Raw genomic sequence first — 57671 nt, forward strand, 5'->3', positions numbered from 1 at the left:
CTTGGCCGCCGTGTTGCAATATCCAAGGGATAGAAGCATAACTCTCTGTATTGTTGACATTGGTAGGTTTACCAAACACACCATAGCTGGCTGGGAATGGTGGCTTAAAGCGCGGCTGGCCTTTTTTACCCTCGATTGATTCAATCAGCGCAGTCTCTTCACCACAAATGTAAGCGCCATAGCCATGCACCGCATATAAATCAAAGCTGAAATTAGAGCCAAATAAATTTTCGCCAATGTAGCCAGCTTTACGTGCTTCAGCCAGAGCCAGTTCAAATGACTCATAATCTTGCCAAATTTCACCGTGGATATAGTTATACCCTACGCGCGCGCCTAACGTATAAGCGGCAATCGCCATGCCTTCAATTAGCTGATGTGGGTTATAGCGGATAATATCGCGGTCTTTAAATGTACCTGGCTCGCCTTCATCTGTATTGCAGACCAAATATTTGGTGCCGTCGTAGTAACGCGGCATAAAGCTCCACTTGAGTCCTGTTGGAAAGCCAGCACCGCCTCGACCACGCAAATTGGAGATTTTGATTTGACTGATTATGTCTGTGGCTTTTACCTTCTCGGTCACCAGGCGTTTTAACTGTGCATAGCCACCTAGTTTTTCATAGGTTTCTAGCGATGCCGGATTTTTCTCTGTAAGTGTGCGCAGTGTGAGTAAGGTCTGGCCTTTTAAATCCGTCATCACAGGCTTCGCTGTTGCTTTCTTTAACGCAGCCATTATGGAAGCTCCTTCAAAATCTCATCCACTTTTTCTGGCGTTAAAAACTCATGCATCTGCGTATTATTGACATGCAGCAACGGTGCGCCGCCACAACAACCCATACACTCACCTTCTTTTAAGCAAAACTTACCATCAGCAGTGACTTCATTAAAGCCAATACCAAGCTTTTCTTGAAGATGGTCTACGATGACATCAGCCTCACGCAACATGCAAGAAATATTGGTACATACCGTAATTTTGTATTTGCCTACGGGAGACAACTCATACATATTGTAAAAAGTAGCCACTTCCATCGCTGCAATTTCCGGGATACGTAAGTATGTTGCCACCTCAGTAATACTCTCTTTAGATAGCCAGCCACGCTCTGTTTGCACAATACGCAGGGCTGACATCACCGCTGCTCGACGCTGATCGGCAGGGTACTTGGTCAGTTCATACTCTATTTTTTGAATGGCTTCTTTACTTAACATAATCTTTATTAACTCACCACAGAGACATCGAAGCACAAAGAAAATCTTTTTCTCATATCACTTGAAAAAGTAAAGTTTCTAAACAAGACGAGTAGCACAGCAAAAAAATTTGCGCCGCATAGACTAACTATGTAAGCAGATTTTTTTGTGAAGCCACGTAGTATTGTGACGAAAGTTTGCTTTTTCATCGGTCTATCTCACCAAACACAATATCTTGCGTACCAATAATCGCCACCAAATCTGCAATCATGTGACCTCTTGTCATTTCATCTAGCGCAGCAAGATGTGGGAAACCTGGTGCGCGTATTTTTAAACGATAAGGCTTGTTCGCGCCATCGGAAATCATGTAAATACCAAACTCACCTTTCGGATGCTCAACCGCGGCATACGCTTCGCTGGCTGGCACATGAAAGCCTTCGGTAAACAGCTTGAAGTGGTGAATCATATCTTCCATGTTGGTTTTCATGCCTTCACGGTTAGGTGGCGCTACTTTATTGTCGTCCGTAATGACAGGGCCGGGATGCTTACGTAACCAATCGACACATTGCTTGATAATGCGATTGGATTGTCTAAACTCCTCAATCCGCACCAAATAACGGTCATAACAATCGCCATTCACACCAATCGGAATATCAAAATCTAATTCAGCATAGACTTCATAAGGCTGTTTTTTACGTAAATCCCAAGCAATACCAGAGCCACGTAACATCGGGCCAGTCATGCCAAGCGCCAATGCGCGCTCAGGCGTCACCACGCCAATACCGACGGTACGTTGCTTCCATATTCGGTTGTCCGTCAGCAGTGTTTCATACTCATCTACATAAGCGGGGAAACGGTTGGTAAAATCCTCAATAAAGTCCAATACTGAACCTTGGCGATTTTCATTGAGTTTTTTGATTTCATCGGCACTTCTAAACTTAGTTGTTTCATGCTGAGGCATTTTATTAGGTAAATCGCGATATACGCCACCCGGACGGTAATAAGCGGCATGCATACGTGCACCAGAAACAGCTTCGTACACATCAAATAAATCTTCACGCTCACGGAAAGCATATAAGAATACGGTCATAGCACCAACATCCAATGCATGCGCACCCAACCATAATAAGTGATTGAGTACACGCGTGATTTCATCAAACATCACACGGATATACTGCGCACGGATAGGTACTTCAAGGCCCAGCATTTTCTCGATTGCCATCACATAAGCATGCTCGTTCGCCATCATCGACACATAATCCAAGCGGTCCATATACGGTACGCTTTGCAAATAGGTACGATTTTCGGCCAGCTTTTCTGTGGCGCGGTGTAACAAGCCAATATGTGGATCAGCACGTTGAATCACTTCGCCATCCAACTCCAATACCAATCGTAACACGCCATGTGCGGCAGGATGTTGCGGCCCAAAGTTCATGGTGTAATTACGAATCTCAGCCATGATGGAATCCTTCGTCGCGAATCACACGCGGCACATTATTGCGCAACTCGATGGATACCGGTTGATACACCACACGCTGCTGCACTGGGTCATAACGCATTTCAACGTTGCCTATCATGGGGAAATCTTTACGGAACGGATGACCGACAAAGCCATAATCTGTCAGCAATCGACGTAAGTCTGGGTGGTTTTCGAACATCATGCCATATAAATCAAACGCCTCGCGCTCAAACCAGTTGGCGACCGGCCAAACATCAATCAGGGTGGGGAAAACAGGAAAATCGTCATCTGCAGCAAATACACGCACACGTACACGCTGATTGAGAGAGACTGAAAGCAAATGCAGCACTACAGCAAAGCGCGCACCCTGCCACTGCCCATCCCCATACTCGGAATAGTCGACACCACAGAGGTCAATTAACTGTTCGAATTTCAATTCAGCATGCTCGCGCAACTTGTAACAGGCGGCGATCATATCCGTACACTTCACTTCAATGGTAATTTCCCCTTGCGCAACCGTGTGCTTAGTCAATACATCACCAAGGGCAAGTTTAATTTGTGCAGAGAGTTGTTCTAATTTGGCAGACATGAATAAGGGTTATCCAATAGGCAGATTTATCGAGCAATAGTATTGGTTCTTTTAATTTTCTTTTGCAACTGAATAATGCCGTAAAGCAAAGCTTCGGCAGTGGGCGGACAACCCGGCACATAGACATCTACCGGCACTATGCGATCGCATCCACGCACCACAGAATAGGAATAATGGTAGTAGCCACCGCCATTGGCGCAACTGCCCATGGAAATCACCCAGCGCGGCTCTGCCATTTGGTCATACACCTTACGCAAGGCCGGTGCCATTTTATTGACCAAGGTACCCGCCACAATCATGACATCTGACTGACGCGGACTAGGACGAAACACAATACCGAAACGATCCAAATCATAACGAGAGGCGCCGGCGTGCATCATTTCCACCGCACAGCATGCCAAACCAAACGTCATTGGCCACATAGACCCAGTGCGCGTGTAATTGATGACCGTATCGAGCGTGGTCGTCACAAAGCCTTTTTCTAAGACGCCTTCAATACTCATACGCCCACCTTGTGATGACTCAATCCCACTCTAGCGCACCTTTCATCCACTCGTAAATAAAGCCAACCACCAGCACAAACAAAAAGAGCATCATTGCCCAAAAACCGGCCAGGCCAATCTCTTGAATGACCACTGCCCATGGGAATAAAAATGCAATTTCCAAATCAAATAGGATAAATAAGATTGCGACCAGATAGTAACGCACATCAAACTTCATACGCGCATCTTCAAACGCTTCAAAACCACATTCGTAGGGGGAGTTTTTTTCTGAATCTGGTCGGTGAGGAGAGACCAATTTACCAAGGATTAGCGGACCCAAGCCAACACCCAAACCAACCAAAATAAACATCAAAATAGGAAAATAGTTTTCTAGCACTGGTCAGCCCTAAGCTAATTTACATCAATCATTACATTTTTTGGGTGAATGCTTACGCATCCATACTGCAGACTATTCACTTACGCTATTACTTAAATACTGCTGGTGCCGTCGGCGAGACTCGAACTCGCATGACTTTCGTCACTACCCCCTCAAGATAGCGTGTCTACCAATTTCACCACGACGGCAATTACAACACATACCTTTTAGTTAGTTTGGAATATCCTTAGCAGCGTTTTCTTTTGCTGGCGCTTGTGGCGCAGGCACACTAGGGGTATCCGCCGCTGGCAGTGGACTTACCTGTGTTGCTGGCGCTGTAGTTGCTTTCACTACGCTACCATTACCAGTACGATGACTCGCCAAGAAGGCCAAAGTTAGACTGGTCACAAAGAAAATAGCCACAAACACAGCCGTCAGCTTACTTAACACATTTGAGGAACCTGACACGCCGAAGAGGCTACCAGATGCGCCGCTACCAAATGCTGCGCCCATATCCGCACCCTTACCGTGCTGAAGCAGCACCAATCCGATAACTGCAGCGGCAGCAAGGATATGCACAACCAATATAATTTTTTCCATAGTATTTTTTCTAGATTTACAGCAAGGATTGCTCAGCCATCGCCTCACTAACATCCTCTGCCGCCTGACATATTTTGACAAAGTCTTGCGCTTGAAGAGAGCACTTACCTACCAAGCCCCCATCAATGCCGTTCACAGAGAATAATTGTACCGCATTTTGTGGATTTACGCTTCCCCCGTACAGTATTTTTAGGCTGTTTTCGATGCTTGCATCCGATTGCAAAAGCTTAAATCGAATAAAGGCATGCATTGTCTTTGCTTGTTCTGGCGTCGCTGCCAAGCCTGTGCCAATCGCCCAAATGGGCTCATAGGAAATAATCGTATGCGCAAACACACCTGCACCAAATTGACGAATGATGGTGTCCAATTGCTTCCCGACCACCATTTCCATCACGCCAGCCTCACGCTCAATCAAGGTCTCCCCCACACATAACACAGGCGTTAGACCGTGCTGTTTGGCTGTCATAAACTTGTCCGCAATATTCTCATCCGATTCGCAATAAGCAGTACTACGCTCGGAATGCCCAAGAATCACATATTGCACGCCAAAATCCAACAGCATCTCTGCACTTACTTCACCCGTGTATGCGCCACGCTCAAACTTGCCCATGTTTTGCGCACCCCAAGCAATAGGGGTACTACTCAGTAGCTGCTGCGCTTGTGCTAAATAGGGATAAGGCACACACACCACTACTTGTGTATGTTTGAGTGTTGAAAGCTCAGCCAGATAACCACGTAGTAGCTGCTCGTTTTGTTTAAGGCTGCCATGCATTTTCCAGTTGGCAATGACGATTTTTTGTGGCGTGGACTGATGAGAGTGAACTGACAATGGACGTGACCAATAAACGATAAGCAGCCCGAATTTTACGCTTTGCCTTACCATGCAGCAATAGCATTTTTCCAGACTTTTATAATGAAAAGCCCCTATCCATCATGGCAGGGGCCAGCTATGGTGTAACACGCTAACGAAAGTTAGCCATGCAATGCAGGGTAATCTGTATAGCCCTGCTCTGCACCGCCATAAAATGTATTACTGTCTGCTTCATTAAGTGGCGCATCTTGTTGAAAGCGCTCCACCAGATCCGGATTGGCAATATACGGCACACCATAGGCCACAACATCGGCATGTCCGCTGGCAACTGCCTGATTACCGCGTTTTTTGTCGTAACTTAAATTGGCCATATAAGCACCCTTAAATTGCTTGCGAAACACAGAAAAATCAAACGGATCCGCTTTGCCTCCACCGTGAATCCCACCTTCCACCGCATGCAAATACGCCAAGTTAAACTGGTTGAGTGCATTAGCAACATAATTAAACACCGCTTGCGGATTGCTATCGCTCATATCGTTAAACGGATTAACCGGAGATACGCGCACACCCACTTTATCGGCGCCGATGACATTTACCACTGCCTGCGTGACTTCTAGTAACAATCGCGCACGATTTTCAATGCTGCCACCGTACTGGTCAGTGCGGTGGTTTGCACCATCACGCAAAAACTGATCAAGCAGATAACCATTGGCCGCATGAATCTCTACGCCATCAAACCCAGCTGCAATGGCACTCTTAGTGGCATGCACATAGTCTTGCACAATGGCAGGCAGTTCAGAGGCATCCAGTGCACGCGGCTCTACATAATCGACCAACCCTTGGTAAGTAAACGCCTGACCAGCAGGCTTGATGGCAGAAGGCGCTACTGGCAACGCTTGATTAGGCAATAGACTTGGGTGAGAAATACGCCCGACGTGCCACAACTGGATCACAATCTTGCCGCCTTTAGCATGCACGGCATCCGTGACCTTTTTCCAGCCTGCCACTTGGGCATCCGTGTAAATCCCCGGCAATGCAGGATAGCCATGCCCCATGGCAGAAATAGGCGTCGCCTCCGTCACAATCAAACCGGCCGAAGCACGCTGCGCATAATAAGTAGCGTTAATGGCTTGCGGCACACCGCCCTCACCGGCACGATTACGCGTCAATGGTGCCATGACGATGCGATTTTTGAGAGAAATGCTGCCTAGTACAACAGGAGAAAATAAATCTTTACTCATAGAAACCCTTTACTATCAAAATGGAGTGTTTAAGTTCATAAATCACCGACAGCTGATTACTTAGCTTTTACACCCTCAATTAACAAAGTGATTTCAATGTCATCACCCACTGGGCTATTCGCTTTTTGCATCCAAGTAAAGCCGTAGTCTGAAGCCTTGATAGTGGTATGTGCTTCAAACCCAGTGCGTTGGCCACCCCAAGGGTCTGCGCCAAAACCCAGCACTTTGAAAGGGATGGCAATCTCTTTTGTAACACCGTGTAAAGTAAACTGCCCTGTCATAACACCTTCTGTGGCGCTTTTGGCTTCCACCTTGCTACTAACGAAGGTGATTTCACCAAACTTTACCGCATCCAGATATTCTGGCTTTTGAATGTGCTCATCACGCTTAGCGTTTCTGGTGCTGATGCTCGCTACGCTGATTTTTGCATTGACACTGGAGTTCGCCAGTTGTTCGCGGTCAATTTTGACCACGCCTTGTACATCACTAAAGCTGCCGGACGTTTTTGATACCACATGGCGAATACTGAAATTGGCAAAGCTGTGACCTGCATCAATATTGTAAGTCTCTGTAGCTGCATACGCATTGGCGGTTAATGCAAAACCCGATGCAATACTGAGTGCCACTAATAATTTCTTCATACTTAAATTCCTCATATTATTTGCTCCTATTATTTTAATTAATTAGATATTTTTAGCCGTACATTTTCTTAGTGATGGTCGCAACACGCTCACCCAAGTGCTCTGCGGTGAGCAAATCACTTTGTATCGGCGCCACATCAGCACCTTCATCGGCATTGGCTTGTGCCATTGCGCCTAAAAAACTGCCCAGACGATTCAAATCGTTCACAGAACCTTTGCTGTTATTGTTACCCGGCAACAAATCCTGCCCAACCCAAATCATGCCGTGCTGTGCCGCAAACACTGCCAACTGCACTAGCGTATTCAGCTTATCGCCGCTTTGGCTGGCAGAGGTGGTGAAACCTGCTGCGATTTTGTCTTTCCAATCTCTGGTATACCAAGCTTTAGAACTCGCATCCATAAACGCTTTGAATTGCGCGGAAGCAGAACCCATATAAGTCGGGCTACCAAACACAATGGCATCCGCAGCCTTTAAAAGTTCCCATTGCTGTTGTGCTTCTTCCGCATTGAGCAAATGTACCGTCACGCCTTCCACCTTAGCTACACCACGCGCAACGGCTTGCGCTTGCGCCCCGGTATGCCCATAACCACTGTGATACACCACTGCTACTGTTGTCATTTTGTTCTCCATAAAAATATAAAATTAACTCTTTGGTTTTTAATTCTGTGATTAACGCGCGTCCCCACGGGGATTCGAACCCCGGTCGCCTAGCCTGAAAAATCTCTTAAGTCTGCAACTCTGGTAAATCAAATAGCAATACTTCACTTTCTTGCTGCGCTTGAATTTCAATTGCTTGTTTCGCATCCAGCATCACCGCGTCGCCTGTAGAGAGCACTTGTCCATTCAGCGTTAACTGCCCTCTTGCCACATGCAAGTAAGCACAACGCTCTGCCTGAATGGCATAGTTGAGTGCATTGCCTGCTTGCAATACTGTTGCCCATAATTCCACATCTTGATGAATCATTAATGAATGTTCACGCGCATCCGGTGACGCGACCAAACACCAACGGTTGAGTTTCTTCTCTGCAGGAATGCTCTGATCTTGATAACTTGGTGGCAACCCATTTTGCGCCGGTATCAGCCAAATTTGCAGCAAGTGCGCTTGATCTTGGGCGGAGGCATTGACTTCACTATGGCGAATACCTGTACCGGCTGTCATGCGTTGCACATCACCAGCGCGAATCACTGAGCCGTTACCCATGCTATCTTGATGCTTTAACTCACCTGCCAACATATAGGTAATGATTTCCATATCGCGGTGTGGGTGCATGCCAAACCCCATGCCACCGGCCACTTTATCTTCATTGATCACGCGTAATACAGAGTACTGCATATGCGCAGGATCAAAATATTCTGCAAACGAGAATGAATGATAGCTATCCAACCAACCATGATTAGCATGGCCGCGGTCTTGTGATTTTCTAACGGTTATCATATAGTCTTGCTCAACCTTTCTTATTCAATAGGATTGAATTGATTGATGCATGATATCTATAGAAAAAACTTATGAATAGCGAATTATTTTGCCTAAGTTATTCAAAAAATATGAACAAGCCTTTGATGAAATGATTGCATGCTCAAATTATCCATAGACGCGTTAGAAGTAATTGATGCGATTGCCCGCAAAGGCAGCTTTGCTGCAGCGGCTGAATCGTTGTACCGCGTACCGTCAGCCGTCACCTATACCATACGCAAGTTAGAAGAAGATCTCGGCGTGGCGATTTTTGATCGCAGCGGTCATCGCGCCAACTTAACCGAGGCCGGTGCTGAGCTACTTAAAGAAGGACGCTATTTATTGGATGCAGCCCATGCGCTTGAATCCCGCGTCAAACGTGTGGCCACTGGGGTTGAAACCGATATTGGGATTGCCATCAGTGATTTATTCAGCAACGAAGCTTTGTTTAATATTTTGCAGGACTTTTATGCACAAGGCTTTGGCACTCGCATTAAAGTCATGCGCGAGGTATTTGGTGGGAGTTGGGATGCGCTCATTTCTGGCCGTGCTGATATTTCAATCGGAGCCCCTGGTGAAGCCCCCCCAGGTGGTGGCTTTAGCACCAGTTTGCTAGGGCAATTAGAGTTTGTGTTTGCAGTTGCGCCGCATCACCCGCTCGCATTACTGCCAGAGCCGCTCAATAACCAAGACATTATTCAATACCGTGCGGTAGCCGCTGCTGATAGCTCACGCAACCTACCCCCACGCACTTCCGGTATATTGTCTGGGCAAGATGTGCTCACGGTATCTGACATGCAGGGCAAGCTACAAGCGCAATTAGCTGGGTTGGGTGTAGGCTACCTTCCTATCAAAATGGCGCAGCACTATGCCGACCAAGGGAAACTGATCGTTAAAGAAGTCGCCGAAGCCAAAACCTTGGCCCCTACTTTTTTAGCGTGGTCTATCCAACGAAACAGCAGTATGGGTAAAGCACAACAATGGATGTTGAAACGACTAGCGCAATTAACACTAGATGAACTGCTGATGTAATGCCAAAATATACATTCACTCTTTGAGGACACTTCATGTCGCAAGACCAATTACCAGAAGAATTCGCACCGCTCAACAACATGGCAATTAAAGCCATGCTTTGGCTCAATGGCTTTGCTCACGTCATTATTGGGTTGGCGCTTGCCATCTCTATTTTGATGTTTACTTGGTTGTTCTTTATTGATGTCAAAGAAGCCGCATATGCACACAACCTAGTGCATGGCTTTTTACATGCCCTTGGCACACTGATGTTGCTGTGGGCCGTATCAGCGCTGATTTCCGCTGAAATCCGCTACTTACGCGGTCATAAATTACTAGTCGAAACATTTATCGAAGTGGTGTTGGTCATGTTTTTACGCAAACTGATTGTGATCCCCGTACAAGACGCCTCGCCAACCTATCAAGAAATTGGTATTTGGCTGGGCGGCGCATTTGTCATCGGCCTTGTCTATGTACTGGTGCGTTGGGCAGACAGGCAGCCTAATAATCAGCATGAGTGACACCTTATTTATGCAGCAAGCCATCTTGTTGGCCGAAGCTGCTGCTGAAAAGCAAGAAGTCCCAGTAGGCGCGATCGTCGTAAAGGATGGCGTCATCATTGGCCGTGGTAGCAATGCGCCCATCGGCAATCATGACCCCAGTGCCCATGCTGAAATCATTGCGTTACGAGATGCAGCCCAACATCTTAACAACTATCGGCTAGTGGATTGCACCCTATATGTAACACTGGAGCCTTGCGCCATGTGTGCCGGCGCGATTCAACATGCGCGTATTGCTCGGCTAGTGTATGGCGCGGCCGACCCCAAAACTGGCGCATGTGGCAGTGTGGTGGATTTGATGGGCGAGCCTAAATTAAACCATCATTGCGAAGTGACGAGTGGCGTGGAATCCATTGAATGCGGGCAACTATTAAGTGATTTCTTTAAAAAAAGAAGGGGAAGTAAATAAACCCTACTTATTATGGCCATCCTGGCAGACACATCTTGCCTGAAGCTTGCTGTGTTACGCTAAAAGCGTATCGCCAATAAAAAAGACTCAAGTAAATTGAGTCTTTTTTTGTTTTACTAATGGCTTAAAACTTCATGCGCATGCCCGCTCCCACGCTGTTTACATCGTGATAGAAGCTGGCAATTGGGAATTTATCACCGGAGAAGTGGTTATTGGTATAAGCCACATAGGTGTCAAAGCGTTTGTTAAAGCGGTAATCAGCCACCATAGTCCAAGTGTCGATTTTGCCTTCGGAATTGGTTGAAACGGTCGGACCCTCAATAGCATCAAATTTGGTTTCGTAAAAACCTGCTGAAGTGGATAAGCCCGCCAAGACTGGCACACGTTGAGAAAAGTCAAAGCTGGCACCGATATAATAGACATTATTGTCTTGTTGGTAGCCCGGTTTCAGCGCAGAAGCGGCCACCCCACCAAACACTGCTTGATCAAATAGTTTGTTGTATTTGATAGATGCATCTGAAGACGGCTTTAAGCGATACCACTCCCAACCACCCATGACTTTGATATCTTTGGTCGGCGTCCATTTCAAGGTAAGCAAAGTCGCCTCTGTGTTGTAAAGTGCTGCAGAAATCGTGTCGTTTGCTAATGGATTGCCAGGAGCCGCGTTACCCGCTTTTACTGCATCGTCAAAACGATCATAGGCAAACTGCACACCAAACAGACTGTTCTCATACCCTAATTGCGCGGTATAGCCGTAACCTTCTGACGTACCTTCAGCATTGCCAAACTGATACATCCCAGCATAGTTGACTTTGCCATGTCCCTCAATTTCATAAGTATTGCCGTACTTAACTGAGTTTTTCATGCGTGAATTTTCAGAAATCCCACCGCCGCCGCCAATCGTGCCGCTTTCGCCCAATGGTGAAAATGTATCCGCTTTACTGTTGGGGTCATATGCCGCAGTAATTTCAAAGAATGGATTGTACTGGGTACCATATGACACTCGACCCAATGCACCACCGTCTACGCCTACCCAAGCTTGCCGTGCAAACAGCTCGCCGTTCATGGAAGAGTCTGCATTTACGCTGGAATTAGCCTTGGTACCAGAGTTATCCGCCAGTGTTTGCGCGGCATCGTGGAGTTTCATATCAATCGGGTTAAACCCAGCTTCAAATTGATACACAAACTTAAAGTCATGTTCCAACATCTGAAGTTTAGCCACTTCGCCACGCAAGCCAAGGCGCGAAGCTTGCAAGCCGCCATTCACCCATTCGGTTCTAGAAGTCACTCGGTCCGTCACTTTAGCACCGGAGTAAGGGTAAAAATTATTGGGTAGCTCGTAGTTCTCTGGCAGCGAATGGTTGATACTGACACGCGCCACATCCAGAATGCCATAGATTTGTGTATACGCAGGATGATCACCCAGATTAAAATCCACGCGGAATGGTGCATCGTCATTCATGAAACGTGAAACAAATGTAGGGGAGTCATGTTCGTTTTGGCTGGCTTGGTCTGCCGGGCTTTGACCATGTGCAGCCATGGCTTGGCCTATCGTGAATGGTAACAGTGCTAGTTTAAACAAGTGCTTGATCATCATCTTCTGTCCTTAATAAACAATGTAGCTTGAAGCAAATAGATGACCAGCATTTTGAACCGCCAATATGACACTTATATGACATATTGGTGACTCATGACTATAAAACATATAGTCCGACTACTACGTTTTTATTAAGGAACCAACCACATTCAATAAAACATTGCCTATGCAGAAAGTTGTAATAAAAAAACCCGCCGTAGCGGGTTTTTTTACTCAGGCATTGCTTGCTTAGTCGTTATTACCAAATGACATCAGAATGCTCAATAAGTTAGCAAAGATGTTGTAGATGCTGATGTACAGAGACAACGTTGCCATCACATAGTTGGTTTCACCACCGCGCACGATATTGTTCACTTCATACAAAATAAAGCCGGATGAAATCAAAATCACCACGCCTGAGATAGCTAATGATAAGGCTGGAATTTGGAAGAACATATTGGCCACAATAGCCACCAAAGCCAACACCATACCAATCATCAAGAACTTGCCCATGTTGCTCAAGTCACGCTTAGTCGTAGTTGCAATACCCGCCATGGTTAAAAAGATTAAGCCAGTACCGCCTGCGGCCAAGCCTACCAGTTGTGCGCCATCACGCAAATGTAAGGCGTGTTGTAACAGTGGGCCTAACATCACGCCTAATAAGAATGTGTAACCTAGCAACAGTACAATGCCTAAGCTATTGTTACGGTTTGCGGTAATGGCCATTTGCATACCGATGGTCACTAACATAAACGCACCAAACGCCATAAATGGGTGCTGCGCAATAATACTGAAATTGATACCCATACCGATGAATGCACCAATCACGGTTGGAATCATGGTTAAGCCAAGCAAAGCATATGTGTTGCGCAACACTTTATTTTGCGTTGTGGATAAACTACCCTCGCGACCTAATACTTGCATATTGTCTGACATTACTTTTTTCCTTTGTTCATAAATTGCCAAATGGCAACACATTTAAGATAACGGCATTAGCAAAAAGTTTCAAGTGAATTTTTCGCGCATATGCCATTCAATATCAATGATATTGAAATACTATGCAAAGAGATCGCCTTCTTTTTTCCCTACCATCGCTACGCGTTTTACCGCATCCACATACGCATTGCCTTCACGTAATTGCGTCATACTCTGTGGATGATGCGCACCATGCATACGCGCTAGGCGCGCGGTACTTTGGGCAGGCATTTTCCATGCTAAATTGTTCAATAGCTCATCAGCTAAATCTGGCTTATTGCACAACAGCACCATATCGCAACCTGCATTTAACGCAGCCAAGCTGCGGGTGGTGACATCGCCACCTACTGTCGCGCCTTCCATACTAAGGTCATCGCTGAATATCACACCATTGAAGCCTAAACGCTCACGCAGCACTTTTTGTAACCACTTGCTTGAAAAGCCAGCAGGCTTGTCGTCTACTTTGGGATAAATGACATGCGCAGGCATAATCGCAGCTAAGCCTTCATCAATCATTTGTCTAAATGGTTGCATATCATTTTGCGCAATTTGGTCAAACTCGCGCTCATCAATCGGAATGCTGACATGTGAATCAGCCACCACAAAGCCATGCCCCGGAAAATGTTTACCCACGGCCGCCATACCGCCTTTTTTAAGCCCTTGCATTAGGCTGAATGCCAGTTCATTAATGGCTTGCGGGTCACGATGAAAGGCTCGATTGCCAATCACCAGACTATCGCCATAATCCATGTCTAGCACGGGCGTAAAACTAAAATCGATGCCATGCGCACGCAACTCTGCTGCCAGTACAAAACCTGCTTCTGTCGCTAGTTCACGTGCTCTTTTAGGGCTCTCATCCCAAATATGGCCAAACTCACGCATGGGTGGAATCTTGGTAAAGCCTTCTCTAAAGCGTTGCACTCGGCCACCTTCGTGATCCACTGCAATCAACAAAGGAGGCTGTCTTACTGCATGAATGCGAGCAGTCAGCGCTTTTAACTGCTCGCAATCCACAAAGTTACGTGCAAATAAAATCACACCGCCGACTAGTGGGTGCTGTAAACGACGAATGTCATCGGCAGTTAATGCTGTGCCGACTACATCTAACATGACGGGACCTAAACTCATTGGGGTTCTTCCAAAAAATAGTGCCAATTAATATCACTGGCATTTTAGCTTAAAGTGCCTGCTTCTTCGTTCTAAAATCACTGTTTTGAATCATGCCTGTCAGAATGTGTAGGAAACTTCTGATAGCAATTTAGGAAAAACGACCATATTTGGCCTGAAAAAAACCCGGTTTAATGATCACATCAATAAGAACAAAGGAACATGCAATGGGTCGTTACACAGTGTTTGGCTACTTGATGCAAGTCAAAGGCAAAACAAAAACGACTGTCGGCAAACTCGCTGGCAATCGTTTATGGGTGTTATCTGGGAAAAAAGATAGGGTTGCCGGCAAACTACAAGCAAAGTACAGCTTGAGCTTTGATGAAGCCAAAACCATTAAAGATTGGAATCTGTTTTAGACTTTTATTTCAGCCGATACAGCGATGTCACTTCTTTTGAACGTGCCGGATATAAAGGATCAGACTGATCGCTCGCTTTTGCATGTTTAGGCGCAATGCTAAGCTGCTCTACAATAGTCAGCCCAGCATCAGCGATCCATTGTTGCAAGGCGTCTGGCGCACGCAACCCTAAATGCTCTGCCAAATCGGACATCACTAACCAAGCTTCGCCATCTGCATTAAGGTGCGCTTTAACGCCTGCCAAATACGCTTTCAGCATGGCACTATTCGGATCATAAATAGCATGTTCTATAGGTGCATTGGCTTTCGCTGGAATCCATGGCGGATTACACACTATCAAATCGGCTTTTCCTTCTGGGAACATATCTGCCTGCTGAACACTGATATATTGCGCCAAGCCTAACTGTTGAATGTTCTCAGTGGCGCAGCGCAGCGCACGTTCACTATTATCGGTAGCAAGCACTTGTTTAATACCACGACTCACCAAAATGGCAGCAATCACGCCTGTACCTGTACCAATATCGAAAGCGACTGCTGGGTTATTGAGTGGTGCTTGATTAATCAATTCCAAATACTCACCACGTACGGGTGAATACACGCCATAGTGCGCATGCACGTTGGCTTGCAAGGCATCGATATACACCCCTTTTTTGCGCCACTCGTGTGCACCTATCATACCCAGTAACTCTCTTAAAGAAAGCAATAATGAGACTGGCGGTTTATCGCGCTTTTCATCCAGCACCAATGCGCCTAATACTGCTTCTTTTACATCAGGCGCACGATTTAAGTCGCACTTCACATGCTGCAACTCAATGAGTATTTTATTGGTGATGTTGGCCCGTTGAATTTGCCTAGCACGATGTTGGTGAAATGCCTCGGTCAGATTATCTGTCGGCTTAATCGGTTTGCGATCGACACGGCGTGTAATGGCTTGCAGTAATTGTTTTGCATTTTGAAAATCGCCACGGTACAGCAATGCAGTACCTTCGCAAGCTAGCTTATAGGCTTCATCGGCTTTGGTTTCATCATTGGCAATGACAATATGCTTAGGCACCGCCAAGTTTGCTTCTGATTGCCAGCTCGCTTGCTGCGTTTTATTTTTTTCTTGCCAAGTGGCGGTTTGAAACTGTGTCAATGAGTATCCTTAAAGTACATCTGGCTAAAAAGTATAACGAGCTGCATGGTTGAAACGAAACGCGTGAAACGTTGAGATCGAGAAAGTTAGGATTGTACAGCGAGACTGCACGCATGACATCAAGTAGTCACAACCCACCTTGTTATTTAGCGTGTTGTCTCTAGTGTAAACGGGTTGAAATCGGTGTCTTTATCGTAATAGTCTTCGCGCTCGGCCTTTTTAAGAAATGCCACAACCTGATACACCACGGGCGTAAATGCGACTTCCACCAATATTTTCGCAATGAGTTGCGCGCCTATCACCAAAGGAATTTTATCGTTGGGGATAATGCCCGTATTCCAAAACGCCAGCGGCACAAACATCACCGTATCAATCGCTTCACCAAAAATGGTACTGGTAATGGTGCGTTGCCATAAGTGTTTACCCGCGGCGATGATTTTCATTTTGGCCATGATGTAGCTATTGACGAACTCACCTACTGCAAATGCGACCAAGCCAGCCAGTGAGATACGCCAAGTACTACCTAGCACTACCTCATACTCATGTTGATTTTGCCAGAATGGCGCCGGCGGTAATGCCACAATCATCCAAGCCATTAAGCTGGCAAAGGCTAACCCTGCAAAACCGGCCCAGATCACACGCCGACTGGCTGCATAGCCATAGACTTCAGTCAGAATATCGCCAAAAATAAACGAGATGGGGAAAAACAAAACGCCAGCACCAAATGTCAGCGTTCCCAATAATGGCGCGTCTATTTGCGTGACTTTGGCAGGGCCGATAAGATTAGAACATACCAACACGCAGACAAATGCTGCCATGATCAGGTCGTAATATTTGTACTGTTTACGCATAAATGATGGCCATAACAGAGAATATATAAAATAACGTTGATAGCTCAACCAAGCGTCTATTTAGCATTTTTCTTGCTGACTTCATCAACAATTGTTTGTGCCTCTTTAAGTTTAGTGTATTGGTTAAGCTCTTGCTGAATACTTCCTTTATTGTATAGCGATGGGTTTGGTGTATCAAAATTACCCCAGTATGCTGCAGGCTTCTGATCGATAGAATGGACAGTACCATCGCGCTTAAGCTGTTCTAATTTCAACTCTATCGCTTGCCGATCAGCTTCGTTAATTTGGGTTGGTTCAGATTGACTACAAGCTCTGACCACCTGGAGTAAGGCAAATATCAATAGCCAAATTAGCCAAGAATTCGTTTTAGAGTCCGTCTTTTTAGTTTTGGCGCTCTGTTGAACAGCTGTCTTACGACTTTGGTAATCTTGCCAAACAGTATGCATAGCATAGTACTCTTCATGCCAAAGTATGTGCTTGTGATCTACCCAACCGAACTCGCGAACCAGCACTTCTAAAGGCTCATCACAAAAATCATCGATTTTTTCCGCGACCTTATTAATCAAACAACGCTCAAAAAAGTGTTTTGAATCAAGAGCGATCAACCAATCATCTTTTAGTCGCTCATTTAACAGCTCGCGCGCTTTTGTTGCGGTAAATGTTTGTAGCAATTCGTCACACAGCGCGCCAGCCCTTTTATCAGCCTCCTGCCACAAATTAGCTTGCAAACGCTCTTGTGCTACCGTCAAAGGGTCTGTGCTGCGCTCCTCATGTAACTGAACAGGCGTTACTGAATCGTTTGCAATTTCCGACTCTTCTTGCTCAACCAAATAGTCTGCTGCCCAGCCATTTTCTATCGCTTGAATTGCTTGTTCATAAGCACCTCGAAGCACTTGAAAAGCCGCAGGATCATCTTCAGGATTGATAGTTTTTAGCTTAACTGCATAAGCACGTTTAATTGCTTTAACATCGCTGGTTGGCGCTATGCCTAATATAGTCCACATCGTGTTGAAATCGCCTTAGCTTATAGCACTGGCTTACCTTCTAAGCCATCTGCATACTGATTAATTTTCGTCCTTATATCTGCAATTTCTTTAGGATCTTGTTTTTCCAGCACCATTTCAAATGCATTTATCCACCCTGAAACGACTAATCTCGTATCACCCAGATGTTGCTCATAAAGCCTGTATAAACGTGATAACAAGGCTTTGTTTTCAACTTGCTCTCTAGGGCTTATTTTAAGATTCTGCAATCGCTCCAAGCTGACTTTCACATCGTCGTCAGTCATTGCTCCAGGAGTTTGCTGTATGACTAAATCATATCTTTTTTGTGTGGCAAGCTCAGTCACTTCAACTTCTAACAAGCCATTAATATCATAGGTAAAGCGCACCTCTAAAGATCGACTTTCATTTCTACTTCTCGCTTTGGCTAAAGGTATTTTTAGCTCGCCCAACGGCACATTCTCGCTCACTTGTCGGCTTTCACCTTGATACACTTTAAGCAATATCAATTTTTGATCTGGAGTGAGCGGCGAAATAGGCTGGGAGCGACTTGCTGGAATGACTGTATTGCGCTCAATAACAGGTAGGTACACGCCTTCAAGATACTGTCCAGAGGCCATCTGCTCTGTAGTCTCTACCCCCAATGTAAACGGACAAACATCAGTCATTACAACATCATCCAAGGCTGAATCTCGCATTTTTAGGCCTGCTTGCACAGCGGCACCCGAAGCAATTGCTTCGTCTGGGTCTATATCACGCCTTGGAAAACGCCCTAGCATTTTTGCAACCAACCGATGTACGATAGGCATACGCGTAGCACCACCGACTAGCACAATATCAGCTAAATCAGCCGCCCTTAACTTAGCATCTCGCAAAGCACGTTCTATGGGTTCTCTTAAGCGGCTCAGCAAAGGGCTGGCTAGCTCCTCAAACTGATTAGTATTGATTTGCCACACAATTTCTTTCGCTGCATCTTTATACACAAATGTGGCTTCATCCGCCAAGCTAAGCGCTCGCTTTACGCGCTCCGCTTCTGTACGCAACTTAGCATGTTGCTGTGCGCTGAGTTTTTCTGATATTAATCCTGCAGGTTTCCCAGCCTGGTCTATAAAAGCATTCACTAATAAGGTAACAAAATCCTCGCCACCTAGGTGATTATCGCCAGAGGTTGCTCGAACTTCCATCACGCCAGAGAACATCTCAAGTATAGAAACATCGAAAGTTCCGCCACCTAAATCAAACACTAAAAACTGACTCTCAGCCTCTTTATCATGCATACCGTAAGCTAAAGCAGCGGCTGTTGGCTCGTTTAACAAACGCTCTACCTTCAGGCCAGCTAACTCTCCTGCCAAACGGGTGGCTTTACGTTGGGTATCGTTAAAATACGCAGGTACGGTAATAATTGCCTCATCAACCTGCTCCCCCAAAAAGGCCTCTGCATCAGCTTTAAGCGTTTTTAAAATAACTGCTGAAAGCTCCTCAGAACGAAATTTCTTTTTACCCAACGTAATTTGCTTATGGGTACCCATATATCGCTTAAAAGCCGCAGTTGTCATATCAGGGTGAGTAATAAGCCTGTCTCGTGCGGCCAACCCTACTAACAAATCACCACGTTCATCAATACTCACACACGATGGTGTTAATACATGCCCTAGTGAGTTAGGAATTAACTGAGACTGCCCATCTTTCCAAACGGCTACAAGGCTATTAGTTGTACCTAGATCTATTGCTAAAATCATTCACTACTTTCCTTTTTTGTTTTTTTAAACGCTCTTCACATCCAGCTTATCGCGCAGATAATCCCCACCCAGATTAATCGCCAGAATCAGGCTCATCAAACTTAAACCGACAATCAAAACGTAATGAGGTGCCACTAGCATATAGCGCACGCCATCTCGCAACATAGCGCCCCAAGAAGCACTCGGCGCTTGTATGCCTAACCCTAAAAAGGAAAGACTGGCTTCTGCAATCATGATACTGGCTAAGCTGTAAGTCGCTTCTACCATTAACAAAGATGTTAATAATGGCAATATATGGCGCAACATCAAGCGGAATGGCGTGGCCCCTAAAGACTCTGCAGCTTGTACATGCTGCCGATTACGCAAGCTTAAGGTTTGACCACGGGCTAATCTAGCATAGCTGACCCATCCTGTGAGGCATAGCGCAAAGACCAAATTCAACATGCCAGGCCCCAACACTGCGGCAAAAGCGATGGCCAGCAAGATGCCAGGAAACGCTAAAAACACATCGGTAATGTGCATGAGCAAACGGTCTACTTTGCCCCCATAAAAACCAGCCAACACACCCACGCTGACACCAACCAACATATTCACCAGCGTGACTACAATGGCTACCAAGAACGAAACCTCGGCACCACGTAGTACGCGTGCCAATATGTCTCGCCCCAAATCATCACTGCCAAACCAGAAGTGTAACGATGGGGTAGCTAAAATATGCTGTAAATCGATCTCGTTGCCATGCACCTCTAATACGCGTGCTAGCAATACAGCACATGCCCAAAACACTAATACACTAATCGCAAATGTTTTGGCCATCATGCATGCCTCATCCGTGGGTCAGCAAACCGATACAACACATCCGTCAGCAGATTAATCAATACATAACTAAGGGCAATGATAAGTACGCAAGCTTGCGTGATCGGATAATCACGTTTCTCTATACTCTCTACCAGCAACCTGCCAATGCCATCCCAGCTAAAAATCGTTTCCGTAATCACGGTGCCGGCTAGCAAGCTCCCCATTTGCAAACCCACAATGGTGATGATGGGCAATAGGGCAGCACGTAAAGCGTGTTTCACAATCACCGTGCGCTCACTAAGCCCTTTGGCACGGGCGGTGCGGATATAGTCCTCGTTGAGCACTTCTAACAAACTAGTACGGGTCATGCGGGTGAGGATTGCACTTAAGCCAAACCCTAATGTCAGCGCGGGCAACACAATGGAAGTTGAATGATCCATGCCACTCACCGGTAACCACCCTAGCCATACTGCCAAGAGCAACATGAGCAATGGCCCTAGCCAAAAGGCAGGCATGGCAGAAAAGCGTACGCTGATGATTGTCACAACAAAATCTTGCCAATGCCCTGCATGCAATGCTGCAAAAATTCCCATGGGAATGCCTATCAGCAAACCAAGCGCAAGTGCCACAAGTGCTAGCTTAATTGTTGCAGGATAGCGCGCTTGAATCAGCGTAGTAATCGGCGTTTTGGTATGAATAGATTGCCCAAGATCCCCTTGTGCGAGCTTCTTTAAATACGTACCAAATTGTATGACCAAGGGTTGTGTTAATCCCAACTCCTCACGCAAAGCAGCACTGTCGGCTGCCGTGGCAGACTCACCCAGCATCACTTCCACCGGATCGCCCGGTACCAAATGAATCAGCAAGAAGGTGAGCAACAACACACCAAACACGACAGAAAGTAAGCTTAAACAACGGCTAATCAATATTTGGCCCCGTATACATATTGCATAGACTACGCATTCTGAATGTCTACCGTAGTGCCTACTGGCACCTGCTCAAACAGTTGGATGATATCGGCATTACGCATGCGCACACAGCCATGCGAGCCGATGGTGCCTAACTGCGTACTGTCTGGCGTACCATGAATATAAATATAGCGTTGCATGGTATCGACATTGCCTAATCGGTTTTTGCCGATTTCCTGCCCGCTCAACCATAAAATGCGTGTCAATATCCAATCCCGGTTAGGAAATTCTGTCATCAGCTCAGGGGTGAAAATTTCACCGGTTGGGCGCCGTCCTATAAACACGGTATTGGCAGGTGCGTCAGCCCCAATCTTGGCACGGACAATATGCTTACCTAGCGGCGTGCATCCGCTGTCTTTTTCGCAGCCCACACCGTTGGCAGCAGTGGAAATTGCATACTCGGCCAACAATATAAAATTGTCATCAAACAAATAAAGTGTTTGTTTAGGAATGGAAATTTGGATGTGCATAGTTGCGTGTATTTTACGGTATTCTTATCCAAGGTAGTCAATCAGCATATCTGGATACTAAAATTTTATACGGATATGATATATATCAACGTGATGTCAGATATCACAGACTACACTTCAAGGTGTATGTTTTAATTCACTGCTGTTAAAAAGCTGGGGGAGTATATTGAGGCATTTTGAGTTTCATAAGTCGCATCGTATTGCTTGGTTGCGTGCCGCAGTGCTAGGCGCAAACGATGGCATTGTCTCTACCGCCAGTTTGATTATTGGCGTAGCAGCTGCGCAAGCGAGCCATTCCTCTATTTTACTGACTGGCATTGCTGGTTTGGTGGCGGGGGCTATGTCTATGGCCGCTGGAGAGTATGTGTCGGTCAGTTCACAAGCGGATACTGAATCTGCTGACTTGGCAAAAGAATCGCATGAACTCGCACATGAGCCGGAAAGTGAGTTAAAAGAACTCACCGGCATTTACATAGGGCGAGGATTAAATGCGGATTTAGCACATCAGGTGGCGTTGGCGCTGACTGCACACGATGCGCTTGGTGCCCATGCACGTGACGAACTTGGTATGTCTGATACAGTTGCAGCCAAACCGCTTGTGGCTGCAGCCGCGTCTGCGGGCACGTTCGCCGTCGGTGCAGCGCTGCCACTCATAGTGACCGCGCTGGCCCCGCAACCTTACCTAATCAAAGCAGTCACCGGATTATCCTTGTTGTTCCTAGCCATACTGGGTGGTTTAGCCGCAAAAGCTGGCGGTGCAAAGCTCATCACTGGCGCAAGTAGAGTCGCGTTCTGGGGAGCGCTTGCCATGCTGATCACCGCCATGGTGGGCAAGCTATTTGGTGTAGCGCTTACTTAAGCAATTGAATCGTTGCCAGCCCGTCCCAATTACCATCCGATTGTGCAGCATAGTCACGCACAGGTGCTCGATACGCTGCAAACTGTCCTTCGTACCATAGTGGAATATAAGGCAGTTGCTGATGAATACGCTGTGTGACGGCAGGCCAGCTCTCTTTTACCAGCAGCTGGTCTAACGTTACATCACTATACCGGCCACGATTAAACCCATGCGGTGGAGTCGCATTGCTCGCAAAGGCTTTGGCGTAGATTTCTGGCGTTTTAATACCCACCCACGTTAAGCCATAGACCTGAAACTGCCCTTGCTTTATCTCTTCAAAAAAGGTGCCCCAATCTAAGCTGCGGATTTCCAAATCAATGCCTGCTGGCGCCATTTGCGCTTGTAATATGGTGGCAAAACGTACCCGTTGTGCATCGGTTGAGGTTTTGTATACCAGCTTGAGTGGCAACTGAATGCCTGCCTCACGCAACAGCTGTTTTGCATACAAAGGGCGATATGCATACGGCGCTAACTGACGGTTACCGGCATAATGCTCGGGCGGTAAAATGGCCTCTGCTAAGCGCGTCTGGTCTACCATCACCTGCCGCACAATCGCTTGCCGATCAATCGCATGTGCCAGCGCTTGCCTCACTTTCAGTTGCTTAAGCACGGGGTCTTGCATATTCAGGCCTAGGTAAGAGAAGTTCGAGCCTACATGTGATTTCACCGTAATATCCGGTTTCGACTTTAAATAGCCCACCAGTTCCGGCGGCAAATCGCCTTGCAGCACATCCACCTCTGCGCGCAGCAACTTGAGCACGCGCACGGTTGGGTCTTTGACTTCTGTGAGTATTATCTGCTGGCCATCTGCCACCCGTGCTAACGTTAAGGCGCTCTGCCAACGGACAAACTTGAGCGGACCGCTCCCAATGGGCGCATGGGCAAAATCATGGTCTTGCGCAATGCCTGTCGCCGGCAAAATACCAATAATGAGCTTCTCAATAAAGTGTGGGTCCGGCTGCTTCAAGTAAAAATGCAATACTTGGTTAGACACCACTGCTATGCGTGCAATATGTTCAAATTCGGCACGATGCGGCGCATCTGGCAAGGTGAGAAAACTAGCATAAGTGGCTTTCACATCATGCGCAGTGAGCAATTGGCCATCATGAAACGCAGATTGATGCTTAAGCGTAAATTGGTAATGCAGCGGGCTGAGTTGTTGCCAACTAGCAAGCGCAGGTACGGCTTTTGAGCTTGCATCAAACTCGACCAAGCGTTCATACAATAAGCGATTCACGCGCTCGGAAGCAGCATCTGTGGCATAACGCGGATCTAAATTCAACGGCGCTTGGGCAATAGCCATCCGTATCGTAGCTGGCGTATTTGCAGGCTGAGTAGGTGTGCACCCCAGCAGAACAAATGATAGGCTAAGTAAATAGGCGAGAAATTTCATCCACGCAATTTTACTTGATATTCATCTCACTCCAGTAAAATCTATTACATCAACACCTTACAAGTGTATGTGTAAACATAATGCTTTAGAGAAACTCGTGCAGCTCTACTTCCATCTGTTTTGCGTATTCTTCTGATGCTTTGATGACATTGGCCAATAACTGATCTGCCTTCACTGGACCCATTGATTCGCAAATGGCCACATAGGAAAAGTTAATGATCTGCCGCATGGTCTCTAGGCTATAACTCAAAGGCAGTGCCGATGCACGCTTGTCTAACCAGTCTCTTAAAAAGGCTTTTCTTAATGCATCTAAATTCAGCTTATCCAATTGATTCAGTATGGCTAAACGCACACTCAGCACCTCTTTTTCGGCCAGCGTGCCCAATAAATGACGGAACAAATGTACAAATACCGTAGTGACATCATCGCAACCATGTACCGCCAGCGGCAAACTGGCCACTTGATGCTCAGCAATATCAAAGGGATCTGGCAGCAAGTCTCGCTCTGGCATATCTAGCGCTTTAAAAATGGAGCTCAAGATATGCGTACGCTGTGAGCGCAGATCTTTATCTTGGCAACATTCTGATAAAAACTCAGTGAATGCAAACTTGGGCTTATCGGAATATTTGACTTGCCACAAATGCATCGCCGCTAGCAGTGCGGCATCATCAAAATATGGCCGCATGCCCGTATAGATGGCTCTGCGCCTCGTTTTTAAATCCATAGCGTATACCTGTATGTCATTGTATTTACCGCTAACACTATCATCACAGTTTCTCTAGCGATTTAAGATTATCTGAAGAATAGGCCGTGGCATGACTAAACTCGGGATAGCCAATCTCGCCATGTTCAGTAATATCCAAACCGCGCTGCTCATGCATCGCACTCACGCGTAATCCTGCTGTTTTTGAAATCAACCAGTACATGCTAAATGCTGTCACAAACACCCACAAAAATGCAGCTGTGATGCCGATGACTTGCACCATGATTTGATGCGGGTTATACATGTTGCCGATTAAGAATAGACCAGCGGCCAAAGTACCCCAAGCTCCGCAAAATCCATGCACCGCCACTGCGCCCACCACGTCGTCTAAGCGCATGCGTTCTAATAGCATTACCCCTAACACAGACAACACGCCGCCAATTGCGCCAGTCAGCACAGCATAGGGAAGCGCCATACTGGCACAGCCGGCAGTTATCGACACCAAGCCTGCAATACTGCCATTGACGGCGTTTGTCATCAGCGCAGGTTTGCGCATTAAATAACTAATGAGCAATGCCCCTACTGCACCCGCTGCACCTGCCATGTGCGTGTTCAATAAAATATGCCCAAGATTTGTGCCTGCCGTGAGGGTACTGCCCCCGTTAAAACCAAACCAGCCAAACCACAACAAAAAGCCACCAATGGTGACATATCCCAAGTTATGGCCCGGCAAATCCCGCACTTCTCCGTTGGCACCAAAGCGTCCTAAGCGTGGGCCAAGCAACATAATCGCAGCCAATGCACACCAACCACCCACAGAATGCACAACAGTGGAGCCTGCAAAATCAATGAATCCCATTTGTTTTAACCAGCCATGATCATTCCATGCCCAGCCGCCATAAATGGGGTAGATCAGCGCGGACATACCGCATGTGCCAATCAAATACGCCACATAATTAGTACGCTCTGCCATGGCACCACTTACAATCGTAGCGGCTGTAGCGGCAAACATTATCTGAAAAAACAATAAGTTAAAGTCCCAATCGGGGGCTCTGGCCAAACCAAATAAATCTGTGCCAACCCAACCTGTGGGGCTGCTGCCAAACATCAGACCATACCCCACCAGCCAAAATAGTAATGAGCCCACACACAAATCCATGTAGTTTTTCATCATCACATTCACCGTATTTTTTGCGCGCGCCATACCGGATTCCAGCAACGCAAATCCGGCCTGCATCAAAAACACCATGGCCCCTGCAATCACCACCCATAGGGTATGAATCACTTTGGCATCCACGGTTTCAGCAACGCTCATCAGAGGAAACAACACACAAACCGCACTTAGCATCAGGGCTAATTTTTTAGATAATGGCATAGGCTCTTCTCAAGATGTATTCATGATTGAAATATCAATCTGCTACAGCAATAAGCGCGCCAACTATCAGCGCACTAGCCACATGGGCGGCCATATGACAAACCAAAACAGTTCACGTATGATGGCTTTGCAATTTTCTATGACAACAAGAGAGGAAGAAGCATATGAACGGAATCATCCAGTTAATAGGTAGAGTGATGTTGGCATTGATTTTTATACTCGCCGGCGTCGGCAAGATTTCAGACCCGGCAGGCACCGCCGGTTATATGCAAGCCATGGGTGTGCCAACCGTGTTGTTATGGCCGACTATCGCGCTAGAACTGCTGGGCGGCTTGGCGATTGCTGTTGGCTTTAAAACCAAATACGCAGCGTTTGCGTTAGCTGGATTCTCGGTAATCGCTGCCGTTATTTTCCACAGCAATTTCGGCGATCAAATACAAACCGTCTTGTTCTTGAAAAATATTGCCATGGCCGGTGGCTTGCTACTGCTAGCAGTGAGTGGAAAAACAGCCTACAGTATAGATAAATAACGATACGTTAAGCTCGCTGGCAGCAAGCAAAAGGCGATGCACCTGCATCGCCTTTTTTACACCCCGCTTGTATTAAGCATCGTTGAGCGTAAACAGCGCAATAGACTCCACATGTGCAGTGTGGGGGAACATATTGATAACCCCTGCCGCAGCCAAGGTATAACCCTTTTCATTGACTAGCACACCTGCATCGCGTGCCAGTGTGGCCGGATTACATGACACATAGACAATACGCTTAGGTGCATTGTCAGCCGTGATTGCTTTGACCAACTCAAACCCACCATCGCGCGGTGGATCCACCAGCCATTTATCAAAACGGCCTAGCTCGGTCAAACTAGCTTCGGTCATTTTGAATAAATCAGCCACGCCAAACTTCACATGTTTAATTTGATTTAACTGTGCACTCTCGTTAGCACGCTCAACCAAATTAGCCAACCCTTCCAAGCCCAATACCTGTGCACCACTACGCGCAATGGGCAAGGTAAAATTGCCAATACCACAGAAGAAATCTGCGATTTTTTCATCGGCCTGTGGTGATAACAACTGCATAGCGCGACGTATCATCACTTGGTTGATTTGCGGGTTGACCTGCGTAAATTCGTTAGGCTTAAACGGATAAGTCAGGCCAAACTCTGGCAGACTATATTGCAGCTGTGCACCAAAGCCATTGCTTGCATGCGCCTCTAATTGAGTCGCATTAGGATAAAATGGCATGATGGTGTCCGGGCCTTTGGTTTGCGTCCAAATCTGCACTTGGTGCGTGTCCGCAAACGCCTTTAGCAGTTGCTCATCTTCACTGGTTAAGCCAGCCATAATGCGGAAAATCAGCACAATGACGGGATGACTGTCTACGGCTTCACCCACCGCCAACTCAATTTGTGGCAATTTATCGCGTAAGCTCAATTGCAAAATCATCTCTTGCAAGGGTTGAATCAATGCCGACACTTCCGGCACCAGCACTTCACAGCTATTCATGTCCGACACAAAGCGCGTGGCTTTTTCATTAAAGCCCACCAGCACGCGTTGTTTTTTCTCTACGTATTTCACACTCAAACGCGCTTTGTGACGATAACCCCAAGTGGGACCATACAACGGAGGCAGCATATTGACTGGTTTTACCTTGCCAATATGTTTGAAGTCATTCTCTAACAAGCGCTGCTTGGCGGCCACTTGCGCGGCAAAATCCAGATGCTGCAATTTACAGCCGCCGCATATCCCAAAGTGCCGACATTGCGGCTTGACACGCTGGTTACTTTGCTTAAACACTTGCACCACATTGGCCACTTCAAACGTGTGTTTTACGTGGTGGGATTGATAGCTGACATGCTCTTGCGGCAAAGCGCCATCAATAAAAATAGTTTTGCCATCCACATGCGCTACACCACGTCCTTCCTGATCGAGCGATTCGATAAATGCAGTTTGGATGGGTTGGGGCGTGGCAGACTGACGGGATTGATTACGGTTTCTTCTCATAGCCGCTATTTTAGCCGATGCGCGCGCAGAATAGACACTCTCATATTGATTAAACCTGTTAAAGCTAGCATTCACGCCATTATTGAGCTTGGTTAGTGCAAACGAGCTATTGCGGCATATCCCCCAAATGGGTAATGTGCGTACTTATTCGTCATAGCTATTTTGGGGCGCACCATGAAAACCAGAGCGCGGAAACAAACTAAAAACAACCGTTTAAAATATGCATTATTCGCCATGCTAGGATTGATATCGCTGCTAGCTTATGCTATGCAATCCAAACCAAACCAAGCGATGGAAAATGAGTCCACTGTAAAGTCGGGGCATGGTATTGGCATCCCATCTATTCAAGCAGCAGAAGCCCATACGCCATTTATTCAACGCTGGGAAAAAGCTTTTAGCCAAATAGACCCTGTGTTGCGTGAGAGTCCTTTCAAACATGCTAACTTTTTCCAAGAAGGCGAGATTGTCGCTTCTAATGACGTGTTCGATTTACCTACCGAAGAGACAGGTGCAGGTGTGGCAAAAGGGTTGGAACAATACGTCATGGATTTAGAAGACGCAATTGCGGCTGGTTTCATGCCTTATCAGGATTCGGGTAATTTTTCTGGTGGTGGTGTCGGCGGCGCAGGCGGTGGTGGCAGTGGAGGCAAAAATAAACAACCAATTTACTTGGTCAAAAAAGAAGATATCGACCCTAATAATACCCATCAGGAAGGCGGCCAAGATAACGTATCCGCTGTACCCGTACCACCGGCTATTTGGTTACTAAGCTCAGCATTGCTTGCATTAATGGGCTTGCGCCGCAAGCACGCTGTGTTGTAAAAAGTTAAGACGAGCGTGGGAGATAATATTTATTACTTCCACGCCTTTAAGAACTCTTGCCAGTGCTCACCTGAATAACCACTCAAGGTATCCCGCACCAACTGTACTTCTTTTTCATAGTCAACTGGACTCAAGTGGCCACGCATCAGCTGAAACCGTAAAAAAACCAAATAAGTATTGGCCACATCGGTCTCGCAATAATTGCGTATCGCCTCAATCTCACCTGCTTGATAAGCGCCCCACACTTTACTGCCATCCATCCCTAACTTACCGGGGAATCCACATAATTGCGCAATTTCATCCAACGGCGCATTGGCGCGGGCATTGAACATCGCAAGTACGTCCATTAAATCCAAATGGCGCATGTGGTAACGGCTGATGTAGTTATTCCATTTAAAGTCTTTATCGTCCTCACCCAAATCCCAATAACGCGGTGCCTGTATTTGGTTGATCATTGCGCGGTAATGCAAGACGGGCAAATCAAAACCGCCACCATTCCATGAGACGATTTGCGGGGTGTATTTTTCTATGCCATCAAAAAAACGCTGAATGATTTCTGCTTCTGTTGATTGTGCATCGCCCAGCGTCCACACCCTAAATTGATTGCCTTCACGCAATGCGCAAGAAATCGCACAAACACGGTGTTGATGTAGCGACAAGAAATCACTACCGTTATGCTGCCTGCGCTGATGAAACGCAATATTGGCAATTTCTGCTGGGGTAACGCTATCAGGGAGGTTATATAAAGTGCGAAGGCCTTCCGTATCCGGAATGGTCTCAATATCAAAAATGAGGGTAGGCATAATCATGCCCGATAGCTTACACTAAAAGCACCGGCTTGGCCTATGCCAAGCCTTGCTGTCACTTACAAACCAATGACGACCACTGGATGAATTAGGCGAATTCGACTTCTCGTTCTACGGTTTCTTCCACAATCGTTTGCATCATGTCTTCTTGCATTCTATGCAAGCGAATGACTGCTTTGATTTCATCTTGCTCAAACATCAAGAGCGCATAAGCTATTTGTTGATTGGCTTCTAATGGAGTGAACTTGCCAAAGCCATACTGTTGATTACGAATGACTTGCCAGGCACCTTTGGGTTCAGCAAACTCAGGTCGTGCAAAGTGATGGGCAATTTGGCTAGAAGTCATGCTGTTCAGTGCATAACGGCTATCCTCCGCCATCACCGTCCAACAGTATTCATCGGCTACGCTGGTGTGTTGCAACTGCATCAAACACCATTCGTCTCGCGCGTAGCTCAGTTGAATCACGCTTTGAATCGTATCTTCATACTGATTCATTACATAGAACACACCTTGATCATCCAAGGTGATGGCTTTGCCATAGGCAGGTAGCACATAAAGATTACTTGGCATCACAACACTCCCTTTACTTTTGAGAAGTTAGGTTCAGTGTATGTGATTGTGTATTGATTTAAAACGTGAAATAAATGTGCATTCAGGGTTCAGTTTATAAAACTCGTCTTACCCTTGCAGTCATTTAGCTGGCTGGTGTAGCTAGCTTTAATCCAACAATACCGATAATAATCAACAGCAAACTGGCAAGCCGACCCCAATTGGCCGACTCATTGAACAAGACTATGCCCAATATTGCGGTACCCACTGCACCCACGCCCACCCATACAGCATAGGCGGTGCCCACTGGCAGCGATTTCATGGCCAAGCCAAGCAAGCCTACACTAATCACCATGGCCGTCACTGTACCTACGGTAGGCCATAGTCTTGTAAAACCATCGGTGTATTTCAGGCCAATCGCCCAAATAATTTCAAACAAGCCTGCTAATACCAATATCAACCAATTCATCTATTTAGCTTTCTTAATGCAATATATATGTTATTTTTTAACCCAAGCACCCTCTTTTTGATAGAACCAACCCGCTTGTGCTTTATCAATCCAGCGCCCGGCAAAGGTACTTTGAATCTCCCCTTGCCACTCCGGATGGCCATTGGCGGCTGCAATTTCCTTGTAGAGTCTAGCGCGGTCGCTGTTTTCATCTTTCACCAGCCCAGCCAGCCCACCACGCTGAGACAGTGGCACGGCACTGGCATCTTTCACTGCAATATAGCCATCTTGTGTCAAGCCAATGGCACCAGACCCATAATATGATTGCAATTGTGCATGGCGTGTCTGCATACTGGTTTTAATAGCAGTGATTACCGGCGTATTCGCTTCTAGATCAGGCGCCGCCTGTAGCAAGCCTACACCACCCATCAGCGTCATACTCAGCAAACCTGTCAATAATAGTTTCTTCATATAAACTCCTTAGGGTGTCGTGGTGGTGGGCGCCGCTGCAGGAGGATTTTGCGCCCCCTCTTGCTCTTGTTTCAGTTGCCAGACTTCATCGATGATTTTGTCTGCCGCTTTTTCTGCCGCCGCTGCCGGGAAATATATATTGATGGTCACGCATGCCGGTAGCGCTACTACCGCTAACAACCCTGCTATTACCAGCCAAGTTTTCCCAAATTCAATTTGTCCGCGTCTCATTCTGGTTCCTTTTGATTCCACTGGATTACTCCCTACATCATCGCCTAAATGTGCGATGGCTTATTGTACGACAGCCTTGGTATTACCGTCGGTAATGCGTTGCATTCTGGCCAGCAGATCTTTCCAGCTGACATATTGCGTATAACCATTCACATTCACGGTAGGTGCACCTTTACCTTTAACGATGACAAACCCACTTGGCGTTGACTCCACCCCGCCCATTTTGCAAATATCCTGCCTTAGTTGACAGCTTAACCCAATTTTTTCGTAGTTAAACTCTTTAAAAAATCGCAAAAACGTACGTTGTAACGCAGCAGCCGTACCTTCGCCCCCTAAAGCGGTGATGTTTTCCACCGCGCGTTGCGAGACCTTTTTCAGATGCTTGCCATCCGCTGTTTGAATAATCGCATCCATGTACACCGGCTTCCAATTCTCCAATCGTAAATCTTTGACATCGCCTTCCAGCTTGCCTTCAATCGAGCCAAAATTAAAAGTACGTGTCAAATCACCCAAGTCAATATCGCGCATGGTCAGGTTGGCATAGAGTTTAGGCGCCACACCAATCGGGCGGTCTATGCGCAGATCCGACATGGCGACCATGCCGTTGAACATATTAAACCGCATTTGGCCGTCCATATTCAGTTGTTGATTAGCGTAAGTGATCAATGGGATTTGACCATCGATGTGCCCTTTCATTTCCGGCCAGCCCAACGCTTTGCTAAAGCTATTCATGCTAATGGGCTGTAGCTTCATTTGTAAGTGCCACACCATGCCATTGCCTACCCAAGCGGCAGACACATCTTCAAACTGCAACGCACCATCTAAAATGGGGAGGTTCAATTGTGGTGTCACAATCGAATAGCGGTTTACTTCTGCTGCTAGATGCGTAAGGCCCAAAGGCAGCTTGAGCAAATGTCCACGCTCATACGCCAGAAATATCTGTTTGGCTTGGTTGTAATCCCAAGGGATATGCGCATTAAGATTGGTAAAACCGAACTTTCCATTCAAGTCTTCGATATTGGCGTTCTCGATATTCAGTTCAAAGTTTTGCGGTTGCAAATCTTTTACTTCAAACTCCCAGTCTGCTTTGCCTGATACGCGCAAATTACCAAACACCGACTTCTGTGCCATCGGTTGGATAAATGTCTGATACAACCCAGCAAAATCGACATCACGCGCTTTCACTTTAATGTCGTTAAACGCTTTGGTTTGTACATTAATATCGGCGCTGGCCGAGAGTTGGCCTACGCCGTTGATTTGCAAGTTGGCCTGCTGAATATTGAGCATGGGGGCTTGATATGTCCCTTGAATATCAAACTGATTGCCGGCCTGGCCAAAATAGAATGGTTGCCAGAACAACTCGCCTTCTTTCCAGCTAAACACACCCTTCCACGACCATTTGGACTTGACTAACTGGGCTGATAATTTGACGCTACCAGTGAGTTTGTCGCCTGCATGCAGCCCAGATTCATCACTAAAACTGACCTGCTTGAACTGGATATCTGCTTCCAAACCGTTAGGCTGCGGTAGAAAGTCAATGGTAAACGGTACACGCGTGCGCTCGCCTACATATAAGCCATCTACACAATGCCAAGTATCGTTTTGTTTGTTGGGTGGAATCAAGCAATGCAAACTGAAGTTAGCCCACTGCTTATCTGACAGCGGCTTAATCTCTGCGTTAAAGCTTAATGTGGGCTGTAAGGTTGTCTGACGGTAATCCAGATAAATAGTAGGATTGCGCGCATCAAACTGTGGGGAAGAGATTTGTCGCGCTTTCACCAGTAAGGTCGTATTGGCTTTTAAATCCAGCAGAATATGTGCATCGTCTAGCCGAGCCGCTCCATATTGCAAGGTCTTGGCATCAACAATTGCCTGATCATTGCCGGACAAATCCAACGTCACTTTGGCATCGGTCAGTACGGCTTCATCGTAAGTAATGCTATCTGCCGTGATGCTGACCCCGGTGAGTGCATACGCGTTTGCACACCACAACACACCAATAAGGGCTACGCGCCACATCACTACGCCGGGAACACGCCTGTCGACAGATATCTGTCACCCCTGTCGCACACAATACTCACAATCACGGCATTATTGACTTCTCTGGAAAGCTGTAATGCACTATATAACGCACCACCACTAGAGATACCAGCAAAGATACCTTCTTCTACCGCCAGTTTTCGTGTCACGTTTTCCGCATGCTGCTGGCTTACATAACGCAGCTCATCCACGCGTTTTGGGTCGTAGATGGTCGGCATGTACTCTTCCGGCCATTTACGAATCCCTGGAATCTGTGAACCTTCTTCCGGTTGCACGCCAATGATTTGGATATTGGGATTCTGCTCTTTTAAATAGCGCGAAGTCCCCATGATGGTCCCGGTGGTGCCCATGCTAGAGACAAAATGTGTAACTTGCCCTTCGGTATCACGCCAGATTTCAGGGCCAGTACCTTCGTAATGCGCTTGGGGATTATCCATATTGCCAAACTGATCCAGCACAATACCCTCACCCTCGGCCTGCAGCTTCATTGCGACATCCCGCGCCAATTCCATGCTGCCATCTTTAGGGGTCAGCACCAATTCCGCGCCGTAGGCTTTCATGCTTTGCCTGCGCTCCACGCTTTGGTTTTCCGGCATCACCAACACCATTTTATAGCCCCGCATGGCGGCTACCATGGCCAATGCAATGCCGGTGTTGCCGCTGGTTGCTTCAATCAAGGTATCACCAGGTTTAATATCCCCACGTGCCTCTGCCCGTTTAATCATGCTATAGGCTGGGCGATCTTTGACTGAACCAGCCGGATTATTGCCTTCAAGTTTCAGCAAAATGGTATTGCTCTTGTTCGGGTTCATGCGTTGCAGAGCAACCAAAGGCGTATTGCCTACAAAATCATCTAATGTTTTAAAATTTGGTGTTTTTATATTCATTTCTTCATCACAAATCTGGCCAGTAACGTTACAACTGCAACAATAACCGGCCCAACAAACACGCCATAATATAGCGCATGGGCAATACTTGAATTACGTCCGGCATCAGCATACGCATGCCAAAACGTAAAAGGATTAAACCAACCGTAGAGTAAACAGGCCAAAATAAATAGCAAAAAAGCTATCCCACCTAGTTTAAGGCTTGCCAGCCAGCCTCTTAATGCAGAAGGTTCCGCATTATGTATGTCGCGCTCACTCATGCTTTGGCGCTTTTTAACAACCAGATAGCGTAGCCGGCAAATCCAACAAAGCAAATCAAGGCCAATTGCGGCAGCGTTAACCCAAGCAGCGTCCAATCAATGGCAGCGCAATCTCCGGTACCGCGAAACAGCAATTTGAATGCTTTTTGTAGCGGAAAATTTTCAAACATATAATCAAAACCCACACCGCAATCGGCAATCATGCTCTCTCTATTGGCTTGCAGATACCAGTGTCGAATCGCAACCCCTGCACCGCCTAGCGCTGTGAGCACTTGCAATAGTGCGAATATTTTTTTCAACACATGAGCAGGTGGAATAAAGGCAGCGATTAAAAACAATACCCCCAAGCTCATAAAGACGATACGCTGTGAAATACACAGCGGGCAAGGCTCTAAATGATAAGTGGTCTGCACGACCAAAGCCAACATAACAATAGCAAAGCAGGCAGCAAATCCAACCAAATAACCAGATTTACCTTTTAAGCAGCGTGAGATACAGGATGTCATTGCATGGTCTTTCTTGCATAAATACGGTTTAACAAAACGAAATTGTAATGGATAATAACGCCTATGGCAGTTTCTGACAGCACTCCGCAACAAAAAATCCTCACCGTCAGTGAATTGAATCGTCTCGCGCGCGAAATCCTCGAAATGAGTTTTCCGCTGTTTTGGGTCTCCGGTGAAGTCTCCAATTTCACACGTGCCGCTTCCGGCCACTGGTACTTTTCATTAAAGGATGCAGGCGCGCAAGTACGTTGTGTGATGTTTAAAGGCCGCAATAGCTACGTCGATTTTATGCCAAGAGAAGGCGATAAAATCGAAGCGCGCGCCACAGTAACGCTATACGAAGCCAGAGGCGACTTTCAGCTGACCGTAGAATTTATTCAAAAAGCTGGCTTGGGCACACTATTTGAAGCTTTCGAGCGCTTGAAAAAAGCATTGAGTACCGAAGGGCTTTTCGATGCCGCGAGAAAGCGGCCGATTCAGCAGTTTCCTAAAGCAATTGGTATCGTGACTTCTGCTGATGCTGCTGCACTGCGTGATGTACTGACCACATTAAAGCGCCGCAACCCCAATATTCCGGTGATTATTTACCCAACGCCGGTACAAGGCAAAGGTGCAGCAGCACGCATTGCAGAAGCGATTGATATGGCCAACCAGCGCGCTGAAGTGGATACATTGATTGTGTGCCGTGGTGGCGGTAGCTTAGAAGATCTATGGTCGTTTAACGAAGAAATCGTTGCGCGCGCCGTGTATCAAAGCCAAATTCCGGTCATTAGCGGTGTGGGGCACGAAACGGACTTTACTATTTGTGATTTTGTAGCGGATTTACGTGCAGCAACGCCCACAGCAGCGGCTGAGCTAGCTTGTGTCGATAGTGTCACATTACAAAACAATTTAAAACAAATCACCAAAGCCATGTATCAACGTATCGAAAGACTGATTCACACGCACACGCAGCGACTTGATTATCTGGCAAAACGCCTCATTTCACCCACACAAAAGATACAGGCATCTCAAGCCCATTTACGACAATTATCACTCCGACTTGCAGCCGGTGGTGACCGACAGCTTCGGTTTCACCAGCACCGCCTGCAATCGCTGTCTGAGCATCTCCATCTACTTAACCCAAATCAAGTGCTCAGCCGCGGCTATGCCATTGTGAAAGATGCGGATGACGCAGTGGTCTCCGATGTACATCAATTAAGCCATCAACAGTTGGTTCACATTACGTTTGCGAATGGCGGCATTCACGCAAAAATTCATGAGAAAAATAGCCCTTAATGGCTATTCGCGTACCTTTACTTCACTGGTTAATTATGTAACCATTTGTTTTCAAAAATTATTATCAACTTTTTTACTTTGATGACAGACTATGAATTATTCCAGCAATGATCTCGCACAGTTAAAGTCAGATTTTGAAGACAAAGGCTTTATCGTCCTCAAGCACTTTTTTGCACAAGACGAAATGCCTGCGCTACTGGAATATATTTTACAGGCTGAGCCTTCTGAAGGCCAAGGTGGCTTATCCAAAGGCGCCATGCAGTTTCGTAGCAACTTATTCTACAAAAGCAAAAATATCCAAAACTTTATCACTCAGCAAAAAATGGTCGATGTATTACGCCATCTGATTGGCAACGACTTTTGGATTCGCTGGGATCAAGCTGTAGGCAAAGGTCCGGGCGCACCAGTATTTCCATGGCATCAAGATAACGGCTATAACGAGCTTTCCTGCGAGCATTTCCAGTTTTGGATTGCAGTCACCAAATCTACCGAACAAAACGGTACGATTTTGATTTCTCCGGAGAGTCACCTAAAAGGCCGCTTGCCGCATACATTTGATGGCAAACATACTTGCTACCAAGGTGAGGTTGACCAGTCGATGATGATTGAAGCTGAACCTGGCGATGTATTGTTGTTTTCATCGCTCACCTTACATAAAACATTGCCTAATGTGACTGCAGATGATGTACGCTGGGCTTATGTGCTTGAGTTCATGTCACTGAAAGACTATGACCCTGGCGTACCCAAACCTTATTTTGTGGTTTCTAAAGAAGGTAAGCCATTTGGCGAGTTTGTACACCACCATCCTGCTAAAAACATGTTCACTGAGTTGGAATATCAGCTCAGAAAACTGAAAGGTCCTGTCAGAGTGGCACTCCAAAGAGTGAAGAAAGCTTTTGCGCCAACTGCTGCCTAAGTTACTTCCTGGTTACGTTGTAAGTTACTTTGTTTCGCATTCAGAAAGACTAGCTAGCAAGAAAACTGTAAAATTAGTGAATGCGCTAGTGTGTTTATTTCTCAATATGTTTATCATACGCCTTTAGATTAGGTATCTACGTACTCGCCATCTATGCAAAACCAATCTGTTGCAAAACAACCTCTGCACGTACTATCCATGGCTGCGCTCGGGGTTGTTTTTGGTGATATCGGCACCAGCCCACTGTACACCATGAAAGAAGTATTTTCTGTCGGGCATCATCCCATCGCACTCACAGTAGAAAACGTGTACGGCATTCTTTCGCTGATTACCTGGGCACTCATTCTCATCGTTTCCATTAAATATGTGGCCTTCATTATGCGTGCGGACAACCGCGGTGAAGGCGGCATTATGGCGTTATTGGCATTGGCCAGCCGCAACGCCGATCACAATCCAATCAAGCAACGCAAAATCATGATGCTAGGCATTTTGGGTGCGTGTATGTTTTATGCCGATGGCATGATTACGCCAGCGATTTCTGTACTTTCTGCGGTAGAAGGCTTAGAGGTAGCGGCGCCTAGCCTACATACACTGATTGTACCCATTACCTTACTCGTACTACTGGGCTTATTTTGGACCCAAAGCAAAGGCACCGCCGTGGTGGGCGCATTCTTCGGCCCAGTCATGCTGTTATGGTTTGGCACACTAGGCGTACTCGGGGTAATCAATATCTCACACGACCCCACCATTCTGAACGCCCTCAACCCGATCTACGCCATCAACTTTTTTGCGCATCAACCTTGGACAGCCTTTGTAGCCCTAGGCGCGGTGGTACTGGCTGTCACTGGCGCAGAAGCGCTGTACGCAGACATGGGACACTTTGGTAGACTGCCGATTCGGCTTGCTTGGTTTGGCTTTGTGCTGCCAGCCTTATTACTTAACTACTTTGGACAAGGCGCACTGATTCTGCATGATGCCGCTACCGTACAAAACCCGTTCTACCACCTAGCCCCCGACTGGGCATTGTTCCCACTGATTATTTTGGCCACGCTTGCTACCGTGATTGCCTCGCAAGCTGTGATTACCGGTGCATTTTCAGTCTCTCGCCAAGCTTTACAGCTTGGGTATTTACCACGCATGCATGTCACTCACACCTCTGCCAGCGAGCAAGGCCAAGTCTATATGCCGCGCGTAAACTGGGGGCTCATGGTTGCGGTCATGGTCTTGGTCATCAGCTTTGGTAGCTCTGGTGATTTAGCAGCAGCGTATGGTATTGCCGTGACTGGTGACATGGTGATTACGACACTACTGGCAGCCATCGTGTTCCATGAAATCTGGGGCTGGAGCAAACTCAAAACTGGCTTGCTGGTCACACTATTTTTAACCGTTGATTTAGCTTTCTTTGGCGCAAATGTGCTGAAAATTCCTGACGGCGGATGGGTGCCACTCATCATCGGCACTATTATTTTCATACTCATGCTGACATGGAAAACCGGCCGACGCTTACTCTACACGCGCCTAAAATCCGAATCGATGGAGTTGATTCCTTTTATTGATGCCATAGGCGCCCACCCACCCACTAGAGTTGGCGGGTTCGGCATGTTCATGACGCCTAACCCGGAAGGCGTACCCCACGCGCTGTTACACAATCTCAAACACAATAAAGTGTTGCACGAAAAAGTAGTTATTCTGACCGTGCGTTTTACTGACTTTCCTCACACCAACTCACAGGAACGTGTCACTGTAGAGGCGATGCCCTATCAGTTCTATCGCGTGTTGGTGAATTACGGCTTTAAAGACGAACCAGACTTGCCGAGAGACTTACTACTTTGTAGCCAGCATGGACTAGAATTAGATACGATGGATACTTCCTTTTTTATCGGCAAAGAAATTTTATTAGCCAAAGAAAAAACCGAAATGTCGATCTGGCGCAAAAAGATTTTTATCGCCATGTTCCGCACCGCAGAAACCATTACTAACCAATTTAAACTACCACCCAATCGCGTGGTCGAACTGGGTACGCAAGTAAAAATTTAAAGCCCCAATGGCTGAATCAACCAAAATTCAACCAAAATAAAGTTGATGCGTTAGTACCATCACCACAATAATGCAACACAACAATGTTTGAGGAGATTTTATGAAAACGCTGCACATCACACTCATTTCCACCCTACTGCTAACGCTTGTCGCTTGTGCCACCACCACCAAAGATAGCGTTTCCGGGGTAAAACGCTCTCAATTCATGCTGCTCCCGGCAAGCAGTGTGGACACGATGTCTGCGCAGGCTTATACCCAGACACTCAAAGAAGCTGAAAGCAAAAAGACCCTGAACGCAGATAAAGCCATGGTAGATCGTGTGCGTCGTATTTCTAACCGGTTGATTGCACAAGTCGGCGTGTTCCGCCCCGATGCAGTGAACTGGAAGTGGGAAGTGAACGTAGAAAAAAATGATCAGCTGAATGCCTACTGTATGCCTGGTGGAAAAATCATGGTGCTGTCTGGTTTAATTGAAAAAATCAATGCCACCGATGACGAACTAGGCGCCGTGATTGGCCACGAGATTGCCCACGCGTTGCGTGAGCATGGGCGCGAACGTATGTCGCAAGCTTATGTGCAAGAGTTTGGCTTACAGGCTTTGGCCGCCATGGTAGGCGGCACAGCTGGTAGCGTAGCCGCACAAGGCGCTGGCATGGGATCGCAATTATTCTTCTCTCTCCCAAACGGGCGTGAGCAAGAACGTGAAGCTGACAAGATGGGCCTAGAACTGGCCGCACGCGCTGGCTATAACCCTGATGCAGCCGTCACGTTATGGCAAAAAATGAGTGCGCAATCAAAAGACGCACCGCCTGAATTCTTTAGTACGCACCCGGCTAGCGCTAATCGTATTGCCGATTTGAAAGCGCTTGCACCAAAAGTAAGGCCGCTATATGAGGCAGCAAAAGCAGGCAAATAAGCGTTTACACCTGTAAAAAATACTTTCAAAGCACACCGCCTGTCGGTGTGCTTTTTTTCATTTAAAAGCTATACCCATACAGCCTAATCATGAGCATCATCAAAGATAGCTTGCACTTAAACTTTTGGTGTACAGACAATTAGTTTAAAATGCTACCTTTTGATGCGCGACACTTTTGCGCATCCGTTTAACCTTATTCTAAATTCAACCCTATTCTAACCATCGATTAAGAGAACATTATGGATCCACGTCAAAGTATTATCGAGGCAGCATTTGAAGACCGCGCCAATATCAACCCTACCAACGCTTCTGCTGAAATCAAATCCACAGTGGCAACTATTCTGGCAGATTTGGATGCAGGTAAGCTGCGTGTAGCCTCACGCGTGGGTGATACCCAACAATGGGAAACACATCAATGGCTCAAAAAAGCGGTACTACTGTCTTTCCGTTTAGAAGACAATGTATTGCTAGATGGCGGTTGTACTAAATACTTTGATAAAGTGCCGCCAAAATTTGCTGACTACACCGAAGAAGACTTTAAAGCAGGCGGTTTCCGTGTAGTACCCAATGCGATTGTCCGTCGCGGCTCATTTATCGGTAAGAACGCAGTATTGATGCCATCTTACGTCAACATTGGCGCTTACGTGGGTGATGGCACCATGGTAGACACATGGGCCACAGTCGGTTCATGTGCACAAATCGGTAAGAACGTTCACTTATCTGGTGGCGTAGGCATTGGTGGTGTATTAGAGCCAGTGCAAGCCGGCCCAACCATCATTGGCGATAACTGCTTTATAGGCGCACGCTCAGAAGTAGTAGAAGGTGTGGTGGTTGAAGACAACTGTGTGATTTCAATGGGTGTTTACATTGGTCAATCCACCAAAATTTACGATCGCGAAACCGGCGAAGTATTTTATGGCCGTGTACCTGCAGGCTCCGTTGTCGTTTCAGGTAACTTACCATCTAAAGATGGTAGCTACAGCCTGTATTGCGCTGTGATCGTGAAAAAAGTCGATGAGAAAACGCTAGGAAAAGTAGGCATCAACGAATTGCTCCGCGGCATTTAAGCATGCTCGCACTTGTCAGGTAATGGCTTAAATTACAGACATTGCAGTGAAATGAGGCACATGGATATACAGTATCTATGTGCCTTCATTTTATTGAAAAACTCAGTACCACCGACATAAAACTGCGCGTTCACCCCACAAAAAGTTAATCCCACCATTCGATTTTTAGCTGTACCAATACCGTTAAAACCGTTCGATTCTCGTCGGTAAAAACAACCACAATACACATCAAAAAGCGTTAAAACCCATCACGCTACGCGTCAATAAAAACAATCTCAAGCCATTGTTTTTATAAGCATCTATCCCAACCATTTCACACCAAAAAATAATCTGGCACGTCTATTGCTTATCACTAGCAACTTCAATCCAAACCGAACATATAGACAACACATGCTTTCAGAATTTAGTAGCTCTATACTGCTGATTTCGCTCATGGCGGGTGCCCTGGCTTGCTTTGCCACGTTTGGCTTTGTCGCGTCTCTATATAAAGCCAGCCCAAGACAATACAAACGATTATTGACTGTGTATTCCGCGCTTGTTGGCGTAGGTTTATTCGCCATTCACTTTATGAATATGCGTGCATTCAACCACAGCTACATGCATGAGCTTTCTTATTTGTATTTATTGTTAGCGCTGATTTGCGCCAGTACGGTAGGCGTGTCTGTGTTACATACAGCCAATCGTCATACTTTACCCATTTATTCTTTGATTCTTGCTGGCCTGCAAACTGGTATTGCTGGTTTTGGTATCTTTATTTTCTTTACCAAAGCCATGCTGCTAAATCAATTCGAGATTTTATTGCTGCCCGCGATGTTGGCAGTGGCGATTGCGGTTGGCGTTGGCATCTTAGGCATCATCACGTTTTACTGGCTTAAAAGCTATGAGGGTGCACATCGTTATTCTGTGCGCGCATTCTTTTCTATTCTGATCTCTATTGGCATTCTCTCCACGCACCTTGCTTTCAATACCAGCATTGCAAGCACAGGCGAATACGCAACCGATAGCACTGTATTGAACTCCAGCTTTATTACCATGCTGTTTGCTATGGTGTTGATTTTTGTATTCTTAACCGCGTTTATCGTGGTGGTGTTTTACGATCGCCTGAACCCCAATATCGCCAAACGTATTAACTTTAAAAACACGACGTCGACGTCCAATACATTGGATTCGTTTGATCCGCTGACAAAGCTGCCTAACCGCAATGCGTTGAATCAGCACTTGCAACTAGCCGCTAACCGTTGTGATCGTCTCAATGACAGCATGGCACTGGCGTATATCGACTTGGATCACTTTAAGCCGGTGAACGACTCATTTGGCCACCACGTGGGCGATTTATTGCTGATTGAAGTTGCCGAACGCTTTAACTCTTCTATTCGCAATTGCGATTACATTGCACGTGCAGGCGGCGACGAATTTGTTGCTATCCTGGGCGAGATTGATGCACATGAAAGCATCGTAGCAGTAGTGCAACGCATGATTGATGCAGTCAAAGAGCCATTCTTTATCGAAGGCCATTTAATTGAAATTTCTTGCTCAGTAGGCGTTGCCATCTATCCGCGCGATGGCAATTTGGAAAAGCTGAAAGTAAGCGCTGATGCCGCCATGTACAAAGCCAAAGAAAATGGCCGTAATCAATTTAGATTCTACGATGCTGAAATCGAACAAGCTTCTGATGAAATGCAAAAAATCAGAAAAGAGCTATTGGATGCGATTGAAAAAGATCAATTCACACTGCACTTTCAACCTAAAGTCATCGCTAAAACACAAGCGCCAGCTGGTGCGGAAGCATTGCTGCGCTGGAACCACCCGACCAAAGGCTTGCTCACGCCTATTTACTTTATCGAGGCCGCAGAACGCTTTGGCTTTATTGACAAGATTAACAACTGGGTGTTGATGCAGGCGTGTAAAACCATTGCAGATGCACGTGAGCACGGTATTGCCTTGAGCTTATCCGTCAATTTATCGCGCCAGCAGTTTCGTAATGCGTACTTGGTAGATGACATTAAAAAGGTCATGGAACAATATCAAGTGCCTCCGCAAAGCCTTATTTTCGAGATCTCTGAAACGCACGCGATTCATAACCAGAATCAGTTTAAAAAATTGCTCTCTAAATTCAAATTTGCACACCTCAAAGTGTCCATTGATGACTTTGGCTTACATCCATTCAGCCTGACTTACTTGCAGAATCTAGAAGTCAGCGAAGTGAAATTAGACAAATCATTTACTTCTGGTGTGGCCAAATATAGCTCTGCGCTTGCCATTGTAGATGCGGTGGTCAAATTAGCCCACGCGCTTAATTTAACGGTGGTGGCTGAAGGTGTGGAAACTGACGAACAACGCCAAGCGCTTACCACAACGGGTTGCGATCAGATGCAAGGTTATTTCTTTTCCAAACCGGTGCCGACCGCGCAACTGTTTACGATCTACCACACGCTCAATCATCGTTTCAGCGAAGTGGGTGAGTATTCGATTAACGACTACTTACCTCAAGAAGCCTACCCCGAAGATACCTAAGCATTTCCGCATCCATAGCAAACTCCCTGATAAAATAGCGTTTTAGATTTTAGGGAGTGGGGATGAAACTTTACGGCATACCCAATTGCAACACCGTTAAAAAAGCACGTGACTGGTTAGATACCCACCACATCGCCTATGAATTTCACGACTTTAAAAAACAAGGCATTTCACCACAAAAGCTCCAAGCTTGGCTAGACCAACTACCAGATTCCAAACTGATTAACCGTGCTGGCCTCACCTGGCGTGGGTTAGACGATACAACCAAGCAAAGTATTGTAGACAACGCCAGCGCAATTGCATTGATGTCCGCAAAAACTTCTGTGATTAAACGCCCGATTTTAGAAAAAGACAGTAAAATTATTGCTTTAGGATTTTCAGAAACCGAATACAGTGCGCTATTCAAACAGTAAAATAGTCCAATAGCACACCGTCCATAAGAAAGACTTCACCATGTCAAACACGCTAGACCTTGCGATTGACTTACTTCAGCGCCAATCCAACACACCGGAAGATGCAGGCTGTCAGGAGTTAATGATTTCACGCCTTGCGCCCTTGGGCTTTAAGATTGAGCGCATGCGCTTTGGCAATGTGGATAACTTCTATGCACGTCGTGGCACAACAGCGCCACTGATTGTGTTTGCAGGACATACCGATGTGGTGCCGACCGGCCCTCTGGATAAATGGCACACACCACCGTTTGTACCAACAATAAAAGACGGTATGCTCTATGCACGCGGCGCCGCCGATATGAAAACCTCGCTAGCTGCGTTTATCACCAGCATCGAAGAGTTTATTGCTGAAAATCCAAACCACGCAGGCTCAATCGGCTTGCTCATTACCTCGGATGAAGAAGGCGTAGCGGTAGATGGTACGGTAAAAGTAGTAGAAGCCTTAAAAGCGCGTGGCGAGCACTTCGATTACTGCATCGTGGGCGAACCCACTAGCAACAAAGTGGTGGGCGACATGATTAAAAATGGCCGCCGCGGCTCACTCTCAGGCAAGCTGACTGTAAAGGGCATACAAGGCCATATTGCCTACCCGCACTTGGTCAAAAACCCTATCCATTTGGTGGCCCCTGCCATTAAAGACATGGTAGATACCGTGTGGGATCACGGCAATGAATATTTCCCGCCCACTAGCTGGCAAATCAGCAATATGAACGGCGGCACTGGCGCTACCAATGTCGTGCCCGGCGAAGTTGAAATATTGTTCAATTTTAGATATTGCGCTCTAGTAAACAATGCTGGCAGCACAGAAGCCAATTTAAAAGAGCGCGTACTCGCCATTTTGGATAAACACCAACTGGAATATGATTTGGAATGGGAACACTCCCCTAGCTACATTACGCCGCGTGGCAATTTGGTAGAAGCCATTACCGAAGCCATTCAACAAGCCTACCAAGTGACACCTGAGCTTTCCACCACTGGCGGCACCTCAGATGGCCGCTTTATTGCAGACATTTGCAAACAAGTGATTGAATTTGGCCCACTCAACGCTACTATCCACAAGCTCAACGAGTGTGTGGGCGTGGCCGATATTGAGCCGCTCAAAGAAACTTACAAACTCACCATGAAGACCTTACTTAAATGAATGCCTCCCCCAGTATTACGCAATCGTTAATCACTATTCGCGATTGGCTACGTTACACCGTCAGCCAGTTTGAGCAGTCAGATATTTTCTTTGGTCATGGTACTGATAATAGTTATGACGAAGCAGTATGGTTAATCATGAGCGCATTGCATTTGCCACATGACACACTGGATAACTTTTTGGATGCAAAGTTGACAGAACCTGAACGCAAGCAATTGCATCATTTGCTTGAGCAGCGCATTACCAAACGTGTGCCTACCGCTTACTTGGTACGGGAGGCTTGGTTACGCGGCTTTAAATTCTACGTCGATGAGCGTGTGATTGTACCGCGCTCTTTTATTGCCGAATTGCTAGAGGATGGCTTTCAGCCTTGGATTGAGTTTCCAGAGATGGTGGAATCCGTTGCCGATATTTGTACAGGCAGCGGCTGTTTAGGTATTTTACTTGCTGACACTTTCCCGAATGCACAGGTGGATGTAGTAGATATTTCACCGGATGCGATTGCAGTGGCCAATATTAATATTGCTAACTATGGCTTGCAGCAGCAAGTGCATGCGATTCAATCCGACATGTTTGGCGCACTGACTGGCAAGACTTACAATGTGATTATTAGCAACCCGCCTTATGTGGATGCGCCTAGCATGGCGGAATTGCCAGCGGAGTATCGCAATGAGCCGCAACTTGCATTAGGAAGCGGCACTGCCGGATTGGATCACACGCACACGCTATTACGTGAGGCCGCGCAGTATTTGAACGATGATGGGATTTTGGTGGTGGAAATTGGGCATAACCGTGAGGCCTTGCTAGACGCGTATCCTAACTTGCCATTTACTTGGCTAGAGGTCGCATCCGGCAATCAGTTTGTTTTTCTGATAACCAAAGAGGAACTGATTGAAACTTTACCGCCAAGGAATTGAATAAAAATTCAAGCCAATTGAATAAAATCGGTTGTCATCTGCAAAAGCAAGATTACGACCGTAGGTTAAATTGAGATATATACGTTCAGGTAACAGGGCAACATTCAAACCAGAATGCCATAATGGCTTTTGCGCATCATCTCCAAATGCTTCTAAAAACAAAGCCGCCTTTGGCAATAACGCATACTCTGCACCCACCCCCCAAGTACTACGATTAGCTGAAAGTGTACGGTCTCTTAACCAGCCCACATTCAAATGCAGCATCAAGTCACTATCTAAGGCTGATATACTCAATGGAAAATAGGCGAAATCTGTACCCTCTGATTGCTGCCCCGAGCGTATAACTCCTGCAGCAAATCCTAGCCCCCAACTGTTAGCTTCTAATTCTCTAAACAATGTTTTTCCCTGCAATAGGTAACTCTTTACATCTTCTTGCTGGCTTACCTGAAAATAATTAAGCCCTAAGCTGAGTTCGAAGTTGCCAGAAGGATTACAGGCAGGCACAGTCCACATATCTTTGGTATCGCTTTGGTTGACTTGCACCCAGCTCTCCACTTGACATTTACCCGCAGTCGTCAGGCCTGCATCATCAGTAAAGAAAGGACGCCCAGCCCATACCAGCGTCGGCATACAACATATCAATACAATGATGCATTTTATCCGGGTCATCAGACGTTAAGTTAAGAATATGTTGCCTGCACGATTAAGAGGTCTTTTTTGTTTGTCTCTTAGTCGGCGCCAAATCGGTCGACTGTCGAATACGGCGATTGACTGGTTTTTTAGCGCTAGGTTTTCTAGCAGCATTGTCTCGACCATTTGATGTACGATCTGATGACTCTTTACTGCCGAATTTAGCGCCTTCACGTGCTGCACCAGATCGGGTTGTATTGGGTCGCGCTGAGCCTTCTGCATCTAACTCGCGTGGTACACGGTTCAATACACTGCCGCGCTGCTTACGTACTTTAGGCACAAACACTGTAGTCGCTTTGTCTTTCTCACGCTGCGTCAGCTGTTTAAGTGGCGCCTTAGGCACAGGTAAACCTGCCCACTCTAATAACTCCACCACTTGCTTTTGTTCCAGCTTTAACATGCTGCCACGCTTCACGCGCGGAGGTAAATTTACTGGGCCAAAGCGTACACGCATTAAACGGCTGACTGGTAACTGAAACGCCTCGAATAGGCGACGCACCTCACGATTACGGCCCTCACGGATAATCACTTGATACCAATGGTTAGCGCCCTCGCCCCCTTGTGCAATGATACGATCAAAACTGGCAGGGCCGTCTTCTAACTCAATGCCTTGGGTCAGCATGGCCATTTGCTCTTCCGTCAGCTCACCAAACACGCGTACCGCGTATTCGCGCTCCACTTCATAACGTGGATGCATAAAACGGTTGGCCAACTCGCCTGAGTTAGTAAAAATCAACAAGCCGCTGGTATTGATATCCAAGCGGCCAATGGCAATCCACTTACCTTGCTTAATCCGTGGCAACTTATCAAATACGGTGGCACGGCCTTCCGGATCATCCTGACTCACAATCTCGCCTTCCGGCTTGTGGTAAATCAATACTTGAGGCAATTCCGCTTCAAATGGTAGTCGCAATGGACGGCCATCTACACGCACCATATCATGCGCAGTCACCCCTGCACCCACTTGCGCAGTTTGCCCATTGATCGTCACACGACCATTGGCAATCAGCTCTTCCATATCACGGCGAGAACCCAAGCCTGCCAATGCCAACAGCTTATGTAACCGTTGTGTATGTTGCGGCAGCGCTACACCATCGGCATCCACCTCCACTGGGGCGGCTTGCGGGGCTTTTCGGGTAGTATCACGTTGCTGTTTAAAAGGGCGTGCCATAAGAGAACTCTATTTTGAATCGTGCTATTTTACCGCAGATGAGCTTGATTCTTATGATTATTTCTAGTTTAGGACCAAACACTTAAGCATGTGCGTACTTTAGTTGCAGTTGCACTTGCTGTTGCCCCTTATAGTCATTGATCTGTAATTGATAGACCGCATGCACTTGCTCAGGCAATAATTCAGCCTGATTAAAGTAAATCGCATCGTAACGCGACTGGCCTTTCTGCAATTGTAGCTTCAAGTGCTTTTCGCCCAAGATACGCTGACTGACCACACGAAATTGGTCATAAAACATCGGTGGTGGAAACCCTTGCCCCCAAACCTGTTTCTCTAATAACAATGCTGTTTCCAAGGTCATCTCATCTGGCGTTAGTGCGCCATCCGTTTCAATGGCTTCTTGTAAATCCTCCACCGTGATATACGTGCGCACGGCAGTCTCAAATGCCTGCTGAAATGTGAAAAAATCAGTGTCACGTATGGTTAGCCCTGCGGCCATGGCATGTCCACCAAACTTAATAATCAATGTCGAATGCTGCTTAGTCACATAATCCAATGCATCACGTAAATGCAATCCCGGGATTGATCGTCCGGAGCCTTTTAACAAGCCCTCGCCTGCGGATGCAAACGCAATCACTGGTCGATGATATTGCTCTTTAATACGTGACGCCAAAATACCGATGACGCCCTGGTGCCATTCTGGCTGATAAATGCTAAGGGTAAACCTATCTGCGACTGTGACCTCTTCCAAATCCGCCAAGGCTTCCTGCTGCATCCCCGCCTCGATTTGACGTCGCTCCACATTGAGCGCTTGCAATTGTTGTGCATCAGGCATGGCTGCTTGTATGTTATCAGCCAACAAACAACGAATGCCAAGTGCCATGTCATCTAGTCGCCCCGCTGCATTTAATCTTGGCCCCACATAAAAACCTAGATCTTGCGCGGTGACTTTATGCATATCGCGCCCGGCACACTGCAAAATCGCAAGAATACCCGGGCAACAGGCACCCGCCCGAATACGACGTAGCCCCTGCTCGACCAAAATACGATTATTGCGGTCCAGTTTGACTAAATCTGCCACTGTACCCAGCGCCACTAAGTCTAACAATTCGGCTAATGGATATGGCTGTGCAGCGTCCATGCGGTCTTGCGCAATCAGTTCTGCACGTAACGCCAATAATACGTAAAACATCACGCCCACACCTGCCAAATGCTTGCTGGGAAATGTGCAGCCACGCTGATTGGGATTCACAATACAAGTCGCCTGCGGAGTAGCTTCTGCTGGCAAGTGATGGTCTGTGACCAACACTTGTATCCCCAACGCATTGGCGTGCGCCACACCCTCTATACTGGCAATGCCATTGTCCACCGTTAAGATTGCATCTGGCTTAGATTGATGGGCTAGTTGCACAATTTCCGGCGTGAGTCCGTAGCCATATTCAAAACGATTCGGCACCAAAAAATCTACTTGGGCGCCCATGCCACGCAAGCCTTTCACCGCAACCGCAGTGGCTGTTGCACCATCTGCATCATAATCGCCCACCACTAATATTTTGCGTTGCTGCGCAATTAACTCGGCTAAACATTTAGCCATGGCCGTGTTTTGCATGAGTAAATGCGGTGGAATCAAATGCTTGAGCGTACTTTCCATAGACACTTGCGAATCCACACCTCTTGCCGCCAATAACTTGGCTAATAGCGGATGCACGCCTGCATCCACCAGCATTTGTGCGTTTTCAGTTGAGTAGTGCCGTGTTTTAATGAGTTTGGACATAATGCGCTACCAGTGATGCGATGGTGCGAGGCTTACGCCAGAGCTTCCAGCGATCGGATGATGTAAGTGTGACCTGCAACGTGCCTTGTGCTACTGGCCAATAGCAATCTAATCGCTGTATTTTTTTAAAACGTACATTGTCGTAAATAGTGTCCCAATCCACTATTGAATCATCCTCTACCAACATACATGCCGATTGCACACCTTGTTGTAATACCTCGTTGATATCTTTGATCGAAGATTGCAGAGTAACAGGCGACTTTACCAATTTAATATCAGGCGATGTAGGTGGCAATGTGTCTGCACTAACACCGGAAAACCAAACACTATTGACTTCCGCCAACCCATGTTGCGCGCGCTGCTGATTGATTGGATGCTCATGCATCAGCATTTGCACCTGATTCATGATTTGCCGCAAACGCTGTGCATCGGGGCCTGTTGGCATATAGCGTTGAATATTGCGTTGTAAGGCCGCTTGTGCAAAATGTGTCTGCAGTTGCCAAACATGCGGTGTTTTTAAAAACCAATACTGCTGTGTGTGGCTTGGTAAAAACTGTAACTGTTCTTCTGCAAAAAACTGATTCAGCAAATCAGTAAGCGTGTTGTACTCACCAGCGCTAAGTTTAACCAAGCCCTCGAGCGCAAATGAATCACGTTGCAAAGACAAATACACAGGCTGTACTAATAATAAGCTGCCTGATAGCAAGCTGTCTTGGTCTGCACTTAACGTATCATTTTCGGCTGATTCTGCCGTCCATAACCAACGCGCCAAGGGCCATTCGTTTTGCACGCCTATCCCCAGTTGCTGTAGCCACAACGTATCGGTCACTTGCTCTAAAAACCGGGCATGACCGAGCGTTAAAATTTTGCTTTTACCCGAATGGGGAGTATCTTTTGCTTGGCTTCCCAAGTATCCTATCTGATAGATAGATAAGTTCATGATTATTAAGTATTCAGTATAGAAAATATGGCTGGCAAGACGACTCGCACAAGCAAGCAGTATTGTATAATGCAACCGCCTGAGAAGATTGACTATTTATCTAAGCACCATACAGTTTTTTCATGCTTAACCTGTCAATCACGTTCTAGTGTCATCACTCGTGAGAATAAGCCGATGAAACCACACCTATTGCTGAGTTTGTGTTTACTATTGTTGGGCAGCGTCAACGCGTTTGCGGATGATGCCACTCAACTTGCCTATTTGCCTGAAGACGACTATTTGGGTGATGTACCACAAGTGCTGACGATTGCGCGATTACGCCAATCCGCTTCGGATGCCCCGTCTGCCTCTACTATCATTGATCGCGAAACCATACGTGCAGCTGGCATTATTGATTTACCTGAGATTTTTAGATTGGTGCCTGGCTTTTATGTAGGCACCAATGCTGGTTTTATTCAAAACACCAACCATGTGGTGAGCTACCACGGGCTGACCGATGCTTATTCAAGAAGCATGCAAGTCATGATTGATGGCCGCTCTATTTATCAACCACTATATGGTGGTGTGCAATGGAGCGAGATTCCCATCACCATCAATGATATCGAACGCATTGAAATTACACGCGGCCCCAATGCCGCCAGTTACGGCGCCAATGCATTTTTAGGCACCATTAATATCATTACGCAATCACCCACCGGCGCTAACGGCAATCGTGTATCCGTTAATCATGGCAATGGCCGCAATGAGGCGTTCTATCATCATTCTGGAAAAGTCAGCGATCTCAGCTACCAAGTCAGTACAGGCTACCGCGAAGACGATGGCTTGAGCAATCGCTCCGACTACAAACGTACCAATCTGTTGAATGGGCGTGCCAACCTCAAAATTTCCGACAAGCATGATATTGATTTCCAACTAGGCTATGCACAAGGCAAACGCGAAGAAGGCAATGATAATCCACTTGCATTGCTTTTTTTGCCAAGAACGCATGACATCAGCAATCATTTTGAGCTGATCAAATGGAATATGCACCTCTCGCCCAATTACGATTTTTACATACAGGCATTTCATACCAGAGACAATAGTGATGATGTGGTGACAACAGCAAGCTTACCGCTCCCATTTTCGCCCAGTTTACAAACCTTTCGCAATCCTTACCACTTTGACCGCTACGACATCGAAACGCAGTTCTCGGCCAATATCAGCGAAAACTTTAAATACGCCATTGGGGCGAGTGTCCGGCGCGACCGTTTATATTCACCTTTTTGGATTGGGAGCGATAACACACAAAACTTTGATTTAAATAGACTGTTTGCACAAGCGCAATACGATATACACCCTAAATTGACGCTCAATGGCGGCTTCATGATTGAAGACAATGACTTCACCAATAAAGACTTCTCTCCCAGAGCTAGCATGAACATCCATTTGACACCTCAGCAAACAGTGCGCCTCGGCTATTCGGAAGCATTCCGCACCCCTAGCTATTTGGAAGAAAAGTTTAGAGGTAGCGTGCTAGGGACAACGATATTTCCGGTGAAAGTTTTATATCAACGTTACTTTGATGAAGGTAATTTAAAACCAGAAAAAATTCAATCACGTGAAATCGGTTATGTTGCCAAATGGGACAGCGTTTCGGTTGATGCCCGCTTTTTTCATGACACCATCAGTAACTACATTACCGAATTTGACAACAACAGCTTCGTAGCGCCTGCAGGTACAGTTTTAATCACAGATGATCAAGGTAGAACAATGGATGTCGGTACATTCCGCAATATGGGCTCACTAGATATGCGTGGCTTCGAAACGCAAATCAACCTGGCCTTGGGCGAAAACACCAAATTAATGATCAATTATGCGCATATCAAAAATTTACCTAACAACGTCAAATCCAATGAAGTGAATGATTTGATCGACGCCACCCCTAGAGACATTTCCAGCTTCTTACTTTCACACCATTTTGGCGCAGATTGGGATGCAAGTTTTGCCGGTTATTACAATTCACCGGTCAGGGCTTTAGGCGATGGCAATCCTGTCGACAGCAATCATCGTTTTGATGCACGCGTTGCCAAGCGCTTTAAGCTGGCCGCACGCGATGGAGAGGTCTCGCTTAACATCCAAAACTTAACGGATCGCCATGAAAAAGAGTTTGCGGATTACAACACCTTGCGCCGGCGCGCTTTCGTCAATGTGAGATTGGATTTTTAAGCCTGTGAAACTGATGCAATCTCTCATGTTGTATATAAGACAATACTTAGCATTGCGCTTTGTTGTCTTGTGCTGCTTAGGCTGTATGCCCATGCAGGCATACGCTTGGAGCAATGTGACCATTCTGACCACCAATGACACCACAGCGGTCTCTGAATTTGTCAAACAACTGAAAGTAGAGATTAATGAGCAGAATGGCATCAAAGTTAATGTCTCCAAAAACGACAGTGGCCTATCGATCAATATACCCAAAGACACGCTGGTTGTGGCAGTTGGCACACAGGCACTTTCTTACGCGGGTAACTTAGATGAAAGCACACCGGTCATAGGCGTATTGGTACCTAAATCCAGCTATGAAAGCATTTTAAAAGAAAGTGAGCGTAGCCCAGATCGTTTCTCGGCTATTTATTTAGATCAACCTTTTACACGCCAACTCGCGTTGATTCGCGCTATTTTCCCTAACTTGTATACTATGGGCGTATTGCTTGGTCCGGTATCTCAGTTTCAAAGTAATGATTTACAAAGTGCCGCTAAAAAATTTAATATGGAAGTGAATATCCGCCTAGTCAATAAGGCCGATGAGCTTCAAAGTAACTTGGAAAAACTCATGATGAGCAAACAGTTGCTGCTCGCGATCCCAGACCCTTTGATTTATACGCGAGAAACCGCACAAACCATATTGCTGACCACTTATCGTCACCAAACACCGGTCATTGGCTTTTCACAATCATATGCTAAATCTGGTGCAGTGGCGGCTGTATTTAGCAGTCCAAAACAGTTTGCATCCGAAGTAGCCAACACCATCAAACAATTACCTAAAGACCATGTAACATTGCCTCTAGCAAAAGCGGCCAACCAATTCTCCATTGAAATTAACCGTCAAGTTGCCCGCTCACTTGATATTCGAATTGCTGATGATGCTGTAATTTATCAGCAAATGTTAAAGGATGAAAAATGAGCTTTTTTAATAAGCTTGGTATTAAAGCAAGGATGATGCTACTAACCGTAGTGCCAACGTTTGTGATTACACTTTTCTTGACGGCGTATTCAATCTCAAAAAGCATCAATACACTCAATGACTCGCTGAGCGACCGAGGCCGCATTATTGCCACACAAATTGCCCCCGCCAGTGAGTACGGCGTACTTTCTGGCAACATCAACTTTTTACAGACACTGATTCAGCAAACCATCTCGCGTGAAGATGACATCATTTCGATTTTAATTACCAATATAGAAGGCGTTCGATTAGCCGTTAGCGGGCAAATTCCGTATCAAATCAAACCCAATGTCAGCAATGACTTATCGATTAAAGAGATTAATCAAGCCGAATACATTGTGTCTAACGCGCCGGTGATTCGTAATGTGGTTGAAATTGACGACTTCTACGATGGCACCAATAACATGTTGGAAGCGAACAAACGTGCAGAAGTTGTTGGTCAGGTCTATGTGGCATTGAGCAAAGACCGCATTAAAGCCACCAAAAAATCCATGATTTGGAAAAGTTTGCTGTTAGGTCTCATTGGGTTTCTGACCAGCAGCATTTTGGCTTACCGTTTGGGGCGCAGTATTACCAACCCTATTATTTCGATGGCGGAATCTGTGAAGAACTTAGGTGCCGGGCATCTAAATTTACGTGTGGACGAAGATGCCGCGGGCGAGATTAAAACCTTGCAGCTTGGGCTTAACACCATGGCCAACCATATTCAAATGGCGCATGATAGTTTGCAAGACCGCGTACACGATGCAACACGCATGTTGCGCCATCAGGCACAGCATGATGCGCTGACTGGACTGGTTAACCGACAAGAGTTTGAGCGCCGCCTGAATGTGGCTTTGAACGATGTCAAAATCAGCAATGCGCAGCATATTTTCTGCTATATGGATTTGGACCAATTCAAGGTAGTGAATGACACCTGTGGACACCGTGCCGGTGATGAATTGTTGCGACAAATTAGCCTGATACTAAGCCAGCGCGTGCGTGAAGAGGATACCTTTGCCCGCTTAGGGGGTGATGAGTTTGGCTTATTGCTCACCAATTGTGATGTGCAAAATGCCCTGCTGATTGCAGAAGAAATGCGCTCCATGGTGGAAGATTTCCGCTTTGTGCATGATAACCGCATGTTTAAAATTGGCGTGAGCATCGGCATGGTCGAAATCACATCCGAGATGCAAGATTTGGGTGACATTACCAGCTATGCCGATGCCGCCTGCTATGCAGCCAAAGACAATGGCCGTAATCAGATTCACCTGTTTAGACACCATGATGATGATTTGGCGAGACGCCATGTGGAAATGGAATGGGTATCGCGCATTAACTCCGCGATGGATGAGAACCGCTTCTGCCTCTATTGCCAGCCTATCTTGCCGTTGCAGGATGACAATAACAATATCTTTTATGAGATCTTAATTCGTAAGATTGATGTCGACGGCACCATTATTTTGCCGATGGCGTTTATCCCATCGGCCGAGCGTTATCACTTGATGTCTAAAATCGACCGTTGGGTCATCAACAAGACGTTCTCTATTTACCATCAACTCATTAATACCAATGAGCAACATGACTTCTTACTGACCATCAACTTATCCGGCATGTCACTCAGCGATAAGGGTTTGCTTGGGTTTATCAAAGACCAGTTTGAGCTATACCAAGTACCGCATACTAAAATTTGTTTCGAGATCACAGAAACCTCAGCCATTATTAACTTAACCAATACCATTACATTGATGCAAGAGTTGAAAGCCATCGGTTGTAAATTCTTATTAGATGACTTTGGTAGCGGCATGTCATCATTTGCTTATCTTAAAAATCTACCGGTAGACTTCTTAAAAATGGATGGTGGCTTTGTCAAAGACATTACCCGTAATGACATTGATTTGGCCATGGCCAAATCTATCCAAAGCATTGCCGAGGCAATGAAAATCAAAACCATTGCCGAGTTTGTGGAGGATGCAGAGACCATGAAGTTACTGAAGAAAATGGGCGTCGATTATGGTCAAGGGTTTTACTTAAGTAGCCCAATGCCAATTGAAGCAGCACTTGGCAACTTTAGGCAACTTAGCTTATTGCAACAGTCTCAATAGCTGGCTAACTGATACATTCCAATAAAAAAGCCGTACTTTGCAGTACGGCTTTTTGTTTCAAGCTGATTACCAGTATTGGCGATCACGCTGTTTACCACGTCCACGGCCAGGATGGTTGTCGTCATCCCATTTTGAGGGTTTGTACACCACCTCGGTCACGTAGCCACTTGGCCTTACCGCAACATTGACCGGGATAAAACGGCCAGGATCACGTTCTGTAACTGTCGTATATTGGCGACCATTGTATTCATAATTCACCAAATAGCCTGTAGTCACAGATTGCCAGTTATCGACAGTCACGCAACGCTCAACTGGTCTCGTTTCCACACGCTCGCGGCCATATCCAGCATCACGGTTATCATAACGGTCACCTACAACCGCACCTAAACCGGCACCTACCGCTGCAGTCGCAATACGTCCGTTACCGCCACCAAAGCGGCTACCGATTAAACCACCGGCTATACCACCCACAATGGCACCTGCATTAGAACGGCGTGGCGCTTCATAGTAGCTCTCACGCACATATTCGGTACGGCATTCTTGACGCGGGCTATTCACGCGTTCAATTTGTGGTGTCACTGAGAGTACACGTGCACGGTCTTCATATTCGTGGTCAGCTAACGCTGGCAACGAAACAGACGTTGCTAATAAACCTAACCAAATACTGTGATGCATTTTAACGCTCATTTCATTCTCCTCTGAGTATTCTGCTTTATTGGGCAGATAAGCACATAACGAGTTGACCATGGCCGTTGACGACAAGTAATTGTTAATAACTTGTATCTCATGAAAATCATGAGCTGGTTGTAAGATATTGAAATTGGCTACGTGAATTTAGTTTATGTGACTTTAGTTACTGTGAGGAATGCGCACCCGCCTATACTAGCTGACATCTGCTGACACAAGCAGCTCATCACTATTGGGGGCTATCATGAAATCATTCAGTTACTTTATTACCATCACAGGCCTACTTTTCTCATCATTGGTTTGCGCTGGCGAGCTTGGCAACAACTGCGCCACAGGGCTATCGACTGGCGCCATGATGAAAACCAATTGCGAGGTCAATGCGCTATACCAAGGTAAAACCTATTGTTTTAGCAGTACTGCTGCCAAAGAAACTTTTTTGACGAACCCTGACATGGTGATTGAAAAGGCAACCGCCTTTTATGCAAAAAACGCAGAACCAGAGCGCGAGAAAATTACACAAGAAGCAGCGCTTACACAAATTGCCAGCAAACAATGTGATTTAAGCAACAAAGATGCAGGCTACTTAATTTTTAACGGCATGGATTTACGTCACTGCAATATGCAAAACGTCAGTTTTT

The 57671-nt window shown here is 46.4% G+C and carries 59 protein-coding genes, 1 tRNA gene and 1 pseudogene (2 of these 61 running past the window's edge); 20 read left to right on the plus strand and 41 right to left on the minus strand.

The genetic code is table 11. From position 1 onward, the window contains the following. From nuoF to A3Q3_RS0104410, 13 genes are all read right to left on the minus strand, one after another. Positions 1-730, minus strand: partial view of an NADH-quinone oxidoreductase subunit NuoF gene (gene nuoF / locus A3Q3_RS0104350; protein WP_020182352.1) — the 5' portion only. The gene continues 596 nt to the left of window position 1, outside the view; only the first 730 of its 1326 coding nucleotides appear in the window; the start codon lies at positions 728-730; its stop codon lies off the left edge, out of view. Continuing rightward, positions 730-1203 carry an NADH-quinone oxidoreductase subunit NuoE gene (gene nuoE, locus A3Q3_RS0104355; RefSeq protein ID WP_020182353.1) on the minus strand — a complete coding sequence of 158 codons (474 nt, stop codon included), beginning with the start codon at positions 1201-1203 and terminating at the stop codon, positions 730-732. The genes nuoF and nuoE overlap by 1 nt, the downstream gene beginning before the upstream one ends. A 184-nt stretch (positions 1204-1387) precedes the next feature. Beyond that, the gene (locus A3Q3_RS0104360) at positions 1388-2641 is read right to left on the minus strand and encodes an NADH-quinone oxidoreductase subunit D (RefSeq protein ID WP_020182354.1); all 1254 of its coding nucleotides are present in this window, start codon (positions 2639-2641) and stop codon (positions 1388-1390) included. Beyond that, a complete protein-coding gene (locus A3Q3_RS0104365) occupies positions 2634-3230 on the minus strand; it encodes an NADH-quinone oxidoreductase subunit C (RefSeq protein WP_020182355.1) in 597 nt (198 codons plus the stop codon). The genes A3Q3_RS0104360 and A3Q3_RS0104365 overlap by 8 nt, the downstream gene beginning before the upstream one ends. A gap of 26 nt (positions 3231-3256) precedes the next feature. Beyond that, the gene (locus A3Q3_RS0104370; RefSeq protein ID WP_020182356.1) at positions 3257-3733 is read right to left on the minus strand and encodes an NADH-quinone oxidoreductase subunit B family protein; all 477 of its coding nucleotides are present in this window, start codon (positions 3731-3733) and stop codon (positions 3257-3259) included. Between the two features lie 19 nt (positions 3734-3752). Then, a complete protein-coding gene (locus tag A3Q3_RS0104375) occupies positions 3753-4082 on the minus strand; it encodes an NADH-quinone oxidoreductase subunit A (protein WP_029647559.1) in 330 nt (109 codons plus the stop codon). Between the two features lie 130 nt (positions 4083-4212). Then, positions 4213-4297 (minus strand) — tRNA-Leu (locus A3Q3_RS0104380). Positions 4298-4319: 22 nt separating this feature from the next. Then, positions 4320-4688 (minus strand): preprotein translocase subunit SecG, encoded by a 369-nt coding sequence (gene secG, locus A3Q3_RS0104385; RefSeq protein WP_020182358.1) that lies wholly within the window; start codon positions 4686-4688, stop codon positions 4320-4322. Between the two features lie 16 nt (positions 4689-4704). Further along, positions 4705-5571, minus strand: a complete 867-nt coding sequence (gene tpiA / locus A3Q3_RS0104390) for a triose-phosphate isomerase (protein ID WP_020182359.1) — start codon at positions 5569-5571, stop codon at positions 4705-4707. An 89-nt stretch (positions 5572-5660) separates the two neighbouring features. Next, entirely contained in the window at positions 5661-6740 is a 1080-nt protein-coding gene (locus tag A3Q3_RS0104395) for an alkene reductase (RefSeq protein WP_020182360.1), read from the minus strand. A gap of 56 nt (positions 6741-6796) precedes the next feature. Further along, positions 6797-7381 (minus strand): YceI family protein, encoded by a 585-nt coding sequence (locus A3Q3_RS0104400; RefSeq protein ID WP_020182361.1) that lies wholly within the window; start codon positions 7379-7381, stop codon positions 6797-6799. 52 nt (positions 7382-7433) lie between these two features. Further along, on the minus strand, positions 7434-8000 hold the full coding sequence (locus A3Q3_RS0104405; RefSeq protein WP_020182362.1) for a flavodoxin family protein: 567 nt from the start codon (positions 7998-8000) through the stop codon (positions 7434-7436). Positions 8001-8106: 106 nt separating this feature from the next. After that, complete coding sequence (locus tag A3Q3_RS0104410) at positions 8107-8817, minus strand: pirin family protein (RefSeq protein ID WP_020182363.1); 711 nt, start codon at positions 8815-8817, stop codon at positions 8107-8109. A gap of 138 nt (positions 8818-8955) precedes the next feature. Here A3Q3_RS0104410 and A3Q3_RS0104415 point away from each other — a divergent pair, with 138 nt between their 5' ends. The 3 genes from A3Q3_RS0104415 to tadA are packed head-to-tail and all read left to right on the plus strand — an operon-like array spanning position 8956 to position 10815. After that, positions 8956-9867: a LysR family transcriptional regulator gene (locus A3Q3_RS0104415; RefSeq protein ID WP_020182364.1), complete on the plus strand. Its 912-nt coding sequence runs from the start codon at positions 8956-8958 to the stop codon at positions 9865-9867. A gap of 35 nt (positions 9868-9902) precedes the next feature. After that, on the plus strand, positions 9903-10367 hold the full coding sequence (locus A3Q3_RS0104420) for a phosphate-starvation-inducible PsiE family protein (protein WP_020182365.1): 465 nt from the start codon (positions 9903-9905) through the stop codon (positions 10365-10367). Continuing rightward, positions 10360-10815: a tRNA adenosine(34) deaminase TadA gene (tadA, locus tag A3Q3_RS0104425; protein WP_020182366.1), complete on the plus strand. Its 456-nt coding sequence runs from the start codon at positions 10360-10362 to the stop codon at positions 10813-10815. Before A3Q3_RS0104420 ends, tadA begins: the two co-directional genes overlap by 8 nt. 124 nt (positions 10816-10939) lie before the next feature. Here the strand turns inward: tadA and A3Q3_RS0104430 are convergent, their stop codons facing one another. The 3 genes from A3Q3_RS0104430 to nagZ all read right to left on the minus strand — a co-directional run bounded on the left by A3Q3_RS0104430 (position 10940) and on the right by nagZ (position 14494). Continuing rightward, positions 10940-12412: a porin gene (locus tag A3Q3_RS0104430; RefSeq protein WP_020182367.1), complete on the minus strand. Its 1473-nt coding sequence runs from the start codon at positions 12410-12412 to the stop codon at positions 10940-10942. A gap of 228 nt (positions 12413-12640) precedes the next feature. Further along, positions 12641-13327 (minus strand): Bax inhibitor-1/YccA family protein, encoded by a 687-nt coding sequence (locus A3Q3_RS0104435; RefSeq protein ID WP_020182368.1) that lies wholly within the window; start codon positions 13325-13327, stop codon positions 12641-12643. A 120-nt stretch (positions 13328-13447) separates the two neighbouring features. Further along, complete coding sequence (gene nagZ / locus A3Q3_RS0104445) at positions 13448-14494, minus strand: beta-N-acetylhexosaminidase (RefSeq protein WP_020182369.1); 1047 nt, start codon at positions 14492-14494, stop codon at positions 13448-13450. A 206-nt stretch (positions 14495-14700) separates the two neighbouring features. Between nagZ and A3Q3_RS0104450 the strand changes: the two genes are divergently transcribed. Then, the gene (locus tag A3Q3_RS0104450; RefSeq protein ID WP_020182370.1) at positions 14701-14892 is read left to right on the plus strand and encodes a CsbD family protein; all 192 of its coding nucleotides are present in this window, start codon (positions 14701-14703) and stop codon (positions 14890-14892) included. Positions 14893-14896: 4 nt separating this feature from the next. On the opposite strand, the gene A3Q3_RS0104455 is transcribed toward A3Q3_RS0104450, so the two are convergent. From A3Q3_RS0104455 to A3Q3_RS0104485, 7 genes are all read right to left on the minus strand, one after another. Further along, a complete protein-coding gene (locus tag A3Q3_RS0104455) occupies positions 14897-16027 on the minus strand; it encodes a class I SAM-dependent methyltransferase (protein ID WP_020182371.1) in 1131 nt (376 codons plus the stop codon). A gap of 146 nt (positions 16028-16173) precedes the next feature. Beyond that, positions 16174-16878 carry a queuosine precursor transporter gene (locus A3Q3_RS0104460; RefSeq protein WP_020182372.1) on the minus strand — a complete coding sequence of 235 codons (705 nt, stop codon included), beginning with the start codon at positions 16876-16878 and terminating at the stop codon, positions 16174-16176. A 56-nt stretch (positions 16879-16934) separates the two neighbouring features. Next, positions 16935-17882 (minus strand): hypothetical protein, encoded by a 948-nt coding sequence (locus A3Q3_RS0104465; RefSeq protein ID WP_020182373.1) that lies wholly within the window; start codon positions 17880-17882, stop codon positions 16935-16937. A gap of 20 nt (positions 17883-17902) precedes the next feature. Then, on the minus strand, positions 17903-19618 hold the full coding sequence (locus tag A3Q3_RS0104470) for a molecular chaperone HscC (RefSeq protein WP_020182374.1): 1716 nt from the start codon (positions 19616-19618) through the stop codon (positions 17903-17905). Between the two features lie 24 nt (positions 19619-19642). Continuing rightward, on the minus strand, positions 19643-20437 hold the full coding sequence (locus tag A3Q3_RS0104475) for an ABC transporter permease (RefSeq protein ID WP_020182375.1): 795 nt from the start codon (positions 20435-20437) through the stop codon (positions 19643-19645). After that, positions 20434-21342 (minus strand): nickel ABC transporter permease, encoded by a 909-nt coding sequence (gene nikB, locus A3Q3_RS0104480; protein ID WP_020182376.1) that lies wholly within the window; start codon positions 21340-21342, stop codon positions 20434-20436. Before nikB ends, A3Q3_RS0104475 begins: the two co-directional genes overlap by 4 nt. A 29-nt stretch (positions 21343-21371) precedes the next feature. Then, a complete protein-coding gene (locus A3Q3_RS0104485; protein WP_020182377.1) occupies positions 21372-21854 on the minus strand; it encodes a L,D-transpeptidase in 483 nt (160 codons plus the stop codon). 166 nt (positions 21855-22020) lie between these two features. Between A3Q3_RS0104485 and A3Q3_RS0104490 the strand changes: the two genes are divergently transcribed. Further along, entirely contained in the window at positions 22021-22713 is a 693-nt protein-coding gene (locus tag A3Q3_RS0104490) for a VIT family protein (RefSeq protein WP_020182378.1), read from the plus strand. Here A3Q3_RS0104490 and A3Q3_RS0104495 read toward each other — a convergent pair. From A3Q3_RS0104495 to A3Q3_RS0104505, 3 genes are all read right to left on the minus strand, one after another. Further along, a complete protein-coding gene (locus A3Q3_RS0104495; RefSeq protein ID WP_020182379.1) occupies positions 22706-24055 on the minus strand; it encodes an ABC transporter substrate-binding protein in 1350 nt (449 codons plus the stop codon). The genes A3Q3_RS0104490 and A3Q3_RS0104495 overlap by 8 nt on opposite strands. A gap of 175 nt (positions 24056-24230) precedes the next feature. Continuing rightward, positions 24231-24869, minus strand: a complete 639-nt coding sequence (locus tag A3Q3_RS0104500) for a hypothetical protein (protein ID WP_157355043.1) — start codon at positions 24867-24869, stop codon at positions 24231-24233. A 43-nt stretch (positions 24870-24912) separates the two neighbouring features. Further along, positions 24913-26223, minus strand: coding sequence for an ammonium transporter (locus tag A3Q3_RS0104505; protein ID WP_020182381.1), 1311 nt, complete (start codon positions 26221-26223; stop codon positions 24913-24915). Positions 26224-26387: 164 nt separating this feature from the next. On the opposite strand from A3Q3_RS0104505, the gene A3Q3_RS0104510 reads away from it, so the two are divergent. Next, positions 26388-26753 (plus strand): DoxX family protein, encoded by a 366-nt coding sequence (locus A3Q3_RS0104510; RefSeq protein WP_026361753.1) that lies wholly within the window; start codon positions 26388-26390, stop codon positions 26751-26753. A gap of 72 nt (positions 26754-26825) precedes the next feature. On the opposite strand, the gene rlmD is transcribed toward A3Q3_RS0104510, so the two are convergent. Continuing rightward, entirely contained in the window at positions 26826-28226 is a 1401-nt protein-coding gene (rlmD, locus tag A3Q3_RS0104515) for a 23S rRNA (uracil(1939)-C(5))-methyltransferase RlmD (protein ID WP_020182383.1), read from the minus strand. Between the two features lie 174 nt (positions 28227-28400). On the opposite strand from rlmD, the gene A3Q3_RS0104520 reads away from it, so the two are divergent. Then, positions 28401-29048 carry a hypothetical protein gene (locus tag A3Q3_RS0104520; RefSeq protein ID WP_020182384.1) on the plus strand — a complete coding sequence of 216 codons (648 nt, stop codon included), beginning with the start codon at positions 28401-28403 and terminating at the stop codon, positions 29046-29048. A gap of 32 nt (positions 29049-29080) precedes the next feature. Here A3Q3_RS0104520 and A3Q3_RS0104525 read toward each other — a convergent pair whose 3' ends face one another. The 9 genes from A3Q3_RS0104525 to A3Q3_RS0104565 form a co-directional block, all read right to left on the minus strand. Further along, positions 29081-29854, minus strand: a complete 774-nt coding sequence (locus A3Q3_RS0104525) for a 3'-5' exonuclease (protein ID WP_026361754.1) — start codon at positions 29852-29854, stop codon at positions 29081-29083. 88 nt (positions 29855-29942) lie between these two features. Then, positions 29943-30425: a hypothetical protein gene (locus A3Q3_RS0104530; RefSeq protein WP_020182386.1), complete on the minus strand. Its 483-nt coding sequence runs from the start codon at positions 30423-30425 to the stop codon at positions 29943-29945. Between the two features lie 124 nt (positions 30426-30549). After that, positions 30550-30873 carry a quaternary ammonium compound efflux SMR transporter SugE gene (gene sugE, locus A3Q3_RS0104535; RefSeq protein WP_020182387.1) on the minus strand — a complete coding sequence of 108 codons (324 nt, stop codon included), beginning with the start codon at positions 30871-30873 and terminating at the stop codon, positions 30550-30552. 30 nt (positions 30874-30903) lie between these two features. Beyond that, positions 30904-31323, minus strand: a complete 420-nt coding sequence (locus A3Q3_RS0104540) for a YdbL family protein (RefSeq protein ID WP_020182388.1) — start codon at positions 31321-31323, stop codon at positions 30904-30906. Positions 31324-31332: 9 nt separating this feature from the next. After that, complete coding sequence (locus A3Q3_RS0104545) at positions 31333-31554, minus strand: hypothetical protein (protein WP_020182389.1); 222 nt, start codon at positions 31552-31554, stop codon at positions 31333-31335. Between the two features lie 60 nt (positions 31555-31614). Beyond that, entirely contained in the window at positions 31615-33573 is a 1959-nt protein-coding gene (locus A3Q3_RS0104550; RefSeq protein WP_020182390.1) for a hypothetical protein, read from the minus strand. Between the two features lie 2 nt (positions 33574-33575). Then, on the minus strand, positions 33576-34481 hold the full coding sequence (gene cysM / locus A3Q3_RS0104555) for a cysteine synthase CysM (protein WP_020182391.1): 906 nt from the start codon (positions 34479-34481) through the stop codon (positions 33576-33578). After that, a complete protein-coding gene (locus tag A3Q3_RS0104560; protein ID WP_020182392.1) occupies positions 34478-34741 on the minus strand; it encodes a hypothetical protein in 264 nt (87 codons plus the stop codon). Before A3Q3_RS0104560 ends, cysM begins: the two co-directional genes overlap by 4 nt. Next, on the minus strand, positions 34738-35247 hold the full coding sequence (locus tag A3Q3_RS0104565; protein WP_020182393.1) for a disulfide bond formation protein B: 510 nt from the start codon (positions 35245-35247) through the stop codon (positions 34738-34740). The genes A3Q3_RS0104560 and A3Q3_RS0104565 overlap by 4 nt, the downstream gene beginning before the upstream one ends. Before the next feature lie 63 nt (positions 35248-35310). On the opposite strand from A3Q3_RS0104565, the gene xseA reads away from it, so the two are divergent. From xseA to prmB, 9 genes are all read left to right on the plus strand, one after another. Beyond that, complete coding sequence (xseA, locus tag A3Q3_RS0104570; RefSeq protein WP_020182394.1) at positions 35311-36525, plus strand: exodeoxyribonuclease VII large subunit; 1215 nt, start codon at positions 35311-35313, stop codon at positions 36523-36525. A gap of 91 nt (positions 36526-36616) precedes the next feature. After that, positions 36617-37441, plus strand: coding sequence for a phytanoyl-CoA dioxygenase family protein (locus A3Q3_RS13640; protein ID WP_020182395.1), 825 nt, complete (start codon positions 36617-36619; stop codon positions 37439-37441). A gap of 153 nt (positions 37442-37594) precedes the next feature. Beyond that, positions 37595-39478: a potassium transporter Kup gene (locus tag A3Q3_RS0104580; RefSeq protein WP_020182396.1), complete on the plus strand. Its 1884-nt coding sequence runs from the start codon at positions 37595-37597 to the stop codon at positions 39476-39478. A gap of 100 nt (positions 39479-39578) precedes the next feature. Then, positions 39579-40394 (plus strand): M48 family metallopeptidase, encoded by an 816-nt coding sequence (locus tag A3Q3_RS0104585; RefSeq protein WP_020182397.1) that lies wholly within the window; start codon positions 39579-39581, stop codon positions 40392-40394. Positions 40395-40633: 239 nt separating this feature from the next. Next, positions 40634-41461, plus strand: coding sequence for a 2,3,4,5-tetrahydropyridine-2,6-dicarboxylate N-succinyltransferase (gene dapD, locus A3Q3_RS0104590; protein WP_020182398.1), 828 nt, complete (start codon positions 40634-40636; stop codon positions 41459-41461). Between the two features lie 390 nt (positions 41462-41851). Then, positions 41852-43975, plus strand: a complete 2124-nt coding sequence (locus A3Q3_RS0104600) for an EAL domain-containing protein (protein WP_020182399.1) — start codon at positions 41852-41854, stop codon at positions 43973-43975. Positions 43976-44037: 62 nt separating this feature from the next. Further along, on the plus strand, positions 44038-44388 hold the full coding sequence (locus tag A3Q3_RS0104605) for an ArsC family reductase (protein WP_020182400.1): 351 nt from the start codon (positions 44038-44040) through the stop codon (positions 44386-44388). A gap of 40 nt (positions 44389-44428) precedes the next feature. Continuing rightward, the gene (dapE, locus tag A3Q3_RS0104610) at positions 44429-45568 is read left to right on the plus strand and encodes a succinyl-diaminopimelate desuccinylase (RefSeq protein ID WP_020182401.1); all 1140 of its coding nucleotides are present in this window, start codon (positions 44429-44431) and stop codon (positions 45566-45568) included. Beyond that, positions 45565-46485, plus strand: coding sequence for a 50S ribosomal protein L3 N(5)-glutamine methyltransferase (prmB, locus tag A3Q3_RS0104615; RefSeq protein WP_020182402.1), 921 nt, complete (start codon positions 45565-45567; stop codon positions 46483-46485). The genes dapE and prmB overlap by 4 nt, the downstream gene beginning before the upstream one ends. On the opposite strand, the gene A3Q3_RS0104620 is transcribed toward prmB, so the two are convergent. The 4 genes from A3Q3_RS0104620 to A3Q3_RS14130 all read right to left on the minus strand — a co-directional run bounded on the left by A3Q3_RS0104620 (position 46468) and on the right by A3Q3_RS14130 (position 51060). Further along, complete coding sequence (locus A3Q3_RS0104620; RefSeq protein ID WP_020182403.1) at positions 46468-47115, minus strand: hypothetical protein; 648 nt, start codon at positions 47113-47115, stop codon at positions 46468-46470. The genes prmB and A3Q3_RS0104620 overlap by 18 nt on opposite strands. A gap of 73 nt (positions 47116-47188) precedes the next feature. Further along, on the minus strand, positions 47189-48346 hold the full coding sequence (gene rluB, locus A3Q3_RS0104625) for a 23S rRNA pseudouridine(2605) synthase RluB (protein ID WP_020182404.1): 1158 nt from the start codon (positions 48344-48346) through the stop codon (positions 47189-47191). An 82-nt stretch (positions 48347-48428) separates the two neighbouring features. Then, a complete protein-coding gene (recJ, locus tag A3Q3_RS0104630) occupies positions 48429-50120 on the minus strand; it encodes a single-stranded-DNA-specific exonuclease RecJ (RefSeq protein WP_020182405.1) in 1692 nt (563 codons plus the stop codon). Then, complete coding sequence (locus A3Q3_RS14130) at positions 50104-51060, minus strand: hypothetical protein (protein ID WP_157355046.1); 957 nt, start codon at positions 51058-51060, stop codon at positions 50104-50106. Before A3Q3_RS14130 ends, recJ begins: the two co-directional genes overlap by 17 nt. A gap of 174 nt (positions 51061-51234) precedes the next feature. On the opposite strand from A3Q3_RS14130, the pseudogene A3Q3_RS0104640 reads away from it, so the two are divergent. The 3 genes and pseudogenes from A3Q3_RS0104640 to A3Q3_RS0104650 form a co-directional block, all read left to right on the plus strand. Further along, positions 51235-53124, plus strand: a pseudogene (locus tag A3Q3_RS0104640) (TonB-dependent receptor plug domain-containing protein); the annotation flags it as partial. 232 nt (positions 53125-53356) lie between these two features. Then, positions 53357-54223: an ABC transporter substrate-binding protein gene (locus A3Q3_RS0104645; RefSeq protein WP_020182408.1), complete on the plus strand. Its 867-nt coding sequence runs from the start codon at positions 53357-53359 to the stop codon at positions 54221-54223. Then, positions 54220-56346, plus strand: a complete 2127-nt coding sequence (locus A3Q3_RS0104650) for an EAL domain-containing protein (protein WP_020182409.1) — start codon at positions 54220-54222, stop codon at positions 56344-56346. The genes A3Q3_RS0104645 and A3Q3_RS0104650 overlap by 4 nt, the downstream gene beginning before the upstream one ends. A gap of 66 nt (positions 56347-56412) precedes the next feature. On the opposite strand, the gene A3Q3_RS0104655 is transcribed toward A3Q3_RS0104650, so the two are convergent. Next, positions 56413-57033: a glycine zipper 2TM domain-containing protein gene (locus A3Q3_RS0104655; protein ID WP_232418361.1), complete on the minus strand. Its 621-nt coding sequence runs from the start codon at positions 57031-57033 to the stop codon at positions 56413-56415. Between the two features lie 244 nt (positions 57034-57277). On the opposite strand from A3Q3_RS0104655, the gene A3Q3_RS0104660 reads away from it, so the two are divergent. Next, positions 57278-57671: the 5' portion of a pentapeptide repeat-containing protein gene (locus A3Q3_RS0104660; RefSeq protein WP_020182411.1), read on the plus strand. Its footprint extends 635 nt past the window's final position; 394 of the gene's 1029 nt are visible here — the first part of the coding sequence; the start codon lies at positions 57278-57280; its stop codon lies off the right edge, out of view.

This window comes from Methylotenera sp. 1P/1 (genome assembly GCF_000384355.1).
GTDB lineage: Bacteria > Pseudomonadota > Gammaproteobacteria > Burkholderiales > Methylophilaceae > Methylophilus.

What these genes read in the sequence shown, in the direction of transcription:
- nuoE (WP_020182353.1), bottom strand. Translation starts at nt 1,203, where the DNA reads ATGTTAAGTAAAGAAGCCATTCAAAAAATAGAGTATGAACTGACCAAG.
- A3Q3_RS0104360 (WP_020182354.1), bottom strand. Translation starts at nt 2,641, where the DNA reads ATGGCTGAGATTCGTAATTACACCATGAACTTTGGGCCGCAACATCCT.
- A3Q3_RS0104365 (WP_020182355.1), bottom strand. Translation starts at nt 3,230, where the DNA reads ATGTCTGCCAAATTAGAACAACTCTCTGCACAAATTAAACTTGCCCTT.
- A3Q3_RS0104370 (WP_020182356.1), bottom strand. Translation starts at nt 3,733, where the DNA reads ATGAGTATTGAAGGCGTCTTAGAAAAAGGCTTTGTGACGACCACGCTC.
- A3Q3_RS0104375 (WP_029647559.1), bottom strand. Translation starts at nt 4,082, where the DNA reads ATGTTTATTTTGGTTGGTTTGGGTGTTGGCTTGGGTCCGCTAATCCTT.
- secG (WP_020182358.1), bottom strand. Translation starts at nt 4,688, where the DNA reads ATGGAAAAAATTATATTGGTTGTGCATATCCTTGCTGCCGCTGCAGTT.
- tpiA (WP_020182359.1), bottom strand. Translation starts at nt 5,571, where the DNA reads ATGGTAAGGCAAAGCGTAAAATTCGGGCTGCTTATCGTTTATTGGTCA.
- A3Q3_RS0104395 (WP_020182360.1), bottom strand. Translation starts at nt 6,740, where the DNA reads ATGAGTAAAGATTTATTTTCTCCTGTTGTACTAGGCAGCATTTCTCTC.
- A3Q3_RS0104400 (WP_020182361.1), bottom strand. Translation starts at nt 7,381, where the DNA reads ATGAAGAAATTATTAGTGGCACTCAGTATTGCATCGGGTTTTGCATTA.
- A3Q3_RS0104405 (WP_020182362.1), bottom strand. Translation starts at nt 8,000, where the DNA reads ATGACAACAGTAGCAGTGGTGTATCACAGTGGTTATGGGCATACCGGG.
- A3Q3_RS0104410 (WP_020182363.1), bottom strand. Translation starts at nt 8,817, where the DNA reads ATGATAACCGTTAGAAAATCACAAGACCGCGGCCATGCTAATCATGGT.
- A3Q3_RS0104415 (WP_020182364.1), top strand. Translation starts at nt 8,956, where the DNA reads ATGCTCAAATTATCCATAGACGCGTTAGAAGTAATTGATGCGATTGCC.
- A3Q3_RS0104420 (WP_020182365.1), top strand. Translation starts at nt 9,903, where the DNA reads ATGTCGCAAGACCAATTACCAGAAGAATTCGCACCGCTCAACAACATG.
- tadA (WP_020182366.1), top strand. Translation starts at nt 10,360, where the DNA reads ATGAGTGACACCTTATTTATGCAGCAAGCCATCTTGTTGGCCGAAGCT.
- A3Q3_RS0104430 (WP_020182367.1), bottom strand. Translation starts at nt 12,412, where the DNA reads ATGATGATCAAGCACTTGTTTAAACTAGCACTGTTACCATTCACGATA.
- A3Q3_RS0104435 (WP_020182368.1), bottom strand. Translation starts at nt 13,327, where the DNA reads ATGTCAGACAATATGCAAGTATTAGGTCGCGAGGGTAGTTTATCCACA.
- nagZ (WP_020182369.1), bottom strand. Translation starts at nt 14,494, where the DNA reads ATGAGTTTAGGTCCCGTCATGTTAGATGTAGTCGGCACAGCATTAACT.
- A3Q3_RS0104450 (WP_020182370.1), top strand. Translation starts at nt 14,701, where the DNA reads ATGGGTCGTTACACAGTGTTTGGCTACTTGATGCAAGTCAAAGGCAAA.
- A3Q3_RS0104460 (WP_020182372.1), bottom strand. Translation starts at nt 16,878, where the DNA reads ATGCGTAAACAGTACAAATATTACGACCTGATCATGGCAGCATTTGTC.
- A3Q3_RS0104465 (WP_020182373.1), bottom strand. Translation starts at nt 17,882, where the DNA reads ATGTGGACTATATTAGGCATAGCGCCAACCAGCGATGTTAAAGCAATT.
- A3Q3_RS0104470 (WP_020182374.1), bottom strand. Translation starts at nt 19,618, where the DNA reads ATGATTTTAGCAATAGATCTAGGTACAACTAATAGCCTTGTAGCCGTT.
- A3Q3_RS0104475 (WP_020182375.1), bottom strand. Translation starts at nt 20,437, where the DNA reads ATGATGGCCAAAACATTTGCGATTAGTGTATTAGTGTTTTGGGCATGT.
- A3Q3_RS0104485 (WP_020182377.1), bottom strand. Translation starts at nt 21,854, where the DNA reads ATGCACATCCAAATTTCCATTCCTAAACAAACACTTTATTTGTTTGAT.
- A3Q3_RS0104495 (WP_020182379.1), bottom strand. Translation starts at nt 24,055, where the DNA reads ATGGCTATTGCCCAAGCGCCGTTGAATTTAGATCCGCGTTATGCCACA.
- A3Q3_RS0104500 (WP_157355043.1), bottom strand. Translation starts at nt 24,869, where the DNA reads ATGGATTTAAAAACGAGGCGCAGAGCCATCTATACGGGCATGCGGCCA.
- A3Q3_RS0104505 (WP_020182381.1), bottom strand. Translation starts at nt 26,223, where the DNA reads ATGCCATTATCTAAAAAATTAGCCCTGATGCTAAGTGCGGTTTGTGTG.
- A3Q3_RS0104510 (WP_026361753.1), top strand. Translation starts at nt 26,388, where the DNA reads ATGAACGGAATCATCCAGTTAATAGGTAGAGTGATGTTGGCATTGATT.
- rlmD (WP_020182383.1), bottom strand. Translation starts at nt 28,226, where the DNA reads ATGAGAAGAAACCGTAATCAATCCCGTCAGTCTGCCACGCCCCAACCC.
- A3Q3_RS0104520 (WP_020182384.1), top strand. Translation starts at nt 28,401, where the DNA reads ATGAAAACCAGAGCGCGGAAACAAACTAAAAACAACCGTTTAAAATAT.
- A3Q3_RS0104530 (WP_020182386.1), bottom strand. Translation starts at nt 30,425, where the DNA reads ATGCCAAGTAATCTTTATGTGCTACCTGCCTATGGCAAAGCCATCACC.
- sugE (WP_020182387.1), bottom strand. Translation starts at nt 30,873, where the DNA reads ATGAATTGGTTGATATTGGTATTAGCAGGCTTGTTTGAAATTATTTGG.
- A3Q3_RS0104540 (WP_020182388.1), bottom strand. Translation starts at nt 31,323, where the DNA reads ATGAAGAAACTATTATTGACAGGTTTGCTGAGTATGACGCTGATGGGT.
- A3Q3_RS0104545 (WP_020182389.1), bottom strand. Translation starts at nt 31,554, where the DNA reads ATGAGACGCGGACAAATTGAATTTGGGAAAACTTGGCTGGTAATAGCA.
- A3Q3_RS0104550 (WP_020182390.1), bottom strand. Translation starts at nt 33,573, where the DNA reads ATGTGGCGCGTAGCCCTTATTGGTGTGTTGTGGTGTGCAAACGCGTAT.
- cysM (WP_020182391.1), bottom strand. Translation starts at nt 34,481, where the DNA reads ATGAATATAAAAACACCAAATTTTAAAACATTAGATGATTTTGTAGGC.
- A3Q3_RS0104560 (WP_020182392.1), bottom strand. Translation starts at nt 34,741, where the DNA reads ATGAGTGAGCGCGACATACATAATGCGGAACCTTCTGCATTAAGAGGC.
- A3Q3_RS0104565 (WP_020182393.1), bottom strand. Translation starts at nt 35,247, where the DNA reads ATGACATCCTGTATCTCACGCTGCTTAAAAGGTAAATCTGGTTATTTG.
- xseA (WP_020182394.1), top strand. Translation starts at nt 35,311, where the DNA reads ATGGCAGTTTCTGACAGCACTCCGCAACAAAAAATCCTCACCGTCAGT.
- A3Q3_RS13640 (WP_020182395.1), top strand. Translation starts at nt 36,617, where the DNA reads ATGAATTATTCCAGCAATGATCTCGCACAGTTAAAGTCAGATTTTGAA.
- A3Q3_RS0104580 (WP_020182396.1), top strand. Translation starts at nt 37,595, where the DNA reads ATGCAAAACCAATCTGTTGCAAAACAACCTCTGCACGTACTATCCATG.
- A3Q3_RS0104585 (WP_020182397.1), top strand. Translation starts at nt 39,579, where the DNA reads ATGAAAACGCTGCACATCACACTCATTTCCACCCTACTGCTAACGCTT.
- dapD (WP_020182398.1), top strand. Translation starts at nt 40,634, where the DNA reads ATGGATCCACGTCAAAGTATTATCGAGGCAGCATTTGAAGACCGCGCC.
- A3Q3_RS0104600 (WP_020182399.1), top strand. Translation starts at nt 41,852, where the DNA reads ATGCTTTCAGAATTTAGTAGCTCTATACTGCTGATTTCGCTCATGGCG.
- A3Q3_RS0104605 (WP_020182400.1), top strand. Translation starts at nt 44,038, where the DNA reads ATGAAACTTTACGGCATACCCAATTGCAACACCGTTAAAAAAGCACGT.
- dapE (WP_020182401.1), top strand. Translation starts at nt 44,429, where the DNA reads ATGTCAAACACGCTAGACCTTGCGATTGACTTACTTCAGCGCCAATCC.
- prmB (WP_020182402.1), top strand. Translation starts at nt 45,565, where the DNA reads ATGAATGCCTCCCCCAGTATTACGCAATCGTTAATCACTATTCGCGAT.
- A3Q3_RS0104620 (WP_020182403.1), bottom strand. Translation starts at nt 47,115, where the DNA reads ATGCCGACGCTGGTATGGGCTGGGCGTCCTTTCTTTACTGATGATGCA.
- rluB (WP_020182404.1), bottom strand. Translation starts at nt 48,346, where the DNA reads ATGGCACGCCCTTTTAAACAGCAACGTGATACTACCCGAAAAGCCCCG.
- recJ (WP_020182405.1), bottom strand. Translation starts at nt 50,120, where the DNA reads ATGTCCAAACTCATTAAAACACGGCACTACTCAACTGAAAACGCACAA.
- A3Q3_RS14130 (WP_157355046.1), bottom strand. Translation starts at nt 51,060, where the DNA reads ATGAACTTATCTATCTATCAGATAGGATACTTGGGAAGCCAAGCAAAA.
- A3Q3_RS0104645 (WP_020182408.1), top strand. Translation starts at nt 53,357, where the DNA reads ATGCAGGCATACGCTTGGAGCAATGTGACCATTCTGACCACCAATGAC.
- A3Q3_RS0104650 (WP_020182409.1), top strand. Translation starts at nt 54,220, where the DNA reads ATGAGCTTTTTTAATAAGCTTGGTATTAAAGCAAGGATGATGCTACTA.
- A3Q3_RS0104655 (WP_232418361.1), bottom strand. Translation starts at nt 57,033, where the DNA reads ATGAGCGTTAAAATGCATCACAGTATTTGGTTAGGTTTATTAGCAACG.